The 57,671-nt window shown below is 39.0% G+C and carries 54 protein-coding genes and 4 pseudogenes; 52 read left to right on the plus strand and 6 right to left on the minus strand.

Going from position 1 to position 57,671, the window contains the following annotated elements:
* Positions 1-435: 435 nt before the first annotated feature.
* From spoIIR to JCM12304_RS00220, 46 genes and pseudogenes are all read left to right on the plus strand, one after another.
* On the plus strand, positions 436-1,035 hold the full coding sequence (gene spoIIR / locus JCM12304_RS00005) for a stage II sporulation protein R (RefSeq protein WP_019378221.1): 600 nt from the start codon (positions 436-438) through the stop codon (positions 1,033-1,035).
* Between the two features lie 135 nt (positions 1,036-1,170).
* Positions 1,171-1,572, plus strand: a complete 402-nt coding sequence (locus JCM12304_RS00010) for a GNAT family N-acetyltransferase (RefSeq protein WP_019378220.1) — start codon at positions 1,171-1,173, stop codon at positions 1,570-1,572.
* A gap of 235 nt (positions 1,573-1,807) precedes the next feature.
* On the plus strand, positions 1,808-2,833 hold the full coding sequence (locus JCM12304_RS00015; RefSeq protein WP_060678138.1) for an L-threonylcarbamoyladenylate synthase: 1,026 nt from the start codon (positions 1,808-1,810) through the stop codon (positions 2,831-2,833).
* A 278-nt stretch (positions 2,834-3,111) separates the two neighbouring features.
* Positions 3,112-3,510, plus strand: coding sequence for an IS200/IS605 family transposase (gene tnpA, locus JCM12304_RS00020; RefSeq protein WP_060678139.1), 399 nt, complete (start codon positions 3,112-3,114; stop codon positions 3,508-3,510).
* Positions 3,511-3,520: 10 nt separating this feature from the next.
* Positions 3,521-4,654 (plus strand): IS200/IS605 family element RNA-guided endonuclease TnpB, encoded by a 1,134-nt coding sequence (tnpB, locus tag JCM12304_RS00025; protein ID WP_060678140.1) that lies wholly within the window; start codon positions 3,521-3,523, stop codon positions 4,652-4,654.
* 270 nt (positions 4,655-4,924) lie between these two features.
* On the plus strand, positions 4,925-5,476 hold the full coding sequence (locus tag JCM12304_RS00030; RefSeq protein WP_019378218.1) for a manganese efflux pump MntP: 552 nt from the start codon (positions 4,925-4,927) through the stop codon (positions 5,474-5,476).
* Between the two features lie 159 nt (positions 5,477-5,635).
* Positions 5,636-6,241, plus strand: coding sequence for a low molecular weight protein arginine phosphatase (locus tag JCM12304_RS00035; RefSeq protein ID WP_019378217.1), 606 nt, complete (start codon positions 5,636-5,638; stop codon positions 6,239-6,241).
* Between the two features lie 15 nt (positions 6,242-6,256).
* Complete coding sequence (locus JCM12304_RS00040; protein ID WP_060678141.1) at positions 6,257-7,552, plus strand: methyl-accepting chemotaxis protein; 1,296 nt, start codon at positions 6,257-6,259, stop codon at positions 7,550-7,552.
* Positions 7,553-7,582: 30 nt separating this feature from the next.
* The gene (rpiB, locus tag JCM12304_RS00045; RefSeq protein WP_019378215.1) at positions 7,583-8,023 is read left to right on the plus strand and encodes a ribose 5-phosphate isomerase B; all 441 of its coding nucleotides are present in this window, start codon (positions 7,583-7,585) and stop codon (positions 8,021-8,023) included.
* 31 nt (positions 8,024-8,054) lie between these two features.
* A complete protein-coding gene (locus JCM12304_RS00050; protein ID WP_060678142.1) occupies positions 8,055-8,630 on the plus strand; it encodes a TIGR01440 family protein in 576 nt (191 codons plus the stop codon).
* Between the two features lie 68 nt (positions 8,631-8,698).
* A pseudogene (gene glyA, locus JCM12304_RS00055) lies at positions 8,699-9,935 on the plus strand (serine hydroxymethyltransferase).
* A 216-nt stretch (positions 9,936-10,151) separates the two neighbouring features.
* A pseudogene (upp, locus tag JCM12304_RS00060) lies at positions 10,152-10,780 on the plus strand (uracil phosphoribosyltransferase).
* 32 nt (positions 10,781-10,812) lie between these two features.
* Positions 10,813-11,918 (plus strand): annotated as a pseudogene (wecB, locus tag JCM12304_RS00065) (non-hydrolyzing UDP-N-acetylglucosamine 2-epimerase).
* Positions 11,919-12,807: 889 nt separating this feature from the next.
* On the plus strand, positions 12,808-13,440 hold the full coding sequence (locus JCM12304_RS19795) for a S8 family serine peptidase (RefSeq protein WP_256200734.1): 633 nt from the start codon (positions 12,808-12,810) through the stop codon (positions 13,438-13,440).
* An 8-nt stretch (positions 13,441-13,448) separates the two neighbouring features.
* Complete coding sequence (locus JCM12304_RS00070) at positions 13,449-14,990, plus strand: S8 family serine peptidase (RefSeq protein WP_256200735.1); 1,542 nt, start codon at positions 13,449-13,451, stop codon at positions 14,988-14,990.
* Positions 14,991-15,842: 852 nt separating this feature from the next.
* A complete protein-coding gene (locus JCM12304_RS00080) occupies positions 15,843-16,211 on the plus strand; it encodes an ATP synthase subunit I (RefSeq protein ID WP_019378209.1) in 369 nt (122 codons plus the stop codon).
* Positions 16,212-16,234: 23 nt separating this feature from the next.
* The gene (gene atpB, locus JCM12304_RS00085) at positions 16,235-16,957 is read left to right on the plus strand and encodes a F0F1 ATP synthase subunit A (protein ID WP_019378208.1); all 723 of its coding nucleotides are present in this window, start codon (positions 16,235-16,237) and stop codon (positions 16,955-16,957) included.
* A 94-nt stretch (positions 16,958-17,051) separates the two neighbouring features.
* Positions 17,052-17,258, plus strand: a complete 207-nt coding sequence (gene atpE / locus JCM12304_RS00090; protein WP_019378207.1) for a F0F1 ATP synthase subunit C — start codon at positions 17,052-17,054, stop codon at positions 17,256-17,258.
* Positions 17,259-17,388: 130 nt separating this feature from the next.
* Positions 17,389-17,916, plus strand: a complete 528-nt coding sequence (gene atpF, locus JCM12304_RS00095) for a F0F1 ATP synthase subunit B (RefSeq protein WP_019378206.1) — start codon at positions 17,389-17,391, stop codon at positions 17,914-17,916.
* Entirely contained in the window at positions 17,913-18,458 is a 546-nt protein-coding gene (locus JCM12304_RS00100; protein ID WP_060678144.1) for a F0F1 ATP synthase subunit delta, read from the plus strand. Before atpF ends, JCM12304_RS00100 begins: the two co-directional genes overlap by 4 nt.
* A gap of 18 nt (positions 18,459-18,476) precedes the next feature.
* Positions 18,477-19,985 (plus strand): F0F1 ATP synthase subunit alpha, encoded by a 1,509-nt coding sequence (gene atpA, locus JCM12304_RS00105; protein WP_019378204.1) that lies wholly within the window; start codon positions 18,477-18,479, stop codon positions 19,983-19,985.
* Positions 19,986-20,089: 104 nt separating this feature from the next.
* Positions 20,090-20,947, plus strand: a complete 858-nt coding sequence (gene atpG / locus JCM12304_RS00110; protein WP_019378203.1) for an ATP synthase F1 subunit gamma — start codon at positions 20,090-20,092, stop codon at positions 20,945-20,947.
* A gap of 27 nt (positions 20,948-20,974) precedes the next feature.
* Positions 20,975-22,383: pseudogene (atpD, locus tag JCM12304_RS00115) on the plus strand (F0F1 ATP synthase subunit beta).
* 94 nt (positions 22,384-22,477) lie between these two features.
* Positions 22,478-22,873, plus strand: coding sequence for a F0F1 ATP synthase subunit epsilon (locus JCM12304_RS00120; protein ID WP_019378201.1), 396 nt, complete (start codon positions 22,478-22,480; stop codon positions 22,871-22,873).
* Between the two features lie 257 nt (positions 22,874-23,130).
* Positions 23,131-23,403, plus strand: coding sequence for a DUF1146 family protein (locus JCM12304_RS00125; RefSeq protein ID WP_237670151.1), 273 nt, complete (start codon positions 23,131-23,133; stop codon positions 23,401-23,403).
* 103 nt (positions 23,404-23,506) lie between these two features.
* Positions 23,507-24,223 (plus strand): YwmB family TATA-box binding protein, encoded by a 717-nt coding sequence (locus tag JCM12304_RS00130; RefSeq protein WP_019378199.1) that lies wholly within the window; start codon positions 23,507-23,509, stop codon positions 24,221-24,223.
* 34 nt (positions 24,224-24,257) lie between these two features.
* Positions 24,258-25,586 carry a UDP-N-acetylglucosamine 1-carboxyvinyltransferase gene (gene murA / locus JCM12304_RS00135; RefSeq protein WP_019378198.1) on the plus strand — a complete coding sequence of 443 codons (1,329 nt, stop codon included), beginning with the start codon at positions 24,258-24,260 and terminating at the stop codon, positions 25,584-25,586.
* 614 nt (positions 25,587-26,200) lie between these two features.
* Entirely contained in the window at positions 26,201-27,025 is an 825-nt protein-coding gene (gene dppA, locus JCM12304_RS00140) for a D-aminopeptidase DppA (protein ID WP_060678145.1), read from the plus strand.
* A 12-nt stretch (positions 27,026-27,037) separates the two neighbouring features.
* Positions 27,038-27,973 (plus strand): ABC transporter permease, encoded by a 936-nt coding sequence (locus tag JCM12304_RS00145; protein WP_019378194.1) that lies wholly within the window; start codon positions 27,038-27,040, stop codon positions 27,971-27,973.
* Complete coding sequence (locus tag JCM12304_RS00150) at positions 27,973-28,929, plus strand: ABC transporter permease (RefSeq protein ID WP_019378193.1); 957 nt, start codon at positions 27,973-27,975, stop codon at positions 28,927-28,929. Before JCM12304_RS00145 ends, JCM12304_RS00150 begins: the two co-directional genes overlap by 1 nt.
* A gap of 9 nt (positions 28,930-28,938) precedes the next feature.
* Positions 28,939-29,943: an ABC transporter ATP-binding protein gene (locus tag JCM12304_RS00155; RefSeq protein WP_060678146.1), complete on the plus strand. Its 1,005-nt coding sequence runs from the start codon at positions 28,939-28,941 to the stop codon at positions 29,941-29,943.
* A gap of 21 nt (positions 29,944-29,964) precedes the next feature.
* Positions 29,965-31,611: a peptide ABC transporter substrate-binding protein gene (locus JCM12304_RS00160; RefSeq protein ID WP_060678147.1), complete on the plus strand. Its 1,647-nt coding sequence runs from the start codon at positions 29,965-29,967 to the stop codon at positions 31,609-31,611.
* A 147-nt stretch (positions 31,612-31,758) separates the two neighbouring features.
* Positions 31,759-32,676, plus strand: coding sequence for a S66 peptidase family protein (locus tag JCM12304_RS00165; protein WP_019378190.1), 918 nt, complete (start codon positions 31,759-31,761; stop codon positions 32,674-32,676).
* A 21-nt stretch (positions 32,677-32,697) separates the two neighbouring features.
* Complete coding sequence (locus tag JCM12304_RS00170; protein ID WP_060678148.1) at positions 32,698-33,798, plus strand: dipeptide epimerase; 1,101 nt, start codon at positions 32,698-32,700, stop codon at positions 33,796-33,798.
* A 309-nt stretch (positions 33,799-34,107) separates the two neighbouring features.
* Positions 34,108-35,058: a C40 family peptidase gene (locus tag JCM12304_RS00175; protein WP_060678149.1), complete on the plus strand. Its 951-nt coding sequence runs from the start codon at positions 34,108-34,110 to the stop codon at positions 35,056-35,058.
* A gap of 4 nt (positions 35,059-35,062) precedes the next feature.
* Positions 35,063-36,079, plus strand: coding sequence for an ABC transporter ATP-binding protein (locus JCM12304_RS00180; protein ID WP_060678150.1), 1,017 nt, complete (start codon positions 35,063-35,065; stop codon positions 36,077-36,079).
* Between the two features lie 82 nt (positions 36,080-36,161).
* On the plus strand, positions 36,162-37,331 hold the full coding sequence (spoIID, locus tag JCM12304_RS00185; protein ID WP_172675226.1) for a stage II sporulation protein D: 1,170 nt from the start codon (positions 36,162-36,164) through the stop codon (positions 37,329-37,331).
* 227 nt (positions 37,332-37,558) lie between these two features.
* A complete protein-coding gene (locus JCM12304_RS19450) occupies positions 37,559-37,774 on the plus strand; it encodes a hypothetical protein (RefSeq protein WP_172675225.1) in 216 nt (71 codons plus the stop codon).
* 536 nt (positions 37,775-38,310) lie between these two features.
* Positions 38,311-39,198: a stage II sporulation protein SpoIIQ gene (spoIIQ, locus tag JCM12304_RS00190; protein ID WP_019378006.1), complete on the plus strand. Its 888-nt coding sequence runs from the start codon at positions 38,311-38,313 to the stop codon at positions 39,196-39,198.
* Between the two features lie 295 nt (positions 39,199-39,493).
* The gene (locus JCM12304_RS00195; protein ID WP_019378007.1) at positions 39,494-40,522 is read left to right on the plus strand and encodes an AimR family lysis-lysogeny pheromone receptor; all 1,029 of its coding nucleotides are present in this window, start codon (positions 39,494-39,496) and stop codon (positions 40,520-40,522) included.
* A gap of 93 nt (positions 40,523-40,615) precedes the next feature.
* A complete protein-coding gene (locus JCM12304_RS19800) occupies positions 40,616-40,741 on the plus strand; it encodes a hypothetical protein (protein WP_019378008.1) in 126 nt (41 codons plus the stop codon).
* A gap of 445 nt (positions 40,742-41,186) precedes the next feature.
* The gene (gene spoIIID / locus JCM12304_RS00200) at positions 41,187-41,480 is read left to right on the plus strand and encodes a sporulation transcriptional regulator SpoIIID (protein WP_019378009.1); all 294 of its coding nucleotides are present in this window, start codon (positions 41,187-41,189) and stop codon (positions 41,478-41,480) included.
* Positions 41,481-41,885: 405 nt separating this feature from the next.
* Positions 41,886-42,887: a rod shape-determining protein gene (locus JCM12304_RS00205; protein ID WP_019378010.1), complete on the plus strand. Its 1,002-nt coding sequence runs from the start codon at positions 41,886-41,888 to the stop codon at positions 42,885-42,887.
* 100 nt (positions 42,888-42,987) lie between these two features.
* Positions 42,988-43,791, plus strand: a complete 804-nt coding sequence (locus JCM12304_RS00210; protein WP_060678152.1) for a flagellar hook-basal body protein — start codon at positions 42,988-42,990, stop codon at positions 43,789-43,791.
* Between the two features lie 30 nt (positions 43,792-43,821).
* Positions 43,822-44,655, plus strand: coding sequence for a flagellar hook-basal body protein (locus JCM12304_RS00215; protein WP_060678153.1), 834 nt, complete (start codon positions 43,822-43,824; stop codon positions 44,653-44,655).
* 111 nt (positions 44,656-44,766) lie between these two features.
* Complete coding sequence (locus tag JCM12304_RS00220) at positions 44,767-45,126, plus strand: DNA-directed RNA polymerase subunit beta (RefSeq protein ID WP_019378013.1); 360 nt, start codon at positions 44,767-44,769, stop codon at positions 45,124-45,126.
* Positions 45,127-45,349: 223 nt separating this feature from the next.
* Here JCM12304_RS00220 and JCM12304_RS19215 read toward each other — a convergent pair whose 3' ends face one another.
* Positions 45,350-45,496, minus strand: a complete 147-nt coding sequence (locus JCM12304_RS19215) for a lmo0937 family membrane protein (RefSeq protein WP_019378014.1) — start codon at positions 45,494-45,496, stop codon at positions 45,350-45,352.
* 152 nt (positions 45,497-45,648) lie between these two features.
* On the opposite strand from JCM12304_RS19215, the gene fabZ reads away from it, so the two are divergent.
* Together fabZ and JCM12304_RS00230 are read left to right on the plus strand one after the other, a co-directional pair.
* Entirely contained in the window at positions 45,649-46,071 is a 423-nt protein-coding gene (gene fabZ, locus JCM12304_RS00225) for a 3-hydroxyacyl-ACP dehydratase FabZ (RefSeq protein ID WP_019378015.1), read from the plus strand.
* A gap of 230 nt (positions 46,072-46,301) precedes the next feature.
* Positions 46,302-46,613 carry a hypothetical protein gene (locus JCM12304_RS00230; RefSeq protein ID WP_019378016.1) on the plus strand — a complete coding sequence of 104 codons (312 nt, stop codon included), beginning with the start codon at positions 46,302-46,304 and terminating at the stop codon, positions 46,611-46,613.
* A 103-nt stretch (positions 46,614-46,716) separates the two neighbouring features.
* On the opposite strand, the gene JCM12304_RS00235 is transcribed toward JCM12304_RS00230, so the two are convergent.
* Positions 46,717-47,406, minus strand: coding sequence for a YtxH domain-containing protein (locus JCM12304_RS00235; RefSeq protein WP_060678154.1), 690 nt, complete (start codon positions 47,404-47,406; stop codon positions 46,717-46,719).
* 207 nt (positions 47,407-47,613) lie between these two features.
* Here JCM12304_RS00235 and JCM12304_RS00240 point away from each other — a divergent pair, with 207 nt between their 5' ends.
* The 4 genes from JCM12304_RS00240 to JCM12304_RS00255 all read left to right on the plus strand — a co-directional run bounded on the left by JCM12304_RS00240 (position 47,614) and on the right by JCM12304_RS00255 (position 53,330).
* Positions 47,614-48,105, plus strand: coding sequence for a competence protein ComK (locus tag JCM12304_RS00240; protein WP_060678155.1), 492 nt, complete (start codon positions 47,614-47,616; stop codon positions 48,103-48,105).
* Between the two features lie 374 nt (positions 48,106-48,479).
* Positions 48,480-49,358, plus strand: a complete 879-nt coding sequence (locus JCM12304_RS00245; RefSeq protein WP_060678156.1) for a TetR/AcrR family transcriptional regulator — start codon at positions 48,480-48,482, stop codon at positions 49,356-49,358.
* 24 nt (positions 49,359-49,382) lie between these two features.
* Entirely contained in the window at positions 49,383-50,249 is an 867-nt protein-coding gene (locus tag JCM12304_RS00250) for an efflux RND transporter periplasmic adaptor subunit (RefSeq protein ID WP_060678157.1), read from the plus strand.
* Positions 50,250-50,252: 3 nt separating this feature from the next.
* A complete protein-coding gene (locus tag JCM12304_RS00255) occupies positions 50,253-53,330 on the plus strand; it encodes an efflux RND transporter permease subunit (RefSeq protein WP_060678158.1) in 3,078 nt (1,025 codons plus the stop codon).
* A gap of 619 nt (positions 53,331-53,949) precedes the next feature.
* Here the strand turns inward: JCM12304_RS00255 and zwf are convergent.
* The 4 genes from zwf to JCM12304_RS00275 all read right to left on the minus strand — a co-directional run bounded on the left by zwf (position 53,950) and on the right by JCM12304_RS00275 (position 57,666).
* Complete coding sequence (zwf, locus tag JCM12304_RS00260) at positions 53,950-55,428, minus strand: glucose-6-phosphate dehydrogenase (RefSeq protein ID WP_060678159.1); 1,479 nt, start codon at positions 55,426-55,428, stop codon at positions 53,950-53,952.
* 271 nt (positions 55,429-55,699) lie between these two features.
* Positions 55,700-56,143 (minus strand): threonine/serine exporter family protein, encoded by a 444-nt coding sequence (locus JCM12304_RS00265; protein ID WP_060678160.1) that lies wholly within the window; start codon positions 56,141-56,143, stop codon positions 55,700-55,702.
* Positions 56,144-56,167: 24 nt separating this feature from the next.
* Complete coding sequence (locus JCM12304_RS00270; protein WP_060678161.1) at positions 56,168-56,911, minus strand: threonine/serine exporter family protein; 744 nt, start codon at positions 56,909-56,911, stop codon at positions 56,168-56,170.
* 323 nt (positions 56,912-57,234) lie between these two features.
* Positions 57,235-57,666 carry a DUF2935 domain-containing protein gene (locus JCM12304_RS00275; protein ID WP_019378027.1) on the minus strand — a complete coding sequence of 144 codons (432 nt, stop codon included), beginning with the start codon at positions 57,664-57,666 and terminating at the stop codon, positions 57,235-57,237.
* Between the last annotated feature and the right edge of the window lie 5 nt (positions 57,667-57,671).

The raw sequence follows: 57,671 nt of genomic DNA on the forward strand, positions 1-57,671 counted from the left end.
GAATTAATCGGCAGTAGAGCAAAACTTTCCGCCGGAGAATAAATTAATCAGCAGCAGAGCGATACTATCCGCCGGAGAACAAATTAATCAGCAGCAGAGCGATACTATCCGCCGGGGAACAAATTAATCAGCAGCAAAGCGAAATAATCCGCCGGAGAGCAATTTAATCGGCAGCAGAGCGACATAATCCGCGGGAGAACGAATTATTGACTGGAGAGCAAAGAAGTTTGCCTTAAATATTTAGGAATTAGCTATATTGGATTTTTTCAAAACGGGAATTTGTAGCTCTACCAAGTTAGTTCGCAGAGTATCTATTTTCCGAATCATTGAACCACCCAACAACATATACATTAAAACTAATTTTATAGAATACTAGTTTAAAATCTTTAACCTGTGACCATACTGTTTTTAACAGAGGAAGAGGGGGACTTAAAGATGAAGAAACTAGTATTTTTTGTATTTATATCTATTATTTTATTTTTTACTTTACCGCCACAAGGAGTTAGTCAGGAAAATACAGAGACTGATTATCAAATTATCCCTGATGATGCAATTCGATTAAGAATATTAGCCAATAGTGATAATAACGATGATCAACAGCTTAAACGGCTGGTTCGTGATCAAGTCAATGCAGAAATTAGTGAATGGGTCCAAGATATTACAGATATTGAAGAAGCTAGAAGATTAATAGAAGCACGTATTCCAGAAATTGAAAAAATCATTGCAAAGACAATAGAAGCAGAAGGACGAGACAACTCTTTCCAAGTTGAATATGGAAAGAACGTTACATTCCCTACAAAGCTCTATGGGGACTTTCTATACCCGGCAGGAGAGTACGAAGCAGTTCTAATCACATTGGGTGAGGGAAAAGGAGCAAATTGGTGGTGTGTGCTTTTTCCCCCACTATGTTTTCTGGACTTTTCCAATGGGACAAGTGTAGCTGAAGCTGCAGAGGTTGAAGAGAAAGAAATAGTAGAGGAAGAAGACGATGCAGAAGTTAAATTTTTTTTATTTGATTGGTTGGGATGGTCATAAATTATAGAGAAATGCATAGAATGAATTAATAGATAAAAGCTAGATTAGCAGAGTTAAATTTTTTCTTAGCACTTTCGAGGAATGTTTTTCAAAGGCCTGAAAATCTTATAATAAATAACAATTAGGGGTGATTAAATGAAATTAATCCGTGCATATGAGGCTGATGAGGCGAAGGTAGAGCAATTTTTGAAGAGCACACCGAATGTTAAAAAGGAAAGTTTAATGTATCAAGGCTATGTGGTGGAAATAGATGAAAAAATTGAAGCTTGTTTTGTTTTGGAAGAGATGGAAGATGGTATTTACTGGTTGAAGCAGCTATTTATTACTCAAAATAAAGCAGCAAAACTACCAGTCTTGCTAGAAGCTATTTTAACCCTGGCTAAGCATCAAAAGGCTAAAAGAGTGTTTGTACACAGTCACCAACCAGTTGTTGATATATTATTGGAAGCGCTACAATTTAATCCACAAAAAGAGGAAGTATTTGTGGATAAATATAAAAATGAACAAGGTAATTGGTGGTCTTATCATGTGTCCTAACAGGTTATGCACATTATCCACATGTACCTGTGTATAACCTGTGATAAGTTTGTGTATAATCGTGTAGAACTGTGTATATCTTTATTTTTATATTAGAGAAACCTTTTTGTAATAGGAAACAGCCTGTGGATAAATCATGCAGGCTGTTTTTATATTTTCTCTGTAAACTTTATAACTTTGCTAAATCCTTTTAGATCTTTTAAAATGTAGACAGCATAGAAAAGAGGTAGCAAGAATGGAAACAAAGCGATGGAATGTAACGAATATGGAAAAAGATATTACAAAAGATATTGAGGAAGCAGTATCCGTACTTTTGGCAGGAAATACAGTAGCTTTTCCAACAGAAACGGTTTACGGATTGGGCGCTGATGCAACGAGTGAGAAAGCGGTAGCGAAGATATTTGAAGCAAAAGGAAGACCTCAGGATAATCCACTTATAGCTCATGTTGCTACAAAGGAGCAGCTAAAAAAGCTGGTTACCGACATACCTGATTATGTGGATAAATTAATAGATTTATTCGCTCCTGGACCGATTACCTTTGTTTTACCGAGTAATGGAGTGTGCGCTGATAATGTGACTGCAGGATTATCCACAATTGGTGTGCGTATGCCCAGCCATCCGGTAGCTCAACAGTTGCTGAGAGCTTGCAATATACCAATTGCAGCGCCTAGCGCGAATTTATCCGGAAAGCCTAGCCCTACATCGGCAGATCATGTATGGGGGGACTTATATGGAAAGATAGCAGGGGTTGTTGATGGCGGGGCTACTGGTGTGGGTGTAGAATCGACGGTCATTGATTGTACGCAGGATATTCCAGTAGTATTACGACCAGGTGGCATTACACTTGAGCAATTAGAAGCTGCAGTGGGTACAGTGATGGTCGATCCGGCTCTTGTAAATAAAGATGAAAAGCCGAGAGCTCCGGGGATGAAATACCGTCACTATTCTCCAGACATAGATTTATGGCTGGTAAAAGGGGAACCAGCAGATATAGAAAAATTTATTAATGATGTAAGGGAAGAAGGGAAAAAAATCGGGTTTATGGCTAGTGAGCATACTTCTCATTTAGTTAAAGCTGATAAAAACCTCTCTCTTGGGTTTGATGCGAATGAAATAGCATCAAATTTATATGATGCATTACGTGCTTTTAAACACGGCGATGTAGATGTAATTGTATGTGAAGCTTTCTCAGAAGAAGGCATCGGACAAGCAATTATGAATCGATTAAAAAAAGCAGCAAGTCAATATATTGAACTGTAAACTAAAAGGGAAGTGAGTCAGTACAAGCTGACTCATTTTTTCATGAACTGCCTTAGAACGAATGAATTAATCGTTGGTTATTAATGATTGTGGCCCCAAAATATATCTTCGTTTATCGTTTTCCGACAGAAGACTCCCTCCTCAGTCGTGTGTAGGGTGAAGCCTAACGATAGGTGGGAGATGAATGTCGGTTAGGCGATAGCCTAAGGGCTTTTTGTTGCTTGCTTCATACCTTAATAGTATAATCAGTCTTATATAAATGAAAGGCTGATAGTAAAATGAAATTGGACAGTAATAATCATTCAGTATTCTCAATGTATTATCATCTTGTGCTAGTTGTGAAATATCGTAGAGAAGTCTTTGATGACAAAGTATCTGACTTTGCTAAAGATATGTTTGTAAAGCTAGGCGAAAAATATAATATCTCTCTAGTTGAATGGAATCATGATAAAGACCATGTGCACATCCTGTTCAAAGCACATCCTAACACGGAATTATCAAAGTTCATCAATGCTTATAAAAGTGCTAGTTCACGATTAATCAAAAAAGACTTTCCGCAAGTTAGAAAAAAGTTGTGGAAAGAAATGTTTTGGTCAAGAAGTTTTTGCTTACTAACTACTGGCGGTTCTCCCATCAATGTAGTTAAAAAATATATTGAAAATCAAGGAATGAAATGAGGTGAAAACAATGTTAGTCAACAAGGCATACAAATTCCGTATCTACCCTACCAAAGAACAGGAAATTCTAATTGCTAAAACAATCGGATGTAGTCGTTTCGTATTCAATCGCTTTTTAGGGCAATGGAACGATACATACAAAGAAACAGGCAAAGGATTAACTTATAATTCTTGTTCTTCCGAATTAACAAAATTAAAAAGCGAATTGGTATGGCTAAAAGAAGTTGATAGCATTGCCCTTCAATCCTCACTTAAAAATCTAGCTGATTCATATACACGGTTCTTCAAGAAACAAAATAAAGCACCACGCTTCAAGTCTAAAAAGAATAACGTACAATCCTACACGACTAAAGAAACAAATAATAATATTGCTATTGTAGACAATAGCATCAAGTTACCTAAACTTGGTCTTGTTCGCTTTGCTAAAAGTCGTGAAGTACATGGTCGTATCCTTAATGCTACTGTTAGACGAAATCCTAGTGGCAAATACTTTGTATCCATTTTAGCCGAAACAGACGTACAGCCACTGGAGAAAACGGAATCATCTATCGGTATAGACCTAGGCATTACTGATTTTGCCATTCTTTCCGATGGTCGCAGGATTAACAACAATAAGTTCACAATAAAAATAGAAAAGAAACTGAAACGTGAACAGAGGAAACTTTCAAGACGTGCATTAAATGCTAAAAACAATGGTATTAACCTTTTTGATGCTAAAAATTATCAGAAGCAAAAACGTAAAGTTGCTAGGTTACACGAAAGAGTAATGAACCAACGTAACGATTTCCTTAACAAGTTAAGTACAGAAATAATCAAAAACCACGATATTGTCTGTATCGAAGACTTGAATACCAAAGGAATGTTACGCAATCATAAGTTAGCAAAATCAATTTCTGACGTGTCATGGTCTGCTTTTGTGTCCAAATTAGAATACAAAGCGAATTGGTACGGTAAAACAATCGTGAAAATAAATAGGTGGTTCCCGTCTAGTCAAGTATGTTCCAATTGCGGACACCAAGATGGCAAAAAATCTCTTGAAATAAGAGATTGGACTTGTTCTGTGTGTCATAAACATCACGATAGAGATATAAATGCCAGCAAAAATATCCTAGCTGAAGGCTTAAGAACCTTGGTTTTGGCGTGAATAAAATACAAAACCGTAGGAATCTACGGGGATAGCTTGGTCAATAAGAGAAACCTCTGTTGGCAAAGAAATACGTCAATAAGTATGCTCTATTCCCAAGAATCTCCCACTTCAAACAACCCAAAGGGGGGTTAAGTGGTGAGTAGTTCAATAAATAATTGAACCACAATGTGTTGAGCCCATAGAGAAAACCCAGATTGTTCTATATACCAAGCATATCAAGCTTTGGACATGCATATAGTTTATAAGCATATCCAAGGAGGACAATCTATGTCAGGTTATATTGGTGAGTTTATATCACTCTTGTTTTTGGCTGTTGCATTGGGGTTGGATGCTTTTTCTATATGCTTGGGACTTGGCATGCAACGGTTACGTTTAAAACGTATTGCTATTATCGGTATGGTAATAGGTGCTTTCCATATTGTTATGCCTTCTATTGGAATTTTTCTTGGAAAAGTTATTTCGGGACAAATTGGCCATTGGACAGAACTGGCAGGCGGGGTCCTGTTGTTTGTCATTGGTGCTCAAATGTTCTTCTCCGCTTTTAGCCATGAAAAGCAGCGAGTAATTCAGCCGATCGGGGCAGGATTACTTTTATTAGCCTTCAGTGTAAGTATGGATAGTTTTTCAGTAGGTTTAAGTTTGGGTATTTCGGGTGTTAAGACAGCCCTTGCTCTTGGGTTGTTTGGGCTAATAAGCATGCTCATTTCCTGGGCTGGTATGCTTTTGGGAAGAAAGGTGAGAGGTGTACTCGGCGTATACAGTGAGATATTAGGAGGAAGTATTCTTATTGGATTTGGTATAAGACTTATATTTGGATAGAATATTACTTAGAGGTTTCTTGGTAGAAGAAGCCTCTTTTTCCTTTTAACTGTTTGCTTTAATTGAAGGTTTTTACTGTCTTTCTTACTTCGACGCGTTTGCGCTTTTGGTCTATAATTATGATATATTGTTAAGAGATATGAATACGGAGGGTTACCTATGAATATATTGTTTGTCTGTACTGGAAATACGTGTAGAAGTCCAATGGCTGAAGCGCTACTAAAGCATAAAATGCCAGAAGCAGAAGTTAAATCTGCGGGGATCTTTGCAGCGGAAAATCAACGACCAAGCCATAAGGCTGTGGAAGCATTGGAAGAAAAAAAGATTTCAATGAATCAGCTATCCCAGCCAATAACAAAAAAATTATTAAATTGGGCGGATCTTGTATTGACGATGACAACACAGCATAAGCAGTCGTTAATCATGGAATATCCAAACTATCAAGAAAAATACTTTACCCTAAAAGAATATGTCTCTGAAGCCGATAAAGAGGTATGGAGTAAATTAAAGCAGGTTTATGCGGAATATGAGGAGAAGCGCACTTTATTTATCCAAAAAAATCAGCATAAGATGGATCAAGCAACATTGAAAGAAAAGCTTTATGCTCACCTGCAGGATGATTTATTTCATATTCAACAACTAGAAGCAGATTTAATCAGTTATGATATTTCCGACCCATTTGGGGGAAGTCTTACTATTTATAAAACAACACGAGACGAACTGGAGGAATATATCGATCTGCTTATTAGGAAAATCTCAAAGTAGACAGGGGAAACGGATATGGAAAAAAAGAAATATCGATTCAGCTTGCGTCTCAAATTAGTGCTTCTGACAACTGTACTGGCAATTATTACTTATTCATGTAGTGCGTTCTTTTTGTATGTCATTTACGATTACGTCCAAGCATATTGGCAAATCTCTAAGGAATTATTTACGATCCTTACTTTATCTCTTGGGATATTTTGGTCTGGAGTATTAGCATATTTTGCTGCTGCAATGATTACCCGACCATTGGAAAAACTGGAGGAAGCGGCGTCAATGGCTGCAGACGGTAATTTAGATCAGGAAATTAATATTTCTACATCAGATGATGAGATAAGGTCTCTTGGCATTGCTTTTGATAAAATGTTAAAAAGCATAACAGCAATGGTGCAAGGAATTGATGAACATTTTAATAAGACAAATAAGTCGGTTATCTATATGAAGGAAGTATCTGATCAGGCTGCACAGCATTCTTCAATGATTCGTTCTTCCATTGATGATATCTCAAAAGGTGCAGAAAGCTCTTCTGAAGCTATTCAAAATACAGCGGAATCTGTTGAAATGGCAACTGAACTGGCAGGTGAGGTACAGCATAAAGCAAGCCAGTCAAAGGATAAATCAACGAATATGCTTGAAGTCCTGACACATAGCCGAAAGGCAGTAAATCAGCTGGTTACAGGTATTCAAAAGCTTGCGGAAGATCAAGAAGCATCTTTGACTGATGTTAATCATTTGAAGCAAAATGCATTGCAGGTGGAATCGATTATCTCTATGGTAGGTGGTATTGCTGAGCAGACAAATCTATTGGCATTAAATGCATCTATTGAAGCTGCAAGAGCCGGAGAGCACGGCAGAGGATTCGCTGTGGTTGCAGAGGAAATTCGTAAACTTGCTGATCAGAGTGCCCAGGCCGTTCACCGCATTTCAGACTTAATTGCAGCTATTCAGCAGGATGTGGACCTTGTAGTGAGGAAGATCAATGATAATGTCATGTATGCGAACAAAGAAGCGGCACAGGGCGAGAATACCAATAATGCAATTGAGCAGATGTCAGGCTCTGTGCAAGAAGTAGCTGCAGAAATTGATATGATCTCTAAATTAGTAGACAAGCAATTGAAATCTATTCAGAATACGGTGAAACAATCCCAAGAGGTCGCAGCTATTGCGGAAGAAACATCTGCCGGAGCAGAGGAAATGAATGCCTCTATACATGAGCAGGCTGCAACAATTGAACGGGTGGATCAACTGGCACATGAACTGGAGGAACAAGCAAACGGTTTGAGTAAACAATTGACCAAATTTACGGTATCATAGAGATAGATTTATAAAAAGGAGTTTTGCCATATGAAGGTAATTATTACTGCAGACCATGCGGGGATGACTGTACGAAATGAAGTGAAGGACCTTTTGGAAGAGATGGGTATTGAATATGAAGACACTGGATGCAGCTGCGAATCCTCTGTCGATTATCCTGATTATGCTTTACCTGCTGCAGAACGTATTGCAAAAGGAGAGTTTGATAGAGGGATTTTTATTTGTGGAACAGGGATTGGAATGTCTATTGCAGCTAACAAGGTAAAAGGAATCCGTTGTGCCTTAACTCATGATGTGTATTCTGCAAAGCTAACCAGACAGCACAATGATTCTAACGTGCTGGCATTGGGAGAGCGTGTCGTTGGTCCTGGTTTAGCTCGTGAAATTGCTAAAGTATGGTTGGAAACAGCATTTGATGGTGGTCGTCATGCTAATCGAATTGGTAAAATTGGTACGTATGAAGATAAATAAACTATTTTTCTGATTGGCAGGTGAATAAGCGATGACAAATAATAACGAACAATTTAAGAAAGACGTGGAAGCGATCGTAGAGGAATGGAAGCACGCTGGACTTCTTTCAAAAGGAAAACTTTTTGTCATTGGCTGCTCAACAAGTGAAGTTGCCGGTAAGCATATTGGTACGTCAGGAAGTGAATCTGTTGCTGCACACATTTTCGAAGCTTTGGAATCATTAAGGGAAAGCACTGGTATTGAATTAGTTTACCAATGCTGTGAGCATTTAAACAGAGCACTTGTGATGGAAAGAGAAACACAGGAAGCACATCAACTGGAAGAGGTATCGGTTATCCCTGTTCCAACAGCTGGTGGTTCTATGGCTTCTTATGCCTTTAAATATATGAAAGATCCAGTTGTAGTAGAGTCGGTAAAAGCTCATGCAGGAATGGACATCGGAGAAACGATGATCGGTATGCACCTAAAGCATGTTGCTGTGCCCGTACGTTTTAAACAGAAATATATTGGTAATGCGCGGGTTACTACAGCGCGAACCCGACCTAAGTTAATTGGAGGTCAACGTGCAAATTATGAAAATACGAGTGCAAATAACAGGTGCACGTAATTAAAATTTTATGGTAAACTGCAATGTAAATAGTTTAAAAATTTATTCATTACATAGGAGGCTATATCATGGAACATGTTAAACAAGCAGATAATGAATTATATGAAGCAATTCAGGCTGAAAAAAAGCGTCAGCAGGATAAGATTGAATTAATCGCTTCCGAAAACTTTGTTTCTGAAGCAGTGATGGAAGCAATGGGCTCTGTCTTAACAAATAAATATGCAGAAGGTTATCCTGGTAAAAGATACTATGGAGGCTGTGAGCATGTGGATGTCGTGGAAGACCTTGCCCGTGATCGTGCGAAGCAATTGTTCGGTGCTGACCACGCAAATGTTCAGCCACATTCCGGTGCACAGGCAAACATGGCAGTATACTTTACTGTTCTAGAGCCTGGTGACACTGTGCTTGGTATGAACTTGAACCATGGTGGCCATTTAACACATGGAAGCCCCGTCAATTTCAGTGGGACATTGTATAATTTCGTTGATTATGGTGTGGATAAAGAAACAGAACAGCTTGATTATGACGTTGTTTTAGAGAAGGCAAAAGAAGTTCAGCCGAAATTAATTGTGGCTGGTGCTAGTGCATATTCCCGTATTATTGATTTTGCCAAGTTCCGCGAAATTGCTGATGCGGTTGGTGCTTATTTACTTGTTGATATGGCACATATTGCTGGTCTAGTAGCCGCAGGTCTTCATCCAAATCCAGTACCATATGCTGACTTTGTGACAACAACAACACATAAAACACTTCGCGGTCCCCGTGGAGGAATGATCTTCTGTAAAGAAGAATATGCAAAAAAAAATTGATAAGTCTGTTTTCCCTGGCATGCAGGGTGGCCCATTGATGCATATCATTGCAGCCAAAGCAACCTCTTTTAAAGAAGCATTATCTGATGAGTTTAAAACATATTCTCAGCAAATTATCCAAAATGCACAAAAGCTGGGAGAAGCGTTGAATGAAGAAGGGATTCGTATCGTTTCCGGTGGCACGGATAACCATCTGTTACTTTTAGATGTGACTACACTTGGACTTACAGGGAAAGTTGCAGAAAAAGTGTTAGATGATATCGGAATAACTACAAATAAAAACACGATTCCGTTTGATACAGAAAGCCCATTTGTAACAAGTGGTGTGCGGATTGGTACGGCAGCTGTTACTACCCGTGGTTTTGGAGTTGAGGAAATGAAGGAAATTGCTGCAATTATTTCACTTACGCTAAAAAATCATGAAGATGAATCAAAATTAAAAGAAGCTGCAGATCGAGTTCAACAGTTAACGAATAAATTACCAATTTATGCATAAGAAAAAAGACAGCATAGCATGCCTTGAATGGCAGGTTATGCTGTCTTTTGATTGGTTAAAAGTAATGCTTGAGCCATCTATACAAATTGTTTCGTACACAGTAAGCAAGAATTTCTATGAAGTGTTTTCGACAAAACCTTGGAGATCGCTTGAAAGCTTGTCGATTTTTGAGTACAATTTTAAGGATACAATTATACTTAAGGAGTGATCGGAAGAATGGGTAATGTTTTCGTGTTGGATCATCCGTTAATTCAGCATAAGCTAACGTATATAAGGGATAAGAACACTGGTACAAAAGAATTTCGTGAACTGGTAGATGAAGTTGCAATGCTTATGGCATTTGAAATCACAAGAAATTTACCATTACAAGAAAAAATTGTAGAGACGCCAGTGACTGAGGCTAATGCCAGTGTGCTTGCAGGGAAAAAAATTGGTTTGGTACCTATTCTTCGTGCAGGGTTAGGATGGTAGACGGCATGCTAAAGTTGATTCCAGCAGCTAAGGTTGGACACGTTGGTCTATACCGCGATCCAGAAACGCTACAGCCTGTTGAATATTATATAAAATTACCTTCTGACATTCATGAACGTGAATTAATCGTCATTGATCCAATGCTTGCTACTGGTGGTTCAGCGAATGAGACCATTCACTCATTGAAGAAACGAGGAGCTCAGAATATTCGTTTAATGTGCCTGGTTGCTGCTCCTGAAGGTGTGGAAATGCTTAAAGAGGAACATCCTGATGTTGATATATATTTAGCTGCGCTTGATGAAAAGTTAAATGAACATGGTTATATCGTTCCAGGTCTTGGAGATGCAGGAGATCGTTTATTTGGCACGAAATAAATAAATGAGCTTTTATTGGAGTGGAGAAGCAAATGAAGCGTATTAAAGTGATGACAATATTTGGTACAAGGCCAGAAGCGATTAAAATGGCCCCTCTAGTACTGGAATTAAAAAAACGCCAGGAATTTGATCCAATTGTCACAGTAACGGCACAGCATCGGGAAATGCTTGATCAGGTACTGAATATTTTCCAAATAACACCTGATTATGATTTAAATATCATGAAAAAGCAACAAACCCTTGCTCAAATTACAACACGAGCGCTTGAAGGTCTGGATGAAGTAATGAAGGAGACACAGCCGGATATGGTGCTTGTTCATGGGGATACAACAACCACTTTCGCCGCATCTCTGGCTGCATATTATAATCAAATTGCCGTCGGACATGTAGAGGCAGGACTTCGAACATGGAATAAGTATTCTCCATATCCTGAAGAAATGAACCGTCAACTTACAGGGGTGATGGCAGATTTGCATTTCTCCCCAACTGAAAAATCAAAGCAAAATCTGTTGAGTGAGAATAAAGCACAATCCCAAATCGTTGTAACTGGTAATACGGCAATTGATGCTTTGAAAACAACGGTTAATGATGCATATTCAAGCCCTGTTCTTGATGCAGTCGGTGATAAGCGACTAGTGCTTATGACAGCACATCGCCGGGAAAACTTGGGTAACAATATGCAGCAGATGTTTCGTGCGATCAAGCGGTTGGTTGAAGAGCATGATGATATTCAGGTCATTTATCCTGTACACCTTAATCCAGTTGTTCAAGAAACAGCAAAAGAAATATTAGGTGATGATGATCGAATTCAATTAATTGAACCATTGAGTGTTGTAGATTTCCATAATTTCGCATCTCGTGCGCACCTGATTCTAACTGATTCTGGAGGAGTCCAAGAGGAAGCTCCTTCTCTAGGTGTACCTGTTCTTGTGTTACGGGATACAACGGAACGGCCAGAAGGAATTGATGCAGGGACACTGAAGTTGGCTGGAACAGATGAAAACACCATTTTTAACTTGGCTGATGAGTTGTTATCTGACCAAGTGGTCTATGACAGGATGGCTAAAGCTCCAATCCATATGGAGATGGGGAAGCATCTCGGCGTATTGCTGATGCGATCGTGAAATATTTTAACTAAGAAAAGACAATTCTGCCTGTTTAGGTGGGATTGTCTTTTTATTATATAGGTTGGATTTTCATGGTTCCATTGCAAATGCTAAGGCACAAACGTTATCTCGTCTATTCATAGTAAGAGAGAACTGCGAACTAAAGTATATCTCATTTTAATGAAGCGGATGGACCCATTGATTTCCGCTACAGGGGGACGCTTTCACACCTCCGGGTACAAGTGCGACATCTGTTCGTGACCTCACAGTGTCTACTTTGCCACCGGCATGGCTTCAGCCGCTTCCTTCGCTACGCTACGTCCAGGGTCTTCAGCTCATGCTATTCCGGTAGGAGTCGCCCCCTTCCGCTCCAATCAATTTGTATGATCTTTAATTTTTCAAATGCAGAGTGGGCCTTTCACTTGTCCTTGACGATGTAAGGCACCTGTTTACATCTAATACTAAATTCATTTATTGCTAAAAAGTAACTCTTAGCGGAGGAAAATACGGAGACTCCTTGAAAATGAAAGTACACATTTTCTTCGTGCGATGCTTTGCTGTCGAAGCTTTCCTTGTTCTGGGGGAGATGAGGCATAGGTGAGATCCCGGAATGCGTAGCATGAGGAGGCTCATCAGCCGCCCCCGAAAAGCGCAGTGTTTTCCGTAGCGGTGTTGTAACGAGATTAATATTTCAGTGAACTTTCCAGCAATAATGTTTTTAAAGTTTATTTATACTCCAAAAGTTAGTTCGAGGTTTATATATATTTGAGAATCCTAACATATAATTAGAATCTTTTTCATTAAATTACCCAAATCATTTTATGCTTAAATAATATTTGTCCCTTTATAAAAACCCAGCCGCATCTGCATGTATAAACTTCTTTTTATTCCTAAAACTACCTAGGAAAGGAGTACATGTATATGCGGCATATTTTTTTGGTATTGATCCTCACTATAATCATTGCCTTTTCCATTCAGTTACCTCAAGCAGCCTCAAAGGAGGAAGAGCTTCAATCCGTTATTATTGAAGTTGAAGGAGATCCGCTTGAACATAAAAAGTATATTAAAACATACCATCCATTTGTAAAAGTAGTAGAAACATATGACACCCTTTTTAAAGGATTGGCTTTACAAGCTCAAGAAAAAGATTTGGAGAAAATGGAGTCACTTGAATTTATAAAAAATATTCACGGTGTACAAACATACGAGGCAATTAGCATAACTGAAAAGAATGCAGATCAACATGCTGTGCTTCCATCTGCAATAAACCATACGGGTTATACAGGGAAGGGTGTCAAAGTTGGTGTAATTGATACAGGAATAGATTATACGCATCCAGATTTAAAAAAGAATTACCAGCAAGGTTATGACCTTGTTGATTTGGATGAAGATCCGATGGAGACTCTTCCCGAAGAAGGCCTTCCAACATTACATGGCACACATGTTGCAGGAATTATTGCTGCAGATGGAGAGCTTAAAGGTGTGGCCCCAAATGCAGAGATTTACGCATATCGGCTCTTGGTCCAGGTGGAAGTGGTACCTCTGTACAAGTGATTGCTGCAATGGAAAGAGCGGTTAAAGATGGAGTGGATGTAATGAATTTATCGCTTGGCAACACCGTTAATGGACCGGACTACCCCACAAGCATTGCCGTTAATCGTGCCATAGAGCTAGGAGTTGCAGTAGTAATTGCAAATGGAAATAACGGACCAAATAACTGGACAGTTGGTTCACCAGCAACTGCATCAAAAGCATTGTCAGTAGGCGCTACTAGTGCTCCTGCGAGCATTCCTTTCTTGTATGAACCTGTAACTAATAAGGAAATTCCTCTTCTACCGATGATTGGCTCTCTCCCGTGGGGATTAGAAAAGTATTATCCAATAGTTAATGCCGAGGACGGAAAAGATATGTCAGGAAAGATAGCGCTTCTTCAACGAGGGAAAATTCCTTTTTATGAAAAAGCAAAGCAAGCTGAAATGGCTGGAGCGATTGCAGTGTTAATTTACAATAACCAGGAAGGTTTGTTCCAAGGTATGGTAGAGAACGAAAATGATCCATTAACTGTACCGGTAGCAGCAATTACTAAAAAAAGCGGACAATGGCTAATTGAACAAATGAAACATGGCACCAAAGGGGTGGAAACGATTTATAAAGAAACTCCAGCTGCTATTGCCGATTTTAGCTCGAGGGGACCAGTCACTGTAAATTGGGATATTAAGCCAGATGTGCTTGCTCCCGGTACATCTATTTTAAGTACAGTTCCTGCTGGCTATAAAGAGTTACAGGGTACAAGCATGGCAGCACCACATGTGGCAGGGGCTATTGCTCTACTTAAAGAAGCAAAGCCGGATTGGACAGTTGATCAGTTGTTTGGAGCATTAAAAACGACCGCAGCTCACATGGAAACAGAAGAAGGAGAATCTTTGGATCCGATCGTTCAGGGGGCTGGAGAAATCCGTCCAGCGGAGGCAATTAACACGAACACAATTATTTATAATTCATTACTTGCTTTTGGAAAAGCCGATGGGGGAACAACAAATAAGGAGAAGAAGTTAGTGATAGAGAATATGACAAATCAACCAAAGACATATTCTTTCGATATACCTATGAAAGAAAAAGGAATCAGTTGGAATTTACCGCTCTCATTCACAGTGCAAGGTGGAGAAAAACGAAAAGTTCCTATTAAATTGACTATCTCCACTACACAACTGGAAGAAGGTTTGCACCAAGGGTGGTTAAAGCTTACGGAAGATGAAAAAACATATCAACTTCCATATTTATTTGTTAATAAGTCGGCAGATAATCCAAAAGCCATGGGATTCGAATTCACATGGAAGTCATTTTCTAAAGATATGTATATGTATCGTATATATATGGCTGAACCAGCTAAACGTGTAAAGATTGACCTGTACGACCCTGATACGCTTCTGTTTAATAGAACTATCCTGGAGATGGAAGAGCTGGAGACTGGGATAAATGAAGGACAGATCAGTAAATCGGAAGTAGGTAAGTCTGGTCAGTATAAGGCATTAATCACGGTCTATTTGGAAGATGGTTCTATTACCACCCATGAAACCCAATTGCAAATTGACGAAGAAAGCTAGAAGGCATTACTTTACTTAGGTAAGCTATAAATTCTATAGAGTGTGAGGCAAGTTTAAATGGTTAATCACTGCTAAGGAAAAACAAATGGTTTAAAAATTCATGCTTTAATCTCCTCGCCATAGAATTTTTGTGGCGAGGAAATTTTTCTGCGAAAGACAGATGGTTATCTATGATGGCGGATGAATTTCTTCCAATTAATAGTTTTTCTTATGGCTTGGTTAAATTACTCTATATCCAAAACCCCGTCAATTGGGGATTGTTTTAATAGTAGATGACATTATATATCGTAAATAAAGAAATTCAAAAAGTGTTCACAAAAACGTCACTTAAATATACTAGGATTTCCTTTATAATAATAGGGGGATTTCAGTGTCATTTCCAGATTGGCAATCCAAATGGAGGAATACCCTTGGGTGCATGATCCATAATGGCAAAAACAGGTAAAAATCCAATTTTAATCAGATACAGAACGGTATTAATTTTGATCCGTGGTTTGCGAAATGCTGCCCGACAAACGAGTTTGTTTCTACCAGTATATTCAAAAAATATTGGAAGTAATATGCAAGTCAAAACTGAGCTAAAACCAATTGACAATAGGGTTGTGCTCATGTACACTTGCTTAGTGTGGACTAGTAAGGGGTTTCATTAATAGATAGGAAATTTCTCTAATATATGATAAAGATATACATATTATATCGAGTTCTTTTTACAGTTGCTGTGACCTTCCGCACACTTCCTATATTTTTTTATAAGCTATTGTGAAAAATGCGCAATTTAGCTTTCTATGAGGTGAAAGCAAGAAAAACTATTCTTGTGAGAATTCTGCAAAAAATACGAGAGAAGAGGGAATTATGTCGCAATATGAAAACATGATAGCACGTCAGCGAAAATGGATGTTCTACCTTCTTGCACTGCTCGTAATTGGGGCTGGATTCACGCCATACTCCCGCATTTTCCTAGGTCTTTTATTAGGAAGTTCAGTAAGTTTCTACAATTTATATCTACTGCAGAAGAAAATAGCCGACTTTACAGATGCGGTTGCGGATAAGCAGCCTGCAAGAGGGCTCGGTACTGTTTCAAGGTTTGCAGCAGCAGCATTAGTAATCATCATCGCAATGCGTTTTGACACGTACTTTCATATCATTTCCGTTCTAATTGGATTAATGACATCCTACCTGGTCATTATGATAGATTTTGCTATTTTTAAGAATAAGAATTAATACATGAAAGAGGGGTGAATAAGGTGGATCATACAGCACCGATAGTAGAAGATGTATTTGGGATTTCCTGGCTGGATTTCAATATGTCGAATGTATTAATGATGTTTATCACATCACTCATTGTTTTTGTTCTTTGTGTATTGGGTGCCAGAAAGCTGCAAATGAAGCCGACCGGTGCACAAAATGTTATGGAGTGGGTTCTGGACTTCGTTAAGGGCATTATTAATGACACGATGGATTGGAAGACTGGTAAGCTATTTCTTCCATTAGCTTTGACACTGTTCACATATATTCTGGTTGGAAACATGCTGGGGGTAGTAACGAATGGAGTTGTCGGACATGACGTATGGTGGAAATCACCTACAGCTGATCCGGGGATTACATTAACACTATCAGCTATGGTAATTGTATTATCCCATTTCTATGGAATTAAATTAAGAGGTGGAAGTGAATACGTGAAAGACTATTTCCGTCCACTACCATTTTTATTTCCAATTAAGATTGTGGAAGAATTTGCGAACACGCTAACACTCGGTTTGCGTTTGTTCGGTAACTTGTACGCTGGTGAAGTACTGTTATCTCTATTAGTAGGTTTAACAACTTCTGGTGTTTTAGGCTTCCTTGGAGGAGCAATACCATTCCTGGCTTGGCAAGGATTCAGTGTATTTATTGGAGGAATACAGGCATTTATCTTCACCATGTTGGCAATGGTTTACATGTCACATAAAGTAAGTGAAGATCACTAATTATGTTAATTAACCAGTTTTAATAGTAACTCTATTGGAACCGGAAATTATTTTTTAAAAAACTTATACAACTATTTTGAGGAGGATTTATATTATGGGAGCTTTAGCAGCTGCAATAGCAGTAGGATTAGGTGCATTAGGTGCTGGTGTAGGTAACGGTTTAATCGTGAGTCGTACAGTTGAAGGGATTGCTCGTCAACCTGAACTAAAAGGTCAACTTCAAACAACAATGTTTATTGGTGTAGGTTTGGTTGAGGCAATGCCGATCATCGCGGTAGTTATCGCATTAATGGTAATGTAGTTAAATAGATACACCACTCAAATGGCGAAGATCATCTTCCGTAGAACCTTCGCCGTTGTTTATACTTATTAATTATCGAACATGATTATATATGTAATTCACTAATTATGAAGTGAAAGGAGTGAATTCTGTGCAAGCATTCACTGAGTATTCAACTATTTATGCCGCACTTGGTGGTTTTCATGTCGGCGACATGCTCATGCAATTGTTCTTCTTCATCGTTTTGCTTTTATTGGTAAAGAAATTTGCTTGGGGCCCAGTAATGGACATGATGAAAAAGCGTGAAGATTATGTAGCTTCCGAAATCGAAACAGCTGAAAAAAGCCGTGCAGATGCTGAAAAGGCATCTAAGGAAGCATTGGAACAATTGAAGCAAACGAAGCAAGAAGCACAAAAAATGATTGAAGACGCGAAAAATGCCGGAACTCGTCAGGAAGAAGAGATTATTCAAGCAGCGAGAGCCGAGGCTGATCGTATTAAAAAAGCAGCACAGGCTGATATACAGAATGAAAAAGAAAAAGCATTACAGGCTTTACAGGATAAAGTTGCATCACTATCTGTTCTTATTGCCAGCAAGGTAATTGAGAAAGAAATCAGTGCACAGGATCAAGAGAAGCTAATTAATGATTATATTAAAGAGGTAGGAGAAGAGCTATGAGTGAAGCAGTAGTTGCCAAACGATATGCAGATGCTCTTTTCCAAATCGGAAATGAAAAGACTACAATAAAGCAGTTTGGAGAAGATCTGCTTGTAGTAAAAGAAGTATTTGAAACAAATGAATCGTTATATACATTCCTAAAGCATCCTCGTGTTAATAATGAGAAAAAGAAACAATTCCTGGCAGAAGTGTTTCAAGGTCTTCATGCAGATGTCGTTAACACATTAAAGATACTTGTAGAACGTCATCGAATTGAGATCACTTCATCCATTATTGATCATTTTATCCAATTAGTGAATGATGCAAAAGGAAGTGCAGCAGCAACTGTATACTCGGTTCGTGAACTATCAGATGCGGAGCGCAAAGAACTGGAAGTTTCTTTTGCTAAGCGATTTAATAAGCAAGAAATCCAGCTTGAAAACGTGGTTGATCCTTCCCTTATCGGTGGGATGAAAATTCGTATGGGTAACACCATTTATGATGGTTCCGTTAGTGGAAAGCTAAGAAGAATCGAGCGGGAAATTGTTACTGCAAACAAATGATGATAGGGGTGAAATGGTATGAGCATCAAAGCTGAAGAAATTAGTAAGCTGATAAAGGAACAAATTGAAAACTTTGATTCAGATATTGAAGTAAGTGATGTCGGAACAGTTATCGAAATTGGGGACGGTATCGCACGTGCTCACGGCCTTGACAACGTTATGGCTGGAGAGCTTGTTGAATTTTCCAATGGTGTAATGGGTATGGCGCAAAACCTGGAAGAGAGTAATGTTGGTATTGTTATTCTTGGCCCATATACAGACATTAAAGAAGGCGATGAAGTTCGTCGTACAGGACGTATTATGCAAGTACCAGTTGGAGAGGAATTGTTAGGACGTGTTGTTAACCCACTTGGACAGCCAATTGATGGTAAAGGTCCAATTGAAACATCTAAAACACGCCCAATTGAAGGACCTGCTCCAGGCGTAATGGATCGTAAATCAGTTGATGAGCCATTGCAAACAGGTATTAAAGCAATTGACGCGTTAGTACCAATTGGTCGTGGACAGCGTGAGCTTATCATTGGTGACCGTCAAACTGGTAAAACAACTGTAGCTGTAGATGCTATTCTAAATCAGGCAGATCAAGATATGATTTGTATCTATGTAGCCATCGGTCAAAAAGAATCTACAGTAAGAGGTACAGTTGAAACACTACGTCGTTACGGTGCATTAGATTATACAATCGTTGTATCTGCTGGTGCATCTGATCCAGCTCCATTATTATATCTCGCACCATATGCTGGTGTATCCATGGGTGAAGAATTCATGTATAACGGCAAGCATGTATTAGTAGTTTATGATGACCTATCTAAACAGGCTGCCGCTTATCGTGAACTTTCCCTATTGTTACGTCGTCCGCCAGGCCGTGAAGCATTCCCAGGGGATGTATTCTACTTACATTCACGCCTATTGGAACGTGCTGCTAAATTAAATGACGATTTAGGTGGCGGTTCATTAACTGCATTACCATTCGTTGAGACACAAGCTGGCGATATCTCAGCATATATCCCGACAAACGTTATCTCGATTACAGATGGACAGATCTTCTTGCAATCTGATCTATTCTTCTCTGGGGTACGTCCGGCGATAAACGCAGGTCTCTCCGTATCCCGTGTAGGGGGATCAGCTCAGATCAAAGCAATGAAGAAAGTTGCAGGTACATTAAGACTTGACCTTGCTTCATTCCGTGAGTTGGAAGCATTCTCTCAATTTGGATCTGATTTGGATAAAGCAACAAAAGCAAAACTTGACCGAGGAGCCCGCACAGTTGAGGTTCTAAAACAAGGATTGCATAAACCATTAGTTGTTGAAAAACAAGTAATGATCATATACGCATTAACAAAAGGATTCCTTGATGATATTGCTGTAGAAGATATCACTCGTTTTGAAGATGAATTCCATGTGTGGTTAGATTCAAACCGTGCTGAATTATTGGCATCTATCCGTGAAACAGGAAAACTTCCAGAAGCAGAGGATATGAACGAAGCAGTAGAATCATTTAAGAAGACATTCTTGCCTACAGAGTAATATAAAAAATAGTCTGTATCGTTAGAATCTATAAATTCTGGGGATACAGATTCATGATACTAAAAACGAGACGCAACCTTTTAATGAAAGGGTGGTGAAAAAGCTTGGCATCACTAAGAGATATTAAAGGTCGGATCGATTCGACCAAAAAAACAAAACAAATTACAAAGGCTATGGAACTGGTTTCCGCCTCTAAGATGAGTAAAGCAGAACAAAATGCAAAAGCATTTGTTCCATATAGTGAGAAAATCCAAGAGGTTGTAGCAAGTATTGCAACAAGTAATATGGATGCAAGTCACCCGATGCTCAGTAAGCGTGAAGTTAAGAAAACTGGCTATCTTGTGATTACTTCTGATAGAGGCTTGGCAGGTGCATACAACAGTAGTGTATTGAAACGCCTTCATCAGACAGTACAGGAAAACCATCAGTCCACAGATGAGTATACAGTAATCGCAATTGGGCGAATGGGATATGATTTCTGTAGAAAACAAGGAATGCCTGTAGCTAAGAGTATTATTGGTGTACCTGATCAGCCGAATTTCTCAGAAATTAAGGAATTGGCGTCTGAAACAGTGCAAATGTATATAGATGAAGAGATTGATGAGCTAGTCATTTTCTATAATCATTATGTTAGTGCTATTTCACAGGAAGTAACAACAACGCAGCTGCTTCCTATTACGAATATTCCTCATAATGGATCAAGCAGCCAATATGAGTACGAACCAAGTCAGGAGCAAATCTTGGAAGTTCTTTTACCACAATATGCAGAAAGTCTTATTTATGGAGCATTACTAGATGGTAAAGCAAGTGAGCATGCTGCTCGTATGACAGCAATGAAGAGTGCTACGGATAACGCAGATGATCTCATCGGAGATTTAACGCTGTCTTATAACCGTGCACGCCAAGCAGCTATTACGCAGGAAATCACTGAAATTATCGGTGGAGTAGCTGCATTAGAATAGCTGGAAAGTAAGTTAGGAGGGAAATCGATGAGCAAAGGACACGTTACACAAGTTATGGGACCAGTCGTAGACGTTAAATTTGACGACGGCCAGATCCCAGCTATATATAACGCTTTGAACATCATTGTTGAATCCGAAGATGGCTCTGAAGCAACTACCCAAACGCTGGAAGTTGCTTTACATCTTGGTGATAATAGTGTTCGTACTATCGCGATGGGTTCCACAGATGGTGTTAAGCGTGGCATGATTGTAGAAAATCTAGGAAGACCAATATCTGTACCAGTAGGTGAGGTTACCTTAGGACGTGTATTTAACGTACTTGGGGAGAAAATTGACCTTGATGAGCCATTGGCACCAGATACTCGTCTTGATCCGATTCACCGTGAAGCACCAAAATTTGAAAACCTGTCTACAGAATCAGAAATTCTTGAAACAGGTATCAAAGTTGTAGACCTTTTGGCGCCATACATTAAAGGTGGTAAGATTGGTCTGTTTGGTGGAGCCGGTGTAGGTAAAACCGTATTAATTCAGGAGTTAATCAATAACATTGCCCAGGAGCATGGTGGTCTGTCTGTATTCGCCGGTGTTGGGGAACGTACACGTGAAGGAAATGACCTTTACTATGAAATGAAAGACTCTGGTGTTATTACAAAAACTGCTATGGTTTTCGGACAAATGAACGAGCCACCTGGAGCACGTATGCGTGTGGCATTAACTGGTCTTACAATGGCAGAGTACTTCCGTGATGAGCAAGGACAGGATGTACTATTCTTTGTTGACAACATTTACCGCTTTACACAAGCAGGTTCTGAGGTTTCTGCACTACTTGGCCGTATGCTTCAGCAGTTGGTTATCAGCCAACGTTAGCAACTGAAATGGGACAATTACAGGAGCGTATCACTTCAACTGATAAAGGTTCTGTAACATCTATTCAGGCAATTTACGTACCAGCGGATGACTATACAGATCCGGCACCAGCTACAACATTTGCTCACTTAGACGCGACAACCAACTTGGATCGTAAGCTTTCTGAGCAAGGGATATACCCAGCGGTTGATCCGCTAGCTTCAACTTCTCGTGCATTGGATCCAGAAGTTGTTGGGGATGAACATTACGAAGTTGCACGTGAAGTACAGAGTACACTTCAACGCTATAAAGAACTTCAGGATATCATTGCAATCCTTGGTATGGATGAGCTTAGTGATGAAGACAAGCTAATTGTAGCTCGTGCCCGTCGCGTACAGTTCTTCTTATCACAGAACTTCCACGTTGCAGAACAGTTTACAGGACAAAAAGGTTCTTATGTTCCAGTAGCGGAAACTGTAAAAGGCTTCAAGGAAATTCTTGAAGGTAAATACGATGACCTTCCAGAGGATGCATTCCGTCTTGTAGGCCGTATTGAAGAAGTTGTTGAAAAAGCAAAAGGAATGGAATAATAGACATAAGGTAGAAGTCTGTCTTAATTAGAATGGTCGCGTGTTTTACATAATTACAGCGACCAGCTTCATGCCTGTCTTAGGAGGGGTTACATTGAAAACACTAACTGTGAGTGTTGTTACTCCTGATGGTCCAGTCTTGGAAGATAGTTTTGAAATGGTTAGCTGTAAAGCAGAAAGTGGAGAACTTGGGATTTTACCAGGTCATATTCCACTAGTTGCTCCATTAACGATTAGTGCAGTACGTTTAAAGCATGAGAACCGTGTGGAGCACCTTGCTGTGAGTGGCGGGTTTATGGAGGTTCGGCCAGAAAAGGTAACAATTCTTGCTCAATCTGCAGAAAAACCTTCTGATATCAACGTTCAACGTGCCAAAGAAGCAAAAGAACGTGCAGAACGCCGCCTACAGTCTAAGCAAGACGATGTCGACTTCCAAAGGGCAGAATTAGCACTCAAAAGAGCATTGAACCGCATTAATGTGGGCCAATAATACAAACAAAAAGCTTCTGCACTCTCTGTGCAGAAGCTTTTTGTTATAGTAATTGTAGGTTCTAATGTATTCTGCAGCGGATAACTTTGCTCTGCAGCTGATTAATCTAATCGGCGACGAATAGCTTTGGTGGTATTTATGCTGTAAGTAATTGTCGTTATTTCCCGGGAAATTATTCTTTATTTCTACAAATACTCCGCGTTTTTCCATAAAAAGCGTTTTCACTAAATGCAAGTCATTGACTTTTGCTATTTTAAATGGCAGAGTATCTAGTAGGTAATTTAACGAAGGTGGTTATTATGTTTTCAATTGGACAAATGGCATTATTTAGTATGGTATCACATTTAATATTTATTTATTTGGCATGGAAATTAATGCTTGCAATTAATTTTGATCCGATCATTCGTAAAGGAAAGGCCAAGGAAGCACAAGTCTTTTTCCTCTTAATCGCTATCGTAATTGGAACAGGTGTTAGTAGATTTTTCCTTGATATTCTTCAATGGTCAAGTGATCTGATTTATTTTTTCTAAAAACATAACAATAGCAATCTAGTAAATGTCGAGTTTTGTTTTGTATACTAAAGAAACCCGCTGTCAATACTATAACTAATTATGTATTGCAGGGGGTTTTTTAATGTTTAAGAAAGTGGCACTTATTAGTATTCTATTATTTTTTATAACAACTGAGACAATAGCAAAACAAGCATATGAGGATGAGCTAACTGATATCGCTAATACGGTGTTGGAAAATAATCTGACGATCACATCCTGGCAAACCACAATAAAACAAAAGATTGATAGAAAAAAGATAGATGATTTAATTCTGGATTTAAACAATAGGTATTTAGTCACTAGGAAAGAAACTGAAAAAAGTTTAAACTATTCTTTTGAGAGCACACATAAATCAAGTGAAATAAACGAACAATATAATGTTGTCATTCCTAAGGATAATATGTATTCTATAGAGTTCATCGCAGTAATTAAAGGTACGAATTGGAGCCATGAGACTCAAGAAAAATACGTAAGAAAGCTAAAAAAAATATCAGATCGATATTTCAATCAAACGTCAAAAAAATTTGCTTGTCTGACAACTAGTAATGATGGTATAATTAAAGGTGATTATTTTTTAAAAGATTTGACAAAAAAACTCCATATTCAACATGTACATACACAATATGACAACATGGTAAATTCGGTGCATAAAAAAATCCTTTACGGGTATACACCACTATGGAGCGAGAAAATTGTAGTAAAAAATACACCGATGAATGTGCAAGTGGCTGTAAAACAACATGAAGATGGAACACAGACATACATGATAGGAACACCTATCCTAATAAATGAATATTAATATTATGAAATTGGATCTGAAGGAGATTTGAAATATGGAAAAAATCATCGTAAGAGGCGGACACCAATTAAAGGGCACCGTAAAGGTCGAGGGTGCAAAGAATGCGGTCCTTCCTGTAATTGCTGCAAGCCTTATAGCAAGTGAAGGAAAGAGTGTCATCAAAGATGTTCCCGAATTGGCGGATGTATATACAATAAATCAAGTACTAAGCAATATGAATGCAGATGTCCATTTTGAAAATAATACAGTTACCGTTGATGCTTCCAATCAACTTACAACGGAAGCACCGTTTGAATATGTAAGAAAGATGCGAGCATCTGTATTGGTATTAGGACCTTTATTGGCACGCTATGGCCATGCAAATGTTGCAATGCCTGGTGGGTGTGCAATTGGATCACGACCTATTGATCTGCATCTAAAAGGTTTTGAAGCAATGGGAGCAGAAGTACATGTTGGAAACGGTTTTGTAGAAGCACATGTTAAAGGGCGCCTAAAAGGTGCTAAGATTTATTTGGATATGCCAAGTGTGGGTGCTACGGAAAATATAATGATGGCAGCAGCATTGGCAGATGGTAAAACAGTTCTTGAAAATTGTGCGAAAGAACCTGAAATTGTAGATTTAGCAAACTACTTGAATAAAATGGGAGCCAAAATAGTTGGCGCAGGTACGGAGACAATTCGTATCGAAGGTGTGGAAAAGCTATACGGTGTGGAGCATTCCATTATTCCTGATCGTGTGGAAGCTGGAACTTTCATGGTGGCGGCAGCAATTACTGGTGGTAACATTTTAATTGAGAATGCAGAAAGTGAACACTTACGTTCTGTTATTTCAAAGTTGGAAGAAATGAATGTTTCAGTGAAGGAAGAAAAAAACGGACTTCGGGTTATTGGACCGAAGCAGTTAAAAGCAACTGATATTAAGACATTACCACATCCAGGTTTTCCTACTGATATGCAGTCTCAAATGATGGCATTAATGCTATGTGCAGAAGGGACTAGTGTTATTACGGAAACCGTTTTTGAAAACCGATTTATGCATGTGGAAGAATTCCGTAGAATGAATGCGAAAATGAAGATAGAAGGTCGTAGTGTAATAATTGAAGGTCCAAGTGATCTACAAGGAGCTGAAGTAGCAGCGACCGACCTTCGAGCAGCAGCGGCATTAATTTTAGCTGGTCTTTGTTCAGATGGGTATACACGAGTAACCGAACTGAAGCATTTGGATCGCGGATATGTTAACTTTGCAGGTAAATTGGCTGCGTTAGGTGCAGATATCGAGCGCGTCGATGAAAGTGGAGATGTAATTAATCCATTTGCAAAAGTAGATTATCAAAAACAAAACATTATAGCAGAGTTATCATAATAAAATTACCATATTTTCTTAAAAAAGGCAGGTGGGCATATCTATGTTCATCTGTTTTTGTATTGTCTAAAAAACCGTAAATTTTGGCTTTAATATAATATATTCCGGGCTTATCCAATGTTTTGAAAATGTATATAAACCCCGAAGTAACTTTTAAGTACAGTATAAAAAGTAACCTTCTGTTGGAAAGCTGACTTAAACATTGAATCTAGTTATATCACCACTACGAAAAACACTGCGCTTTTCGGGGGCGGCTGAAGCCATGCCGGTGGCAAAGTAGACACTGTGAGGTCACGAACAGATGTCGCACTTGTACCCGGAGGTGTGAAAGCGTCCCACTAAAGCGGAAATCAATGGGTTGCCCATTTCTTTAGAATAGTTAGTTTTACAACTCAGATGAATCTTCCTACTACAAATATTCTTATATTATTTTCATAGCTTACTAGCCAGTATCGGTTTCCTTTAAATTTTTTATACCTTGAAACACAGAAATGTTTACGTAGCAGTAGTAAAAACCTTACAATTTTATAAATTGTCTTTTAATTTCAAAATTTGTATGGTAAAATTGAAAGAAAATTACCAATAATTTTAATGGAAGGAAAAGGTGTTACTACATGAAATTATACATCTCTGTGGATATGGAAGGAATCACTGGTTTACCTGACCATACATATGTAGACTTTCGTAAGCATAATTATGAACGGGCGAGAAAAATAATGACAGATGAAACGAATGTTGTAATCGATGCAGCATGGAAGTCTGGCTGGAAAGATATTTTAGTGAATGATAGTCATTCAAAAATGAATAATATATTAATAGATCATTTGCACCCAGAAGCTAAATTAATAACCGGAGAAGTGAAACCGCTTTCTATGATGCAAGGTTTGGATAATACATATGATGGGGCGATGTTTGTCGGGTATCATGCGCGTGCAGGCCAATTTGGTGTCATGTCACATGCGATGATTCACGCGGTTAGAAATTTTTACATAAATGACCATGTAATTGGTGAAATGGGATTTAATGCTTACGTCGCGGGCTATTTTGGCGTTCCAATTCTTCTTGTGGCAGGTGATGATCAAGCAACGAAAGAAGCTAAGGAATTAATTCCGGGAGTTACTGTAGCTGCAGTGAAGGAAACAATTTCGAGATCGTCTGTCAAGAGTCTCACACCAAAGAAAGCCGGTGAGCTTTTGACAGAAAAGGTAAAGATAGCGTTGGAAAACCGCAATCACGTGAAACCGTTAACCCCTCCGGAAAATCCAATGTTGCGAATTGAATTTAATAACTTTGGGCAGGCAGAATGGGCAAATTTGATGCCAGGAACAGAAATTGAGCCTGGTACTACCATTGTTCGTTTTCAGGCTAAAAATATATTGGAAGCATATCAAGCGATGCTTGTCATGACAGAGCTCGCGATGAATACTACATTTTCTTAGGAGGGGTTGCCAATGCTGAAATATATACTCAAACGATTACTGATTATGGCTGTAACCCTATGGATTATTGTGACTTTAACATTTGTCTTGATGGTATCCATCCCAGGTTCACCTTTAAATGAAGAGCGTGGAACGAATGAAACTGTACAGAAGAACCTGGAGGCACATTATAACCTGGACGAACCATACCATATCCAATACTTACTCTATTTAAAATCAATTGTGACCCTTGATTTTGGACCTTCTATCAAACAACCAAACCAAACGGTAAATGATTTATTGGGAAGAGGATTTCCCATTTCCTTTGAACTTGGGATTGTCACCATTTTAGTTGCTGTCTTTTCTGGAATTATTCTAGGTATCGTTGCTGCTCTAAAACATAACGGTATCATTGATTATATGGCAATGAGTTTGGCAGTATTGGGAATCTCCATACCAAACTTTGTGCTTGCAACATTGCTCATTCAGCAACTGGCAGTGAAATATGAAATTTTCCCTGTTGCAACATGGTCAAGTCCTGCACATATGGTGCTACCAATTATCGCACTTGCTACTGGACCGATGGCGATCATTGCCAGATTAACAAGGTCTACGATGCTAGAAGTTCTTACACAGGACTATATTAAGATGGCAAGAGCAAAGGGGCTTTCCCCGTGGAAAATTGTGTTTAAGCATGCCCTTAAAAATGCGCTTATGCCAGTTGTTACGATTATGGGTACGTTACTTGCAGGTATCTTAACAGGAACGTTTGTCATCGAAAAGATCTTTGCAATACCTGGCATGGGGAAATATTTTGTAGAGAGTATTAATCAACGAGATTATCCAGTCATTATGGGAACAACTGTGTTTTACAGTGCTTTTCTCATCTTTATGCTTTTCCTTGTAGATATTGCCTATGGCATTTTGGATCCTCGTATTAAGATACATAAAAAAGGAGGAGAATCCTAATGAAAGTAGCAAACAAAATAGAAACAGCACATTCTCCTGCTGAAATACCAAATGATTGGTTTACATGGAAAGAAACGGATAAAGAAGCAGCAGAGGTCGTATCCAGACCTTCACTATCTTATTGGCAAGATGCTTGGAAACGATTAGTAAAAAACAAATTAGCGATGGCTGGTCTCGTTTTTCTTGTTTTATTAACTATTATGGCTATATTTGGTCCAATAATTTCTCCTTATACGGTAGATAAAACTAATTTGCCAAATCAATTTCAGCCTCCCTCTGGAGATCACTGGTTTGGCACAGATTCCTTGGGAAGAGACGTATTTACAAGAACATGGTTTGGTGCACGTATATCATTGTTTGTAGGGCTAATGGCTGCATTAATAGATTTTACAATTGGTATTATTTATGGGGGTATTTCCGGATATAAAGGTGGACGTGCTGACAATATTATGATGCGCATTATCGAAATCTTATATGGCCTGCCCTATTTGCTTGTTGTTATTCTACTGCTGGTTGTACTTGGGCCAAGTTTAGGAACGATCATCCTTGCCTTAACAGTTACCGGCTGGGTAGGTATGGCCAGGATTGTGCGAGGACAAGTACTTCAAATTAAAAACTATGAATTTGTGCTGGCCTCAAGGTCATTTGGAACGAAAACATCACGGATTATAAGAAAAAACTTAATACCAAATACAATGGGACCAATCATTGTGCAAATGACATTAACGGTGCCCAGCGCCATATTTGCGGAAGCGTTTCTAAGTTTTCTTGGACTAGGAATACAATCTCCGCATGCAAGTTGGGGCATGATGGCAAATGATGCTTTGGGAGCAATCCTTTCCGGACATTGGTGGACATTGTTCTTCCCTGCATTTTTTATCTCGTTTACGATGTTTGCATTTAATGTATTAGGTGACGGGCTTCAGGATGCACTTGATCCGAAGCTAAGGAAGTAGGTGACATAGATGGAAAAAATACTTGATGTAAAAGACCTCCACGTAACCTTTACTACTTATGGTGGTACGGTAAAAGCCGTACGTGGTGTTAACTTTCATTTGAATAAAGGGGAAACCTTGGCAATTGTAGGAGAATCCGGATGTGGTAAAAGCGTTACCTCAAATGCGATTATGCGCTTAATACCCGATCCGCCCGGTAAGATCTCCAATGGGTCCATTCACTTTCATGGAAAAGATCTTGTCCGGTTGTCTGAAAAGCAAATGCGGAATATTCGGGGTGTCGATATCTCCATGATATTCCAGGATCCGATGACCGCCTTAAATCCGACATTAACAATTGGGACTCAATTAATGGAGGGGCTAAGGCAGCATAAAAAGATTACTGGTGAAGAAGCCAAACAAAAGGCATTGGAAATGATGAACCTTGTAGGCATCCCTAATCCGGAGGAACGCTTAAAACAATATCCACACCAATTCAGTGGAGGAATGCGGCAACGTATTGTAATTGCAATGGCTTTAATTTGTGAGCCGGAATTATTGATTGCGGATGAACCTACGACTGCACTTGACGTGACGATTCAAGCTCAAATTTTGGAGTTGTTTAACAGAATTCAAGAAGCTACAGGGGTTTCCATTATCCTGATTACACATGATTTAGGCGTAGTAGCAAAAATTGCTGATCGAATTGCTGTTATGTATGCAGGAAAGATTATCGAGGTTGGTACAAAGCGGGAAATATTTTACCAGGCACAGCATCCCTATACGAAGGGATTACTGAAATCAGTGCCTCGCCTGGATTTGCAAGGGGAAAAACTAACACCGATTGACGGTACACCACCAGATTTATTCTCACCTCCGGTTGGATGTCCTTTTACTGCAAGATGTCCATTCGCCATGGAGGTGTGTGATAAAGTTTATCCTGGCACAACGGAGCTAAGCGATGCACATAAAGTGGATTGCTGGCTTCAGGATGAGCGGGCTAAACAGCTTTTGGCTTCAACAGCCAATAATTAAAATTCAAAGGGGGAAAAAGGTATGAGAAAATGGCTAGTAGTTTTGATGGCAATACTCACGGTTCTTATGCTTGCAGCATGTACAGCAAATGAGGATGCCGGTGAGGAAAAGCCGAAAGAAGATGGTAATGATGCAGAAGCAACAGAAGAAAAGAGTGACGATGGAAAAGTATTATATATGAATAATGGAAATGAACCTACTTCACTTAATCCTCCAGTAGGTTTTGATTCGGTATCATGGAATGTGTTGAATAACTTGATGGAAGGTTTAACAAGGTTGGGTGAAGATGATCAACCACAGGAAGCAATTGCGGAATCATGGGATATTTCGGAGGATCAAAAGACATATACCTTCCATATCAGGGAGAACGCCAACTGGTCCAATGGTGATCCAGTAACTGCAGAGGATTTTGTCTATGCATGGAAGCAATTATTAAATCCAGAAACAGCTTCTCCTGCAGCATTTCTTGGTTACTTTATTGAAGGTGGAGAAGCTTATAATAATGGCGAAGGATCAGCAGATGATGTGGGCGTCAAAGCTGTTGATGAAAAAACCTTTGAAGTAACGTTGAATGCCCCAACAGGATTCTTCCTGCATGTTATTTCAAACCCTGCGTTTTTCCCGGTAAATGCAAAGGTTGCTGAAGAAAACCCAGAGTGGTATGCAGAAGCTGATTCCTTTGTTTCCAATGGTCCATTTAAATTGGAATCATGGGCACATGATAGTGAAATGATGATGGTTAAGAATGATCAATATTGGGATGCAGAAACAGTGAAATTGGATAAGGTTCATTGGGCTATGGTTAATGAAACAAACACAGAATATCAGATGTTTGAATCAGGTGATCTTGATATGACCTCCATTCCTTCTGACATGGCTGACCAGCTTATTGATGGAGATAATGTTGTTATTGAGGATCAGGCTGGATTGTATTTTTATCGTTTCAATGTAAATGAAGAACCATTCCAAAATGAAAAGATCCGTAAAGCATTTGCGCTAGCAATCAATCAACAGGACATTGTTGACTTTGTAACGAAAAATAAAGAAGAACCAGCTACAGGTTTTGTTTCCCCTGGCTTCAAAGATCCTTCTGGAAAAGATTTCCGTGAGGTGAATGGGGATTTGGTGAAATTTGACCCTGAAAAAGCTAAGAAGCTTCTTGAAGAAGGAATGAAAGAGGAAGGCTATGATGAGTTACCTGAAGTAGTACTAAGCTACAACACGAGTGAAGACCATAAAGCAATTGCAGAGACAATGCAAAGTATGTATAAGGATAATCTGGGCGTAGAGGTTTCCTTAGAGAATACAGAATGGAATGTATTCCTTGAGGATCAAAAAGGCTTAAAACACCAGTTATCCCGAAGCTCCTTCTTATTTGACTATGGTGATCCAGTTAACTTCTTGGAAAGCTTTATTACAGATTCAACGATGAACCGTACAGGTTGGTCGAACAAAGAATATGATGAGTTAATTGCTAACGCCAAGTCCGAAACAGATGAAGCAAAACGTTGGGAGTATATGGAGAAGGCAGAGAAATTGCTAGCAGAGAAAATGCCGATCTTCCCAATTCACTATTACAATCAAGTATTCATATACAGTGAAGACGTATCAGGCATTGTGCGTCACCCAGTAGGCTATGTAGAGCTTAAGTGGGCAGATAAGCAATAAAGTAAAACTATTTTTAGAGATAACTAGAAAACTAACATAATAGAGAATAGCTCATATACATATGTATATGGGCTCCCTTTTTCTTTTCTTAGTACTATGCCAGAAAAAATACATTAGCTTTTTAGCTTACTTAAAGGAGGTATAGATATGATTAAGCCGGAGCGCTTGCAAAAAGGAGATACGATTGGGATTATTGCACCTGCAGGCCCACCTGATCAAGGAAAACTTCAACAAGCCATTCCTTTTTTTGAATCACTTGGACTTAAAGTAAAATTAGGCCAACACATAAATGAAATTCATGGCTATCTCGCTGGCACAGATCAACAGCGCTTGGAGGATTTCCACACGATGATTGCAGACCCTGTTATTAAAGCAATCTTTTTTGCCCGTGGTGGTTATGGAACCGGAAGAATTGTGTCATCTCTTGATTACGAGTTAATCAGAAAAAACCCAAAAATTATCTGGGGATATAGTGATATTACATACTTACATACGGCCATACGCCAACAGACTGGCCTGGTCACTTTTCATGGACCGATGGTTGCTTCAGATATAGGAAAAGAAGCGTTTGATGATTTTACGGCAGAGATGTTCCTGCAATTGTTTGAACCTGCTACATATGTATATTCAGAAAAAGTATCATCTTTACATGTTATCACTTCTGGCAACAGTACGGGTATGCTTGTCGGTGGAAATCTCTCCTTAATTGTAAGCACACTCGGTACCCCGTTTGAAATAGATACGAAAGGCAAACTGCTTTTACTTGAGGATATAGGAGAAGAGCCATACCGAGTTGACGGTATGCTTAACCAATTAAAGCTTGCTGGAAAACTGGAAGAGGCTGCAGGGGTCATTTTAGGTGATTTTGCAGATACTGAGACAACCTTGAAACACAGTTTAACCTTGGACCAAGTGTTTTCAGATTATCTTTCCAAGCTAAACTGCCCTGTGCTCTGCGGTTTTAAAATTGGACATTGTTTTCCGCACTTTGCTGTACCTCTTGGAGTAGAAGCGGAATTATCTGCAGATACAAAAACTTTAACTATTCAGGCTGGTGTGAATTAGAACAACAAAGGAGGAGACACCTTGCAAATTCAAAACATAGAAACATTCCAAACAGCTATTCCTCTACATACCCCATTTAAAACCGCATTACGTACAGTGACAATTGCTGAGTCTATTGTTGTGAAAATCACCTGTGAAGGAGGAGTTACAGGCTTCGGGGAAGTGCCTCCGACACATGTAATTACGGGCGAGAGTTTGGCAAGTGTAGATTTTGCCATAAATAGAGTATTTAAGCCTTTGCTATTAGGAATGGATATAGATGCACGTGAACAGATTTTTGAAAAATTACATGGAAGTATGGTAGGAAATCCAAGTGCTAAAGCAGCGGTTGATATTGCTCTTTATGACTGTATCGCCAATGCAGCAAGTACCCCCCTTGTCTCCTTTTTAGGTGGATATAGGAAGGAAATTGAAACAGATTATACCGTCAGTGTAAATACTCCACAGGAAATGGCCGCAGACGCACGTAAGTACATAGATAATGGGTTTAACGTGTTAAAAATAAAGGTTGGCAAGGATCAGATTGAGCAGGACGTGAAGCGAATACAAGCTATACGAAAAGAAATTGGGGATGATACGCTTATTCGTCTTGATGCAAACCAAGGATGGAAAGCGAAGGAGGCTGTGAAAGCCATCCGGCAGATGGAAAGTCTTGGATTGGATATTGAACTGATTGAACAGCCGGTAAATGCATACGACATAGAAGGGTTAAAATATGTAACAGACAATACAGAGACACCGATTATGGCAGATGAAAGCGTGTTTTCTCCTCTTGACGCAAAGCGAATATTAGAAAATAAGGCAGCAGACCTGATTAATATTAAATTAATGAAAGCTGGAGGAATTCATCAGGCATTAAAAATCGCAGCACTTGCTCAAGCCTATGGAGTAGAATGTATGGTTGGCAGTATGATAGAAACAAAGCTTGGCATAACAGCAGCTGCTCATTTTGCAGCAAGTCAACCGAATGTTACACGATATGACTTTGATGCCCCTCTCATGCTTACAGACGATCTTATTCAGGGCGGAGTTACATATGAAGGAAAAGTAATCCGTTTAGGTACAGCTGCTGGATTGGGTATTAAGAAAATTAATAAACAATATATTATCAACCAGCAATAAAACGTTGTATATCTCAGATGCATATGAGAGAACGGAAGCCTCATATGAGAAAGAATCACCAAATATGAGAGAGCCTGCATCTCATATGAGAAAGAATCACCCAATATGAGAGAGCCTGCATCTCATATGAGAAAGAATCACCAAATATGAGAGAGCCTGCATCTCATATGGGAAAGAATCACCCAATATGAGAGAGCTCACGCTCTAATGAGAGAAAAGCATCAAATATGAGAGAGCCCGCACCCCATATGAGAGAGCACCAACCTCATAAGAAAGAAAAACTTAATATATAGGAAAGGAGTTCTTACTATGATAAAACAGCAAATTGACTTATTCCCTAATGAAATGTGGGTAACAAATGTTCAAGTTGCAACGGTATGGACATCCCCAGAGTCTGCTAGAGATGTGGATACAGCTGGCGTGACTACCCCAACGAATATAGATAAGTGGATTGCGAACCTCACACATGAGGAAAAACTGGCACTTTGTGACGAGAACAGTGTTCAATCCCAACTTTTATATGGTGAGCCAGTACTTATTGATGAAATAAAGGAAGAGTGGGCAAGAGTAGTTATCCCCTCACAGCCTTCTAACAAGGATGAACGTGGCTACCCGGGCTGGGTTCCCCTAAAACAATTGACACAAGTGAAAAAAGAGGAGTGGGAAAGCGAACTTACTGCTGCCGTTATCAGTGATAAGGCTTGGCTCACATCCGATAAGGGTGAAGAGTTAATGAAACTCAGCTATATGACCTTCCTGCCAATAGAAGAAGTTCAGGAAGATAGAATAAAAGTAAAAACCCCAGTCGGATCTGGTTATATTCATGCATCATCTATCAAGATATTCACGACATCTTTAGGCATAGAACAAGGAACAGGTAAGGCAATTGTGGAAGCAGGAGAACCGTTTTTAGAATTAAGTTATTTTTGGGGAGGCATGAGTTCGTTTGGTTACGATTGCTCTGGTCTGGCTTATGCTACTCACAAAGCAAATGGCTATCAAATACCAAGAGATGCGAGCGACCAGGCTGCTTCAGGTAAAAAGGTTGCTTTTAATGAGCTTCTTCCAGGGGACTTAATTTTCTTTGCCTATGAAGAGGGAAAGGGAAAATTACATCATGTAGGAATCTATTATGGCAATGGAAAGATGCTGCATTCACCGCAAACGGGTAGAGGGATTGAAATTATCAACTTAGAAGGAACAAAATATGAAAAAGAGCTATGTGCCGCATGCCGCTATTGGCATGAGAATAAGGAGTAATAATATGGACGATAAAGTGTTGCAAGTAAATCAGTTGAAAAAGCATTTTGATATGGGAAAAGGAAAGGTGCTTAAGGCAGTAGATGGGGTTACCTTTTATGTGAAAAAAGGAGAAACATTTGGACTTGTAGGAGAATCGGGATGTGGAAAATCTACCATTGGTCGCACGATTCTCGGTCTGTATGATAAAACAGAAGGCGATGTTATTTACGACGGAAATGATATTCATGCATTGTCTGAGAAGGATCGTTTTACCTTTTATCGTAAAATGCAAATGATTTTCCAGGATCCATATGCTTCTCTTAATCCCCGTTCCACTGTGAAAGAGGTTATTTCAGAACCAATGGAAGTACATGGACTATACAAAAATAAAAAAGAACAGCTTGATCGTGTCTATCAACTATTGGAGGAGGTAGGTCTTAACCGTGATCATGCTAACCGGTATCCGCATGAATTCAGTGGCGGACAACGGCAACGAATAGGAATAGCACGAGCACTCGCATTAAATCCTGATTTTATTATTGCGGATGAACCAATCTCGGCGCTGGATGTATCTGTGCAAGCTCAGGTAGTCAATCTTTTGAAGGAGCTTCAAACTGAAAAAGGTTTAACCTTTTTATTTATCGCCCATGACTTATCTATGGTGAAACAAATATCGGATCGAATCGGGGTTATGTATCTTGGCAATATGGTGGAGTTAACCACAAGTGAGCAGCTTTATGATAACCCATTACATCCTTATACTAAGGCTTTGTTATCAGCGATTCCAATACCAGATCCGGATATTGAAGAAAGGAGAGAGCGGATTATCCTCGAAGGAGAATTGCCGAGTCCAATCGATCCTCCGAGTGGATGTGTTTTCCGGACACGCTGCCCGATGGCAATGGAGGTATGCTCCGAACTCCGTCCAGCATGGCAAGAAGTAGAAAAAGACCATCATGTGGCATGTCATCTCTATGATAGTACGCTTACTAAAGAGCAGACGAAAAAAATTGTTCCACAGCATGCTAAGGTTTTCTAAATCTTATGTTCTATTGAAATCCCCTTTTGTATACATTTAATAGTAGGGATACTAGACTAAATGAATGCAAAGGGGGATGGCATTGAAAAAACCAAATATGTATCATTCAGCGAAGAACAAATCCATCATAAAGAAAATAAAATCGAAGCAGAAGGCAACATACAAAGGAACACTTCCCAAAAAAATTCCGCCCTGGAAAAGGAAAACAGCTTTTCACAAACCTAAAACAGCAGCAACATGGAAGCTCCCTACAATTTTACTGATATCCAGTTTATTTTTTATCATTCTAATTATCCCTACGCTCATTGTAATTCCATTTGGGAAAGAGAGTGAAAATGAAAGCAGGATGGTGGAAAAAGAGCAAACTGCCCAGACTCCGCAAGAAGAAACAGAAGCTTCACCATTTTCGGTAGCAGTTATGCGATCGACATCCGAGGAAGTAGAAAATGTCCCTCTAGAGACCTATGTCTCCAGGGTAATTGCTTCAGAAATGCCTGCTGATTTTGAATTGGAGGCATTGAAAGCGCAAGCCTTGGCGGCGCGTACGTATATTGTTAATCATAAGCTCCACACAAATGAAAACGATAAGAAAGAATCGGATGTAACGGATACTGTCCAACATCAGGTTTATAAGGATGATAAGGAGCTAAAGCGTCAGTGGGGAAGCGATTATGAGTGGAAAATAGATAAAATAAAGAAAGCAGTCCAGGAAACGAAGGGTGAGATACTAACATACAATAGCCAGCCTATAACTCCGGCATTTTTCTCTACAAGCAATGGTTTTACAGAAAACTCGGAGGACTACTGGGAAAATGAACTTCCTTACTTACGCAGTGTGGAGAGTCATTGGGACAAATCATCGCCAAAATTTTTAGACCAAAAAATATTTACACTAAACCAATTTGAAAACGCCATGAAAGTGGAATTAAACAAGAGTGGGTCACTGGTCATGGAAGTAACCAGAACGAAAAGCAATCGGGTAGATGAACTGATGATTGATGGGCATAAGTTTTCAGGAAGAGTCGTTAGGGAAAAGTTAGAATTGCGCTCAAGCGATTTCAAAATTAAACAAAAAAATGACCATCTGATATTCACTACCAAAGGTTATGGACATGGAATTGGAATGAGCCAATATGGTGCTAATGGGATGGCAAAAGAAGGGAAGACATATAAGGACATTGTGAATCATTATTATAAAGGAGTAGAGATAAGCACGGTCACAGATACAGCTCCAGCCCTTGTCGCTAAATAGACAGGGCTTTTTTTATTGCTTCTTTATATTTAGGGATTGAAAGTTGTTTCGCAAAATTTATATATTGCGACGTAACTGTAAGTATTGTAAATCACTGTTTCTAAAAGATACACTACTAAAATATATTTTAATACGTTTTGATGATCATCTACCGCCATTGATTTCCATTACAGATGAACGCTTTCACACCTCCGGGTACAAGCGCGACATCTGTTCGTAACCTCACAGTGTCTTCTTTGCCGCCCGGCATGGCCTCAGCCGCTTCCTCCGCTACGCTCCGTCCAGGGTCTTCGCCTCATGCTATTCCGGCAGGAGTCGTGGGCCAACAGGACGTTGGTCATGCAATCGTTGCCACAGGACGTGGCGTTTTTAGATTGCCATCTTCCATTCCAATCAATTGGTATGTGCTATTGATTAATTTGAGGTATTTAAGAATTGAATAAGTAGCTCTTATCTTTAATCTTTGAGATATACACCTTAGCGGAGGGAAAATATGTAGACTCCAGCGGGAAAAGCGAGACTAGCGAGACCCCACAGAACGGAACTAATTAGGAACAAAGGCTAAGTTCGTCACGTCCTGTGACAACGCCTTTGTAACCAGCATCCTGCAGGCCCGAGTTCGAGGAGGCTCGCAGGCCGCCCGCGGAAAGCGTAATATTTTCCCGTAGCGAGATTAGAAAATCATATCCACTACGTCGCATTTTACTCCAACTCTACAGATAATTAAATAGTACAAGATAACTCAAAACAATTGATAATAGGTTCTGCAGGAGACAGAGATGCGGCTGGAAATAATAATTTATTTTAGTTATATGAAGCTTATTATCTCCCAAAAAGGGCATTAACGGCACTTCCTCCATCTGGTAATTGCTTAATTTACCCTAATAAAACGATTAAATACACTTTTTTCAAAAATTTTTTTCAAGAGATGTATAGATTTTCCCTTTTCTGATCAGAATGGTTGTTGAGGTGATGATCTATGAATGAGGAAAACAAAGGAACTCCAAAAAATAAGTGGAGTAACATTTTTCGGAAAAAGTGGTTTTTCCCGGCACTCTATTTAACAATAGCAGCAGTACTATTGTCAGTGGTTGTATGGTATCAAAACTTGGATAATCAGATTCCAGATGCCCAGGACCAAATTGACAATCAGGAAGAAGGCTTTTCGCCAAATCCAAATGACGAAGATGCACAACCTGTAATGGATCAGCAAGAAGTTATAGAGATGCCTGTAACAAACCAAGATCAAGCAGAAATCGTAACTAAATTCTTCGATTACAACGCGGAACAAAAGGACCAGGAAAGTGCATTGGTTCTCTATAACAACAGGTATTATCAGAGCAAAGGAGTAGATATTGCTTCTGCTAATGATGAAACTTTTGAAGTAGTAGCTGCCCTAAGTGGAACTATTACAGAAGTGAAAGAGGACCCATTGCTAGGAAATGTCGTTGTACTGTCTCATGATAATGATGTAATGACGTACTATGCTAGTCTTGGAGATGTAAAGGTTAAAGCTGGTGAAAAGATCAAGCAAGGTGATCTATTAGGAACTGCCGGAAAGAACTTATTTGGAAAAGACAGTGGAACACACGTTTATTTCGAACTTAGAAAAGACGGTAAAGAAGTGAACCCAGAAACCTATTTCAATCAGCCAGTAAGCAAGCTTGAGAATATTACTGAAGAAGTAGCTGAGGAAGATAAAGCAGAAGATCAATCAGAACAAACAGAAGCTACTGAGACAGAGGACAGCAGTACAGAACCTACTCAAGAGGAAGACACTCAAGAGAATGACGAAACAAATACGGATACAGATAAGCAAGAAGAGCAAGGCAAGGAAGAAACGAATGATACTTCAGCAAGTGCATAAATTGCTGTGATCATTCAACGTAGTTTAATAGAAACAATCTAATTTATATCATGCAGGGATTTGAAAAGTACTAATTTTGTATGACTCAGGTCCTGCATGCCCCCTGACTATATTTAATAGAGCCTGAAGAATTTTCCCAACAATAAAGGGCATTCTTCGGGCTTTTTATATGAGAATGAAGTATAATAAGATCTAATAGTATGTTAATATTAAGAGAAGTGCAATAATTGTTGAATTTTGTAACAATATAACAGGCACATTAAAATATCTGTCCAGATATGAAAGGAGCTTCCATATGTTCAATTCGAAGGTTGAGCTGTCGGGTTTGGATCAGTTATCTTTGTCGCAATTAATGGGAGTGCTCTATCAGAAATATAAGGATGAGATGATTACAAAAAAACGAATAAAAGAAATTTGTTTGCAAACAAACTCTCCGGAACTTCAAAAGACAGGGATGGAATTCTTGTATATGAATGGATTTTATACGGAGCTGGAGACACTCATTTTAAAAAATCACCAATCCTCTTATACTTCAAACCGTAAATGGGCACTTGTTTATCAGTACACACTTGAGAGAAGAAAAAAACAGACCCCACCACGTGAATTACTAGGCAGACTAAATTTTATTCGAACGAAGGAACCTGAATTGACCTGCTTAGTTGAACTGCTACGCGTTACCTTGCACTATGACCTCCAAGAGTATTCAAAATTAGGTAACTTTCTGTATAATCAGCCTCAGCTTTTCAATGAAGTAGAGGATAATGTATTGCGCAATTATTTCCATGTCAGACTCTACCAAATCTTGCTTACTTATTATACATTAAGAGATCAAGTGATTATGGCAAGAAAGTTTGGCTATCGGTTGCTAAACCAATCTACAAATGCAATGACTAAAATAGGTACACATATTAAGCTGGGCTTAACCTATACATTTGATTCGTATACACAAGGTATGTACCATTTTCACCAAGCATTGGAGCTGGCAAAACACCATCATATAGAAAAATATGATTATTTGATACTACAACGAAATATTCCTTTTCTTGCAGCTCACTGGAATCGGGTGGACAACATCTACACAAAGGATAAAAGTGAACAGGCACATATTGAAATTGCCAAAGGAAATAACCAGAATGCCATTGAGATACTTGAGGAACTTCCACTAAACAGTCCTTTTCAGCTATATTATATGGGGAGGGCAAAGCAAGATAAACAACTTCTTTTAAAATCTTATAGAGAATTTATTGAAAAAAGAAGTGACCACTTTTTCAGTAAATTACCACTTGCCGCCCTAAAGAAAATGAACAGTAAAGAGGAGATTTAATATCTCCTCTCTTTTCTCCTCGCAAACTAGGTCTTTTTTCCTGCGTAAAAAGGTCCGGCTTTTTCAGATCAAACATTCCAAGGAGGAATTTTAATGAAAAAGTTGAAGTTTTTTCTCTTAATCATCCTAATTTCGCTTTCTTTTACAATTACGACTGATCCAGGTACTGCTGCCGGTGATACGATTAAATCTGATCCTGATTTCGGTGATGTTGATTAATTCTTTGGAGCTAAACCAGTACTTTACTCAATTTTAATTTAAATGTAAGAAAGAAGAATAAATGATTTCTAAGAGAAAGCTGGACCTTTTTCATATAAGTTTTCCGACTTCCTTTTGAAAATACTTCTTGTCCTATAACGAATAATTAAAATTATAATCATAAACCTCTTCTTCTTGTAATAAAATGTTACAAACCAAGCAATCAGAAATGTCTGAGGTGAGAGCTTGTGTGGCACTTCTGAAATAGATAAAAGACAGCCTGCCTTTACTTATTAATAACTGAAAATTGGATAAATTATCTAGTGACATGTTTCTAGATCATTTGCTTAAGCTTACATAATCAAATACTTAGTTCCTTGTACATGCAAATAAAATATATGCCACTACATTTACACCTTGTCTCAAACCCACACCTCGGAAATATCCAACTAGGGAGGCGAATGGTGTGCATGATTACATCAAAGAGAGGACTATCAGGATAGGGAAGTATGTTGTGGAAACGAGAAAAACTGTCCGTGTGATAGCAAAAGAATTTGGTGTCTCGAAAAGCACAGTACACAAAGATCTTTCAGAACGTTTACCGGAAATAAATCCAGAGCTGGCCAATCAGGTAAAAGAAGTATTGGAATATCACAAATCAATCCGTCATCTCCGTGGCGGAGAAGCAACTAGAAAAAAATACAAATTTGAACCAGAAAGCGAAACTGGAAAACAGAATCAGCCAAGACCAGTAGGGTAACCTTTAACTAGCAGCTTGGGGAGGTGATTAATGAAAGAGGTGTATCCATATACTTAATAGAAAATCCAGCAATAGATATCTGTTGCTGGATTTTCTATGTCCTGAGAAGGGCTGTGCTCGCTCTAAGGGGAGGCTGATTGGCAGGAGTGCAATGGATTTCACAGCAGAGCGAGTTAATCCGCCAGAGGGGGGAAGTAATCGTTCGGAGAGCAGGATAATCCGCCGGAGGGAGAAGTAATCAGCCACAAAGCGCAACAATCTTCAGACAGGTTTATAAGACAGATTTCCTACATAAAAATTTCTTCAAATTGCAGTTAATTGTTGAAAATTGTGGTAAAATATTATATTAGTAGCATTGTGTTTAAAATGTGAGATAGTATTTTTATGCTAGGAGGATCTAGATTCATGTTTTCTAGAGATATTGGAATTGACCTTGGAACTGCCAATGTTTTAATTCATGTAAAAGGTAAAGGAATTGTATTAAATGAACCTTCTGTTGTTGCGATGGACCGAACTACTGGAAAAGTTTTGGAAGTTGGAGAAGCGGCACGTAGAATGGTTGGTCGTACACCAGGAAACATTGAAGCGATTCGTCCATTGAAAGATGGGGTAATTGCTGATTTCGATGTTACAGAAGCAATGTTAAAACATTTCATAAATAAGATTAATGTAAAAGGATTTTTATCAAAACCGAGAATGCTTATATGCTGCCCGACAAATATTACAAAGGTGGAGCAGAAAGCAATTAAAGAAGCTGCTGAAAAGTCAGGCGGTAAAAAGGTTTATTTAGAGGAAGAACCTAAAGTCGCTGCAATTGGAGCAGGCATGGAAATATTCCAGCCAAGTGGAAACATGGTTGTTGATATTGGTGGAGGCACTACAGATGTAGCTGTTCTTTCCATGGGTGATATTGTTACATCAGAGTCCATTAAAATGGCTGGGGATAAATTTGATGTGGAGATTCTCCAATACATTAAAAAGAAATACAAGCTGTTAATCGGAGAACGTACTGCCGAGGACATAAAAATTAATATTGCAACTGTGTTTAAAGGTTCTCGTACAGAAGAAATGGAAATTCGTGGCCGAGATATGGTTTCAGGACTTCCTAAAACTATTACAGTATATTCTGCAGAGATTGAGGAAGCACTTCGTGAATCTGTATATCTTATTGTGCAAGCAGCAAGAACCGTATTGGAACGCACTCCTCCTGAGTTATCTGCAGATATCATCGATCGTGGTGTTATCCTCACAGGTGGTGGAGCTTTAATTCATGGTATTGATCAATTGCTTGCCGAAGAATTAAAGGTTCCAGTGTTTATGGCAGAAGAGCCAATGAACTGTGTAGCAAAAGGCACGGGCATGATGCTTGATAATATTGATAAAATCGAACGCAGGAAAATTGTTTGATTTACCGGTGAGGAAAATAGTATCTATGCTTCCTATTACCCTAACTAATCATACAATAAACCTATAAAATAGAAATAATTTGATTGAAGGAGGAGCCGTCTTGTTAAGAGGTTTTTACACAGCTGCCAGTGGGATGATTGCACAACAGCGTCAACAAGAAGCTTTATCAAACAATATAGCAAACGCCAATACACCAGGTTATAAAGCTGATCAAACAGCGTTAAAATCGTTTCCTGAGTTACTTATTAAACAAGTAGGTGAAATGGATATTCCTACAAAACATGGTCATAAGCTTCCGGTACAGAAATCTATTGGTTCGTTGAATACTGGCGTTTATGTTCAAGAAACCATTCCCAATTATGTTCAGGGTGATTTACGTGAAACAGGTGTGTCTACGGACCTTGCGCTTGTGAACGGTAAACTCCCAGAGGAGACAGGAAATTTATTTTTCACTGTTCAAAATGAGTCAGGGGAAGAGCGCTACACGCGTAACGGCAATTTTACAGTAGATGGGCAAGGCTATCTTGTAACAAAGCAGGGCTATTATGTGTTGGATCAACAAGGTAATCAAATTCAGACAAATGGAATGGAATTTACTGTAACTCAAGACGGTTTTCTCCAGACAGAAGGTCAGACTATCCCTTTAGGTATAGCTTATACAGAGAATGCAAACACATTTGTAAAAGAGGGTAATGGTCTCTATCAAGGGCAGGCGGATCCTGTACCAGCCGGAACTTCATTTAAAATAGAGCAAGGTTTTCTGGAACGGTCGAATGTAGATTCACTGCAATCTATGACCCAAATGATGGAAGCATATCGTATGTTTGAGACAAATCAACGTGTATTAAAAGCATATGATGAAAGCATGGGCAAAGCAGTTAGTGAAATTGGCCGAATCGGATAACAGGCGATGATGAAGTGAAGGAGGAGACACATGTCAAGAACAATGATACAAGCAGCTGTAACAATGAATCAATTACAATCTAAACTTGATCTCATTGGGAATAATATGGCAAACAGTGAAACAACAGGGTATAAAAATCGTAGCGCAGACTTTTCATCCTTGTTATTTCAGCAAATAGATAACCTAAAAGATGAAGCAAATGCGGTAGGTCGATTGACACCTGAGGGCGTAAGAATTGGATCTGGCGCAAAGCTTGGTACACCAAGCTTTGATTTAAATCAGGGTTCGATCACGGAAACCGGCCGTACGCTTGATGCAGCTCTGTTGCGGGAAAATCATTTCTTTCAAGTTCAAGTGACAGAGAATGGGATAGTGGAAACCCAATATACACGTGATGGTGCATTCTATCTAAGTCCGATAAATAACAATGAGGATGTCATGCTTACAGACAAAAATGGGAATCCGATTATTGGGGAAAATGGTTCTATCGTTATTCCAGCAGGGTTTGACTCAATCGATATCCATCCGAATGGTCAGGTATCAGTTAAGCGTGGGGATCAAACGGAAATTGCTGGAAATATTACGGTTGTTGAAGCTGTTCGACCACGTCTTTTAGAAGCTACTGGTAACAACTCATTCCGTCTTCCGGCAAATATGGCGGAGCTTGGGTATCAGCCATTTGAGGTTATGCAAGGAGTCGAACCTGGAACTGAGATTATAAAAAATGGTGCTTTAGAGCGATCTAACGTCGATATTTCAAAAGAAATGACAGATTTAATAATGACCCAACGTTCTTATCAATTTAATGCTAGAACAATTTCCATGAGTGATCAGATGATGGGGTTAATTAACCAAGTCAGATAAGGCTCTTTCATATTGGAATCAATAGAGAAGCTATTGACTAAAAACCTGAAAATACACTATAGTTATAATAATAACAAAGGGCATTGTCGGGATGTAAGGAGAAACAAGATTATGACTACTAAACAAGCAGAAAGACCAGTTGAAGAGAAGCAGACAAGAAATTCCCATAAAGACAGTCAAAAAAAGACCAACGTGGGAGATTCTGCGTCAAATGAGCAGGACACTGCAAAAAAGACATCAAGAAACCAGCAGAAGCAGAAACAGAGGGAAGAAAAGAAAAATAATAAACGACCAAGACTTCGGGTTTTTCCAATCTGGCTCCGTATCATTGTCGTTCTTCTTCTTTGTGCGATAGCTCTAACAGCTGGATTAATGATTGGCTATGGAGTCATAGGAGACGGTACTCCGACGGATGCACTAAAAAAAGACACTTGGCAGCACATTATTGATATTGTAACAAAAACAGAATAGCACAAAAGCACAAGCAACCTTTAAGGCGCTTGTGCTTTTTTATATGGTTCTAATATAAATGTGGGTTAATACAATCATTCGCAATGCGAACTAATTTGCGTTGTCTCAATTTTTTTACGACAGATCATCTCGCACTCCTGTTGATTAATCTATTCTACGGCGGATAATCTCGCTCTGCTGCCGATTAATTTATTCTGCGGCAGTTATATTATGCAAGCAAAAGTTAAACTTTTCCACGACCGCCTTGGATAAGACGGATAATTAAAACAACAAGGGCAATCACGAGCAGAATGTGAATAAGTCCTCCTACTACATCAAATCCAAAACCTAGTGCCCAAAGGATTAGTAAAATAATAAGTAATGTCCACATACATTCTCCTCCTTTCAAACAGATTATTTTAAAGTTGACTAAAACAACTATTTTTATACTTGCAACTACCTCTCTATTACCTTTTTATAAGTAAAATGAAACATTTCTCTGGTATAATGGACAAAAATACATAACATATAGGAGGAACAAATATGATGGATATAGAGCAAATTAAACAAACAATACCTCATCGCTATCCTTTTCTTTTGGTGGATAAAGTGACTGAAATGGAGGAAGGAAAGCGTGTTGTAGGGTTGAAAAATGTTAGTGCAAATGAACCCTTTTTTCAAGGACATTTCCCGGAATATGCGGTCATGCCAGGCGTATTAATTATTGAAGCTTTAGCCCAGGTTGGTGCGATGGCTGTTTTAGGTAAGGAAGAAAATAAAGGGAAGCTTGGTTTTCTTGCAGGTGTTGATAAATGCCGATTTAAAAAACAGGTTCGCCCAGGTGATCAGCTGAAATTAGAGGTTGAAATCATACGGTTTAAAGGTGCCATTGGTAAAGGAAAAGGAATTGCCACTGTTGATGGTGAAGTGGCCTGTGAAGCAGAGATCATGTTTGCTATAAAATAAGTTATCAAGGCAGGAGATCGGCAGTTACTATGCTTTCTTCTGCCAATATTATCTATGTAATTTTTAAATATCCAATAATAAAATATCCCCTTTACGGTAAATGCCCTCTCTTTTAACATCACATAATCCTCCTAAATCAAAAATAGAATTTTTTATAAAAAAAGTAGTATCACAATTCTAGTTCTGGTTAAGCTAAAATCGATAGCGAACATACAAAGGAGGAATTCAACATGAATAAGAAGTTTTTAATTAAGCTTGGTGCGCCAGTGCTAGCTTTGTCTCTTGTTGCTGCTTGTGGTACAAATAATGACACAGATCCTGTAGAAGAAGAGGCACCGTTAAATCAGGAGGATGACAACAACAATAATAATCCTGCTGAAAACAATGACATGAATAACAATGATGATATGAACGGTGACGGTATTGATGAGGATATCGATATGAATGAAGATCAAGAAGACAATGGTATGGGCAATGATAATAATAATGGCGACAAAAACAAAGATAATAACGATATGAATGGTGGAGCAGGAAACCAATAATTAATGAAGTAGCTATCATGAACGAGCTTCCCTTTATATCTAAAAAGCAGAACAGCACTCTAATTTAATAGAGACCGTTCTGCTTTTTGTTCCTGTTCCTTTACTAATTATCTTCTGTCTTTTTTGCAGTAGTGGATTTTTTGGTAGCTGTGCTTTTAGTAGAAGTGGCTTTTTTAGTTGTACTACCTGACTTCTTAGCAGCTGAGCCTGTGTTCTTCTTTGTTGAATTCGTTGTTTTTTGTTTTGCTGTTGAGTTTGCAGTGCTTTTTTTATTTGCAGCACTTTTTGCCTTTGGCTTCTGTTCTTCTTTTGGCTTGGAAGCAGTTTTATCGGCATCTTTCTTCTTTGTGTTCTTCTTCTGGGAAGCTTTTTCTTCTTCTGGTGAAGTTTTTTTGTCATCATTACCTTTAGCATCCTGCATGTGATCTGCTTGTAATTGAGCACCTTGTTCACTATCTTTTACATCATTAACCGGATTGGCTTTGGTGGCTTCTGTTGAAGATGGAGAAGCAGCTTTTTCTTCTTCGTTATTATTCTGTTCAGATTTTGCAACAGGCATAATCTTGTTTTCTTTTATCTCAGAAAGCTTTACTTGGGTAGCCTTTTGAATATCACTTTTTTTGGTTATAGCTTTGTCTTTTACAGAGCCAGCCTGGTACACTAAGTCTCCTCGTAGTTCTTTCCCGGACTTCGGAGTTAAAAAGATGGCGGTTAGTAGCCCAATAATTATTCCGAAGAAGGTACCTGAAAGGAAGCCTTTGTTATTCTCTTGATTTGCTGTCTGTTTTGTCATGTCTTATTCCTCCTCAACTTAGTTACTCATCCTATTATAAACAACTATTCATTTCTATTTCCAGTTTTTCTTGCCTTTTGAAAATAACTTTCTAACATTACCCGAAATTGGAACTGATAAAACGTTTCTTTCTAAAAGCCAAGAAGATTCCTTTATCTGAATGTTCATAGTAATATAGTCTTATATAGATAAGGGGGAATAGACTAATTGAAGAAACTATACATGATTACAAATAAAACAAAAGCGATATCACTACATAAGCATTCCACGCATTTTCGCTCTTCTATTATAGAAGCAGGTTCCGAAGAAGAAACATCCTGCGTATTCAGACCGGAACAAATTATTGACCAAAATTGCATTATTTATGGCTCCACATTAAAAAGAAGGCAAATCGAATCCAAACATATTCTTCAATTAAAAAATAAATTACCGGTTCGAATTATCCCTGAAAAAAATATTTATATGTTTCCAACAGCTTCTATAAAAAACGAGGCTTGTATTTGGGTCGCTTATCAGCATATTCGAGGGTGTATAGAACGCTTTAATAAGACTTATATTTTGTTTAAGGATGGGACAGACATACCTGTTGAGGCTTCTCACCGTTCCGTAGACCTTCAATATATTCGTACAGGTCAACTAGTTGCTCGCCAAAATGACATTAGGCTGTTTGGTAATGCTTCTTTTACTTGGTTAAACTAGAAAATGACCAGTCGGTTAATTTAATTTAGAAGGTTTGGTTATCTAAATATATTGGTAGAGCAGTATTCAAGGCTGGCGATGTCGGTATAACCTCTCCCCTCGAGGATTGACAATCACAATATATGGCAAAAACTACTGTGGCGACGCTTTGTCTATTTTTACTTCGAGGGGCCTTTACTTTTGTGAAAAAAAAGTTAATGGAAGAGCGATTATATTTGGATTGAAGAAAAATCCAATCTTTCTACTTGTAATACTAGGTTACACACATGTAATATAAAGGAGCAATCAGATGTGGCTATAAGTGACTAACCAGTCAGTCATTAATTGAATGAAACTAAACGGGATAGAAAACCGTACAAGAAACAGGTGAGAACATGAATGAGAAGAAGCTTTCTTTGCTACTGGCAGGTATGAAATTATTTGCTCAGAAGGGCTATCATCAGACTTCTATACAGGAAATAGCTAATGAAGCTGGCGTCTCGAAAGGTGCTTTCTATATTTATTTCCAATCAAAAGAGGATTTTATTACAACGGTATTTTCTCACTTTTATACACAGATAAAAGAGAAAATGAGTGAGGTTGACGAGAAAAAGCAACCTGCCAGAGAGAGCTTGGCAAATCAAATAGCTGTTTTAACGGAATATATTGCTAGCTACAAAGACTTAATAACAATGCATTTAAGGGAAAACATTTCGATAGGAGAAAATACGGATAAGATAATTAAAGAAATGAAATTGCAAAATTTTTACTGGATGAAGGATAAAATCACGGCAATTTACGGTAGTAAGCTTGATGATCTACTTATCGATACAATTATTCAATTAGAAGGATTGCTTAATGGTTATCTTAAATGGATGGTTATAGATAACATTCAAGTTGATAAAAATGAAATAGGACCATTTATTATCCGCCGTTTGGATGAAATTGTTCAAGGGATGTTGGAGAAAGAGGAAAAGCCTTTGCTGTCAGCAGCAAATATCCCTGATACATATCGTTATGAACAGCAACTGAATCAAGTTGCTTTAGATGATGTTATTGCTGGTATAGGCAAAAAACTAAATGATTTAAATTTGGATATTAGCAAGAAAGCTCAGCTCAAAAAAGTAGTGGAGACGATAAAGGAAGAGGCAGTGAAAGAAGAGCCTTCACCAATAATTATTCAGGGCTTGCTGGCTCATTTTTCAGCTATTCCAATGCTGCAATTAGAAATTGAGCAGCTTGCCGATATTTTTAATGTAGAATTATTAAATTGACTGTATATGAGAGGAGAAAAGAGAATGAAAAAATTACGGGTTGGAATACTTATTCTTTTAACATTTACCATTATTGGTTTGCTTGCTGCTTGTAATGATGAAGAAGAGAATAAGAGTGATGACAAAGAGAAAGTAACGCCTGTAGAGGTTACCAAAGTTGTGAAAAAGGATATGATTATTGAAAAATTACTATATGGAAGGACTTCGCCAAACAGTACGTCTCCAACCATGGTTCAGGTGCCAGGGGAAGTAGATGAATTGGAAGTAAAGAATGGTGATATGGTTGAGGAAGATGATATTATCGCCAAGATTTCAACACCACAAGGTAAACAAAATATCCGTGCACCGAGAGACGGAAAAGTAGCAAGTCTTTCTGTTTCAGAGGGAGAAACAACTCCAACGGAAGAGCCACTCGCAGTAATTACAGATATGGACCCAATGAAGGTTAAAGTAACAGTGACGGCAGATGCGCGTTCTCTTTTTAAGCTGGAAGAAACATTAAAGGCAATGATTGATGACCAGGAATATGATGCGGAGGTAACATCCATTGGCAGTCTGCCAGACGATACCGGACTTTACCCTGTGGAAATTTCAATCAAAAATGAAGATGAAAAGATTTTGCCTGGTATGGTTACGGAGGTACATATCACGGAGAAGAAAGTGGAAGATGCATTGACAGTGCCGACTTCAGCAATCGTTGAAGAAAGTGATGCATCGTTTATTTATATTGTAAAAGACAATAAAGCAGTAAAGAAAAAAGTTGAAATTGTGGAGACACAATCAGACCATACGGCAATAAAGGGTGACGTTAAGTCTGGCGACAAGGTTGTCGTGAGTGGTCAGCTGACCTTGTCTGATGGAAATCAGGTAAAGGTTTCGAAAGGGGAATAAACAGTGAAGCTTGTTCAAACATCCGTAAAACGACCTGTGGGAGTTATTATGATTGTACTCGCAGTACTGGCATTAGGGATCGTTTCGGTAAGAAGTTTAACCATCGATCTATTCCCGAAGATTGACCTTCCAGTTGCTGTTGTTGCTACATCTTATCAGGATGCTGCTCCACAGGAAGTAGAAAATTTAATTAGCAGACCGATAGAATCCTCTGTGAGTACGGTGGAAGGAATTGAGACCGTTCAATCACAATCTCAATCCGGGTCATCCTTAGTACTCATGATGTTCAGTAATGGAACCGATTTGGACCAAGCCTTACTTGATGTCAGAGAAAGTATTGATCAAGTTAAAGGGGCATTGCCAGATCGGGCGGGTGATCCCCGAATTATGCGCTTTAACCCGGATCAGCTCCCGGTAATGTGGGTAGGCTTAACCGGTAAAGATGCTGCTGCTTTAACTGAAATTGCAGACGACCAGATTGTGCCTTTCTTTGAACGTCAAGGCGGGGTGGGATCTGTCTCTCTTGAAGGTGGAAAAGAAAGAGAAATCCAACTCATTCTCAATCAGTCCAAACTCACGCAATATGGTGTAACAGCACAGGCCGTCACCCAAACCCTTTCCAGTGCCAATCAGTCTGCTTCGGTTGGTACGGTAGAAAAGGGCAATCAGGATTTACAGCTACGCTTAACAGGTGAATTTGATTCAATAGAAGACATTAAGCAAACCATTCTGCAAACAGAAGCAGGAGCAAAAATTCATGTAGAAGATGTAGCTGAAGTTAAGGATACGTATAAAGATGAATCCAGCGTTACATTGGTTAACGGTAAACCTTCTGTCGTATTATCTGTCATGAAAAAAACAGACAGTAACACAGTAGATGTTGCTAAGAACATTCAAGAGAGTATGGATGAAATCAAAGCAGATCTACCGGATGATGTGGATTTAAACGTTGTTATTGACACGTCTGAGTTTATTCAGATGTCCATTAAATCCGTTGTTCAGAACATACTCATTGGTGGAATCATCTCAATATTTATTTTGCTTTTATTCCTAAAAAGTATAAGAGCAACAATTGTTATTGGTTTATCGATACCAATTGCAATTATTACAACGTTCTCTCTGATGTATTTCACTGGAGAGACGCTAAATGTTTTAACACTCGGTGGGCTTGCATTAGGTCTTGGTATGATGGTGGACAGTTCGATTGTTATTCTCGAGCATATTTATACCTATCGACAACGAGGCTATAATTTAATCGATTCAGCAATTAAAGGTGCATCAGAGCTTGCGCCAGCGGTAATAGCTTCGACGACTACCACTCTGGTTGTATTTTTACCAATTATTTATGTAGAAGGTATTGCTTCCGATTTATTTACACCTTTAGCATTGGCAGTTTCCTTATCGCTCATTACTTCTTTGGTAGTAGCTGTTACACTTGTTCCAATGCTTTCATCCAAGTTACTCTCCAAAGCAATGGAAAATGGAGGGCGCCGCTATTGGTTTGATCGCTTCCTTGATTGGGTGAATGGTAAATACCGCAGTGTTTTGAAATGGGTGCTTGGCCATCGCAAGACAACAATTGCAGCTACTTTTCTAGCAATTGTAGCAAGTCTTGCACTAACTCCGTTTATTGGTGCAGAGTTTATTCCTTCTGCGGACCAAGGGCAGATGGAAGTACGGATTGAAACAGATCAAGGTAGCTCGCTGGCACATACAGAAGAAATAACAGAAAAGGTAAATAAAAAACTTGCTGACTATGAAGATATCATGGAAACAAACTATGTTAGCATAGGCGGTGGTGATTTTGGTGAAGGTGGTTCAGCCAATTCAGCTGTGTTTACCATTCAATTGATCCCATCTGGAGAAAGAGAAAAATCAACAGACCAGGTTGTTCAGCAGATGGATAAAGATTTGAGTGATATACCTGGAGCTGAAATTACTGTGAGTGCGATGGACGGTGGCATGGGTACTGGTGATCCGATTCAGATTCAACTGAACGGACCGGAGCATGAAGTGCTGTCCCAATTAGCAGATCAGGTTGTTAAGGAAATTTCTGACGTAAAAGGAGTCTACAATGCGGAGTCCGGTGCGGCTGAAGGTGTTCCGCAAATGAACATTGTTATTGATGATGAAAGAGCGGCAATGTATGGACTTTCACAGGAACAAATTCTTGGGCAGATTCAATTGCAATTTACAGGTCAGGTGGCAACAAAATATCGTGATGATGGCCAGGAGATGGATGTTACGCTCATGTATCCAGAGGATAAGCGCAGTTCCATTAGTGATTTACAGGACATGAAGATTCAATCATCAAGTGGTGCGACTATTCCTTTAGAAGAAGTTGCAGAATTTGATGAAATGAATGGACCTGCTACATTATTGCGGGAAAATCAACAACCACAGATGAATGTGACAAGCCAAGTTGTCGACAGAGACTTAGGAAGTGTCGTATCTGATGTGGAAAGTAATTTGGAAGGCTTGAATCTGCCAGAAGGCTACACGTATGAAATCGGGGGGCAGGCAGAGGATATGGCCAAATCATTTGGCGACTTGGCAATTGCCTTGATATTCTCTATCTTCCTAGTGTACGCGGTAATGGCAATCCAATTTGAGAACTTCCTATTCCCACTTATTATCATGTTTGCAATGCCGACAACGGTAGTAGGTGTTCTGTTGGGATTATTCATAGCTGGAATCCCATTAAGTATCCCCGCGTTTATCGGGATCATTATGCTCGCTGGTATTGTTGTAAATAATTCCATTGTATTAGTCGACTATATCAACATACTGCGGCGAAAAGGGAAGGATCGCTATGAAGCCATATTGGAAGCAGGTCCAAGCAGGTTACGTCCAATATTAATGACAACATTAACAACGATCTTAGCCATGGTACCTCTCGCATTCGCATTAGGTGAGGGCGCTGAGACACAGCAACCATTGGCTGTTACCATTATATTCGGCCTGGGCGTTTCCAGTATGTTCACCCTATTGCTCATTCCAGTGGTTTACACCTTATTCGATGATCTAACGAAAAAAATCACAGGACGCAAGAAGAAAAGACAAAAGAAAAAAGAAGCATAGAATTAGCCTCCACAGCTGTGGAGGCTTTTTACTATGATGGAGTGCTATTTCCCGCGAAAGTTTAGCTGCACCCGAGACAAGTAAGCATACACCCGAGACAAAGCTCGTCCTATCCGAGACAAGTGAGCGATCAACCGAGTCAGCGCACGTCCCACTCGAGACAGCTGAGCACTCGCCCGAGACAGAGCGCGTCACCTCCGCGACTGCAAAGCCGTTATCCGCGACAGTGCATCCTGCCGCCACACCAGCATACCTTTAATAAGAGTGCTGGTGCATATGAGAGAACAAGCCAAAATATGAGAGAGCTCCCGTCTCATATGAGAGAACACGCCAAAAAATGAGAGACCCTCAGTCTCATATGAGAGAGCAAGCCAAAATATGAGAGAGCCAGGGTCACATATGAGAGAACAAGCCAAAATATGAGAGACTCCCAAGCTCAAATGAGAGAGCAAGCCAAAATATGAGAGCCCCCAGACCCAAATGAGAGAGCAAACAGCAACAATAGCCTCCCTAACTACCTGACAGCCCATTAACCGCCAGACACGCCAACTAACCAAACAAAAAAGCACTGCATCAAACGATACAGTGCCAAAGTTAATTAAATCCAATTAGTTAAGATCTACTCTTCCTCTGAAATCTGCCACCAATGGAAGCCATCTTTTTCTAAAAGCTCATGAGCTGCTTTCGGACCCATCGAACCAGAGGCGTAGTTTGGGAAGTCAGCTTTTGTAGTAGCCCACCCGGATAAAATAGAATCAATAAAGCGCCACGAATATGCTACCTCATCCCAATGAGTAAAGTTGGTTGTATCACCAATCATACAGTCATACAACAGTTTTTCATAAGCTTCCGGTGTATTGATACCATCTATCCCATTATTTGTATAGGAAAGTTGAATTGGTTGAGCAATCGATCCAGCACCAGCTTTTTTCGCATTAAGATAAAGTGTTATTCCCTCGTTCGGTTGTATGTTAATGACAAGCAAATTCGGATGCTTCTTCGGCTCTTCCTTATAATACAAATTCATAGGGATATCTTTAAATTCAACTACAATTTTAGTACATTTTTCTGCCATTCGTTTTCCGGTTCGAATATAGAAAGGAACACCGGCCCAGCGGTAGTTATCGATCATTACTTTTCCTGCTACAAATGTTTCTGTATTAGATTGAGCAAGTTCATCTGCTTCCTCACGATAACTGCGAAGTTCTTGGCCATCCAAATGACCGCTGCCATATTGACCACGAACAAAGTAGTCTTGCACTTGTTCTTTTTCAATCATCCGTAAAGAACGGAGTGCACGTACTTTTTCAGAGCGGATTTCATCTGTAGATAAGTTAATTGGCGGCTCCATCGCGAGTAGTGCGACCATCTGAAGCATGTGATTTTGCACCATGTCCCTTGCTGCCCCGGAATGATCATAATAGCGCGCCCGCTCCTCAACACCGAGCTTTTCACTGGACGTGACCTGAATGTTAGAAATAAAGCGGTTATTCCATAAATGCTCAAAAATACCGTTGGCAAAGCGGATAACTTCAATATTTTGTACCATTTCCTTGCCAAGATAATGGTCAATTCGGTAGATCTGTTCTTCATCAAAAGCGACACGTATTTCATTATTCAACTCTTTCGCAGATTCCAAATCATGCCCAAACGGTTTTTCAATAACAAGGCGTGTCCAGCCAGGGCTGTTTTTCAATCCATGGCTTTGAAGATTTTTTGCGATGGATCCGAAATACTCTGGTGCCATCGCCAAATAAAAGATCCTGTTACCACCTGTTTGATACGTTCCCTCCAACTCCTCCAAAAGACCATGGAGGTTGTTATAAGAATCTGTTTCGGTGACATCAAAGGAATGATAATAAAAATGTGAAATGAATTTGTCTACATTCTCATCTGTTGAAACTTCCTGATCAAGGGAGGCTTTCACATTATCCCGGAATACATCGTTCGTCCATGGTCTGCGTGCAAGACCAACGACTGCAAAATCTTCGTCAATTTTTCCATTTTGATACAATTTGTATATAGATGGGAAAAGCTTTCGCTTAGCTAAATCCCCAGTTGCTCCAAATATGACAATTGTTACTTTTGGTGTTTGCATAGAATGAAAACCTCAATTCTTGGTATATATATAAGATTTTATAAATAAAAAAAGGATAAATCAACTATTGTGGTTAACTATCCTGTATTTTTATTTATTTCTGGATATATATGTATAACTGTAAAATAATTACTTCATGCCAACTTTAAGGGATATTTCCCAAGGGAGTAAAAAGGCTGCCAATTTTAAAGGGCTCAATACGCTTAGTCTGTAAAGATAACGTACATGTACAAATAAACGAAAAAATACTCCCATACTGCTTTTAAAAAACTTAATCCTTTAATGCGCTTCCAGCTTTGGTCATTACTTGTTTTACTACTTCAGAAAACATCAGCCCGATGGCAATTCCGCCGGCAAGCAGCATGACCTTTGCTGATAATTGAACAGCTGTAAAATAATCATTCTCTACAAAATTACGCATAGCATCATAAGCGATTCCACCTGGAACAAGGGGGATAATTCCAGAAACATTAAAAATAATGACAGGTGTTTTATACAGTTTGGCACATAATTGGCTTAAAACAGCAACAAGCATCGCACCAAAAATTGTAGCTGGAACCACATCAAGTCCTTCTGCTACTAAAATATAATACAAAATCCAGCCAAACATCCCAACAAGCCCACATTGTAATAATCTATCTCTTGGTGCGTTGAATAACACACCAAACCCTGCCGCCGCAACAAAACTGGTGATTAGTTGTGCTAAATCAATCATGTGCTTCCCTCCTTAAAATCTAAATTAAACAAAAGCAAGAACGACTGCAACTCCTGCACCAATTGCAAAGGATGTTAATATGGCTTCAGCTCCTTTAGACAAGCCTGCTACAAGGTGTCCAGCCATCAGATCTCGTACAGCATTCGTAATATGCAGGCCTGGTACAAGTGGCATGACAGCCCCAATTATAATCTTATCCAAATCAACTCCAACGCCCTGTGTAATAAACAGAATAGAGGCAAGTCCAATAATTAAAGAAGCAAAAAATTCAGCGATAAATCGGATCTCAACAATTTTTTCTGCGCCAAGCATAGCAGCAAAACCAAGTCCACCTGCAATAAAGGAGGGAAGGAAGTCAGGCCATGATCCGCCAAACATGATAGTGAAGCTGCCACTGACAAATGCTGCCGCAATAATTTGCAGCCAGTATGGGAAAGCTAATTTCGCTTCAGATACATTATTTAATAATAAATTTGCTTCATATACGGTTAGTTCGCCTGCCGTTATTCTTCTGGAAATACTGTTAACTTCCGCAATTTTATGTAAATCAGTGGCGCGATGGGAAATTCTTCGAAAATGAGTTGCTTCCGAGCTATCCATTGAAAAGTTGATGCCTGTAGGTGTTGCATAACTCTGTGCATCATGTAAACCAAATGCAGCTGCTATGCGATTCATGGTATCTTCCACTCGATACGTTTCTGCACCACACTCCAGCATGATTTTTCCTGCAAGCATACATACCTTAGCCACTGCAACCTTTTCCTTCATTTACTCACCCTCTCTCTATGTAATAGTAAACGGCAATATCTCTAGCTATTATATGACGGAACGCTTTGGATTGAAAGAAAACACAGGAAATTTAAACAAAAAAATATTGAATAAAGTTAAGGTAATCTTATAAAACAAGAAGAGAATAAGAAGATAGTTTCATATAAGATTCCTATTGATATCGTAAGAACAACACCATCAGATGGAGTAGACCAAACCATCAAAAATCCAGGTGGTCAATAAATAGAAAGAGTTCATTTGTATTGAATATAAATCAAAATCTCACGGTAATAAATTGCCTCCGTGAGATTTTTTAATTCCTTCTAATTATTTTGTTCATATAGTATAGTCTGCGCGATCCCAATAAAATACTCCGATTCATCGATGATATGGTTAATAACCACTCTGGCTGTTGAGTTGTTTTCTGCTGCTTTACTTTCTGTTTTTACTTTTCTGCAGAATTGAGTAAATGCTACACTTTCCTGCAGACAGAAAGAGATGAGCTCCAGAACTTGCTTATAAAGATGCGGAGGCAGCTGATTATTACCACGAACCACTGTCTCAACATAGCGCCGTACATGCTGATGGGTTGTTTCCAATACATCCTCCCAGTGCTTTAAGGCTTCGACATACTCCTTCTCCAAATCACTCATTAATTCCCGCATAACAACTGTATGCTCCGCTTCCTGCTCTTTCCAAAATTCCGCCTCATCCAGCACACGAAGCGGCATTTGATTGCCATAATAAAATTGCAAAACAT

The sequence above is a fragment of the Virgibacillus halodenitrificans JCM 12304 genome (assembly GCF_001310895.1).
GTDB classification, from domain to species: Bacteria; Bacillota; Bacilli; order Bacillales; family Amphibacillaceae; genus Virgibacillus_Q; species Virgibacillus_Q halodenitrificans.

What these genes read in the sequence shown, in the direction of transcription:
- spoIIR (WP_019378221.1), top strand. Translation starts at nt 436, where the DNA reads ATGAAGAAACTAGTATTTTTTGTATTTATATCTATTATTTTATTTTTT.
- JCM12304_RS00010 (WP_019378220.1), top strand. Translation starts at nt 1,171, where the DNA reads ATGAAATTAATCCGTGCATATGAGGCTGATGAGGCGAAGGTAGAGCAA.
- JCM12304_RS00015 (WP_060678138.1), top strand. Translation starts at nt 1,808, where the DNA reads ATGGAAACAAAGCGATGGAATGTAACGAATATGGAAAAAGATATTACA.
- tnpA (WP_060678139.1), top strand. Translation starts at nt 3,112, where the DNA reads ATGAAATTGGACAGTAATAATCATTCAGTATTCTCAATGTATTATCAT.
- tnpB (WP_060678140.1), top strand. Translation starts at nt 3,521, where the DNA reads ATGTTAGTCAACAAGGCATACAAATTCCGTATCTACCCTACCAAAGAA.
- JCM12304_RS00030 (WP_019378218.1), top strand. Translation starts at nt 4,925, where the DNA reads ATGTCAGGTTATATTGGTGAGTTTATATCACTCTTGTTTTTGGCTGTT.
- JCM12304_RS00035 (WP_019378217.1), top strand. Translation starts at nt 5,636, where the DNA reads ATGAATATATTGTTTGTCTGTACTGGAAATACGTGTAGAAGTCCAATG.
- JCM12304_RS00040 (WP_060678141.1), top strand. Translation starts at nt 6,257, where the DNA reads ATGGAAAAAAAGAAATATCGATTCAGCTTGCGTCTCAAATTAGTGCTT.
- rpiB (WP_019378215.1), top strand. Translation starts at nt 7,583, where the DNA reads ATGAAGGTAATTATTACTGCAGACCATGCGGGGATGACTGTACGAAAT.
- JCM12304_RS00050 (WP_060678142.1), top strand. Translation starts at nt 8,055, where the DNA reads ATGACAAATAATAACGAACAATTTAAGAAAGACGTGGAAGCGATCGTA.
- JCM12304_RS19795 (WP_256200734.1), top strand. Translation starts at nt 12,808, where the DNA reads ATGCGGCATATTTTTTTGGTATTGATCCTCACTATAATCATTGCCTTT.
- JCM12304_RS00070 (WP_256200735.1), top strand. Translation starts at nt 13,449, where the DNA reads ATGGAAAGAGCGGTTAAAGATGGAGTGGATGTAATGAATTTATCGCTT.
- JCM12304_RS00080 (WP_019378209.1), top strand. Translation starts at nt 15,843, where the DNA reads ATGTCGCAATATGAAAACATGATAGCACGTCAGCGAAAATGGATGTTC.
- atpE (WP_019378207.1), top strand. Translation starts at nt 17,052, where the DNA reads ATGGGAGCTTTAGCAGCTGCAATAGCAGTAGGATTAGGTGCATTAGGT.
- JCM12304_RS00100 (WP_060678144.1), top strand. Translation starts at nt 17,913, where the DNA reads ATGAGTGAAGCAGTAGTTGCCAAACGATATGCAGATGCTCTTTTCCAA.
- atpA (WP_019378204.1), top strand. Translation starts at nt 18,477, where the DNA reads ATGAGCATCAAAGCTGAAGAAATTAGTAAGCTGATAAAGGAACAAATT.
- JCM12304_RS00125 (WP_237670151.1), top strand. Translation starts at nt 23,131, where the DNA reads ATGGCAGAGTATCTAGTAGGTAATTTAACGAAGGTGGTTATTATGTTT.
- JCM12304_RS00130 (WP_019378199.1), top strand. Translation starts at nt 23,507, where the DNA reads ATGTTTAAGAAAGTGGCACTTATTAGTATTCTATTATTTTTTATAACA.
- murA (WP_019378198.1), top strand. Translation starts at nt 24,258, where the DNA reads ATGGAAAAAATCATCGTAAGAGGCGGACACCAATTAAAGGGCACCGTA.
- dppA (WP_060678145.1), top strand. Translation starts at nt 26,201, where the DNA reads ATGAAATTATACATCTCTGTGGATATGGAAGGAATCACTGGTTTACCT.
- JCM12304_RS00145 (WP_019378194.1), top strand. Translation starts at nt 27,038, where the DNA reads ATGCTGAAATATATACTCAAACGATTACTGATTATGGCTGTAACCCTA.
- JCM12304_RS00150 (WP_019378193.1), top strand. Translation starts at nt 27,973, where the DNA reads ATGAAAGTAGCAAACAAAATAGAAACAGCACATTCTCCTGCTGAAATA.
- JCM12304_RS00155 (WP_060678146.1), top strand. Translation starts at nt 28,939, where the DNA reads ATGGAAAAAATACTTGATGTAAAAGACCTCCACGTAACCTTTACTACT.
- JCM12304_RS00160 (WP_060678147.1), top strand. Translation starts at nt 29,965, where the DNA reads ATGAGAAAATGGCTAGTAGTTTTGATGGCAATACTCACGGTTCTTATG.
- JCM12304_RS00165 (WP_019378190.1), top strand. Translation starts at nt 31,759, where the DNA reads ATGATTAAGCCGGAGCGCTTGCAAAAAGGAGATACGATTGGGATTATT.
- JCM12304_RS00175 (WP_060678149.1), top strand. Translation starts at nt 34,108, where the DNA reads ATGATAAAACAGCAAATTGACTTATTCCCTAATGAAATGTGGGTAACA.
- JCM12304_RS00180 (WP_060678150.1), top strand. Translation starts at nt 35,063, where the DNA reads ATGGACGATAAAGTGTTGCAAGTAAATCAGTTGAAAAAGCATTTTGAT.
- spoIIQ (WP_019378006.1), top strand. Translation starts at nt 38,311, where the DNA reads ATGAATGAGGAAAACAAAGGAACTCCAAAAAATAAGTGGAGTAACATT.
- JCM12304_RS00195 (WP_019378007.1), top strand. Translation starts at nt 39,494, where the DNA reads ATGTTCAATTCGAAGGTTGAGCTGTCGGGTTTGGATCAGTTATCTTTG.
- JCM12304_RS19800 (WP_019378008.1), top strand. Translation starts at nt 40,616, where the DNA reads ATGAAAAAGTTGAAGTTTTTTCTCTTAATCATCCTAATTTCGCTTTCT.
- JCM12304_RS00205 (WP_019378010.1), top strand. Translation starts at nt 41,886, where the DNA reads ATGTTTTCTAGAGATATTGGAATTGACCTTGGAACTGCCAATGTTTTA.
- JCM12304_RS00215 (WP_060678153.1), top strand. Translation starts at nt 43,822, where the DNA reads ATGTCAAGAACAATGATACAAGCAGCTGTAACAATGAATCAATTACAA.
- JCM12304_RS00220 (WP_019378013.1), top strand. Translation starts at nt 44,767, where the DNA reads ATGACTACTAAACAAGCAGAAAGACCAGTTGAAGAGAAGCAGACAAGA.
- JCM12304_RS19215 (WP_019378014.1), bottom strand. Translation starts at nt 45,496, where the DNA reads ATGTGGACATTACTTATTATTTTACTAATCCTTTGGGCACTAGGTTTT.
- fabZ (WP_019378015.1), top strand. Translation starts at nt 45,649, where the DNA reads ATGATGGATATAGAGCAAATTAAACAAACAATACCTCATCGCTATCCT.
- JCM12304_RS00230 (WP_019378016.1), top strand. Translation starts at nt 46,302, where the DNA reads ATGAATAAGAAGTTTTTAATTAAGCTTGGTGCGCCAGTGCTAGCTTTG.
- JCM12304_RS00235 (WP_060678154.1), bottom strand. Translation starts at nt 47,406, where the DNA reads ATGACAAAACAGACAGCAAATCAAGAGAATAACAAAGGCTTCCTTTCA.
- JCM12304_RS00245 (WP_060678156.1), top strand. Translation starts at nt 48,480, where the DNA reads ATGAATGAGAAGAAGCTTTCTTTGCTACTGGCAGGTATGAAATTATTT.
- JCM12304_RS00250 (WP_060678157.1), top strand. Translation starts at nt 49,383, where the DNA reads ATGAAAAAATTACGGGTTGGAATACTTATTCTTTTAACATTTACCATT.
- zwf (WP_060678159.1), bottom strand. Translation starts at nt 55,428, where the DNA reads ATGCAAACACCAAAAGTAACAATTGTCATATTTGGAGCAACTGGGGAT.
- JCM12304_RS00265 (WP_060678160.1), bottom strand. Translation starts at nt 56,143, where the DNA reads ATGATTGATTTAGCACAACTAATCACCAGTTTTGTTGCGGCGGCAGGG.
- JCM12304_RS00270 (WP_060678161.1), bottom strand. Translation starts at nt 56,911, where the DNA reads ATGAAGGAAAAGGTTGCAGTGGCTAAGGTATGTATGCTTGCAGGAAAA.